This is a genomic window from Roseovarius sp. D22-M7 (assembly GCF_037083785.1).
Classification (GTDB): Bacteria; Pseudomonadota; Alphaproteobacteria; order Rhodobacterales; family Rhodobacteraceae; genus Roseovarius.
In genome coordinates this window covers 1-53,263 of record NZ_JBAPKY010000025.1, presented here as the reverse complement: position 1 = coordinate 53,263, position 53,263 = coordinate 1, and the positions used below count along the sequence as shown (strand labels likewise).

The window sequence follows — 53,263 nt, the reverse complement described above, 5'->3', positions numbered from 1 at the left end:
CCCCTTCGCCTATGTCGAGGCCGCCGCCAACATCCTCACCAACGCCGCCCTCGACCCATACGGAAAAATCCCCGAATTCAAATTCGCCGCAGTAAGGGTCGAAGCTGCATCGAAACTCGTGGCTGAATGACGCCGCGTTCCACCAACAGGAAAGCAACACAGATGGCACACAAGACAGATATCGAAATCGCCCGCGACGCCAACAAGCGCCCGATCATCGAGATCGGCGCCGATCTCGGCATCCCCGGCGACCACCTTCTGCCCTTCGGGCACGACAAGGCCAAGGTGAGCCAGGATTTCATCAACGGCGTGCAGGACAAGCCGAACGGCAAGCTGGTGCTTGTCACCGCGATCAATCCGACGCCCGCCGGCGAGGGCAAGACCACCACCACCGTCGGGCTGGGCGACGGGCTGAACGCCATCGGCAGGAAGGCGATGATCTGCATCCGCGAAGCCTCGCTCGGGCCGAATTTCGGCATGAAGGGGGGCGCCGCCGGGGGCGGGCGCGCGCAGATCGTGCCGATGGAGGACATGAACCTTCACTTTACCGGGGATTTCCACGCCATCACCAGCGCGCATTCCCTGCTGAGCGCGATGATCGACAACCACATCTACTGGGGCAATGACCTGGAGATCGACGTGCGCCGGGTCGTCTGGCGCCGGGTGGTGGACATGAACGACCGCGCGCTGCGCCAGATCACGGCATCGCTGGGCGGGGTCGCCAACGGCTTTCCCCGCGAAACGGGGTTCGACATCACCGTGGCCTCCGAGGTGATGGCCATCCTGTGTCTGGCCAGGGATCTGAAGGATCTGGAGGACCGGCTGGGGGCCATGATCGTGGCCTATCGGCGCGACAAGACCCCGGTTTTCTGCCGCGACATCAAGGCCGAAGGCGCGATGACCGTGCTGTTGAAGGACGCGATGCAGCCCAACCTCGTGCAGACGCTGGAAAACAACCCCGCCTTCGTGCATGGCGGACCGTTCGCCAATATCGCGCATGGCTGCAACTCTGTCATGGCGACGACGACGGCGCTGAAGCTGGCTGATTACGTGGTGACCGAGGCCGGGTTCGGCGCCGATCTGGGCGCCGAGAAATTCATGAACATCAAGTGCCGCAAGGCCGGGCTGGCACCGTCGGTGGTGGTCTGCGTCGCCACGGTGCGGGCGATGAAGATGAATGGCGGCGTCGCCAAGGCCGAGCTCGGGACCGAAAGCGTCGAGGCCGTCAAGGCAGGCTGCCCGAACCTTGGGCGCCACATCGAGAACCTCAAGAGCTTCGGCGTGCCGGTGGTCGTGGCGATCAACCATTTCGTCACCGACACGGATGCGGAAGTGGAGGCGATCAAGGAGTACGTGTCCCGGCATGGCGCCGAGGCGGTGCTCTCGCGGCATTGGGAGCTGGGCTCGGAAGGCTCTGCCGATCTCGCCCGCAAGGTGACCGAACTGGCCGAGGCCGACGAGGCCGGTTTCGCGCCGATCTACCCCGACGAGATGCCGCTGGCCGAGAAGATCCAGACGATCTGCAAGAAGATCTATCGAGCGGACGAGGCGTTGATGGACCAGAAGATCCGCGATCAGCTCAAGTCGTGGGAAGACCAGGGCTATGGCAACCTGCCGGTCTGCATGGCCAAGACGCAGTACAGCTTCTCGACCGATCCGACCCTGCGCGGCGCGCCCACGGGATTCTCGGTGCCGGTGCGCGAAGTGCGCCTGTCGGCGGGGGCCGGGTTCGTCGTCGTGGTCTGCGGCGAGATCATGACCATGCCGGGCCTGCCGCGCGTGCCGTCGGCCGAAAATATCCGGCTCAACGCCGATGGCGAGATCGAAGGGTTGTTCTGATCTCGTGACCCGGGCGGGGCGCCTTGGCGCCTCGCCCCCGACCGCGGCGGGCCGCGCGGACCATATCAAGCTAGGGAGACTGACAGCGATGGCAGCGACGATCATCGACGGCAAGGGGTTTGCCGGAACCATCCGCGAACAGGTGGCGGGCCACGTGGCCCGGCTGAAAGAAGATCACGGGCTGACGCCGGGCCTCGCGGTCGTGCTGGTGGGCGAGGATCCTGCGAGCCAGGTCTATGTCCGGTCCAAGGGCAAGCAGACCGTCGAATGCGGCATGGCCTCGTTCGAGCACAAGCTCGAGGCCGACACGTCCGAAGCCGATCTGCTGGCGCTGATCGCTCGGCTGAACGCCGATCCGGCGGTGCATGGCATCCTCGTACAACTGCCCCTGCCCGGCCATCTGGACGAGGACCTGGTGATCAATGCGATCGACCCGGCCAAGGACGTGGACGGCTTTCACATCTCGAATGTGGGATTGCTGGCGACGGGACAGAAAAGCATGGTGCCCTGCACGCCGCTGGGCTGCCTGATGTTGCTGCGCGCGCATCACGGCCGCCTGTCGGGGATGAACGCGGTGGTGATCGGGCGGTCCAACATCGTGGGCAAGCCGATGGCACAGCTTCTGCTGGGCGACAGTTGCACCGTGACCATCGCCCACAGCCGGACGCGCGACATCCAGGAGCTTTGCCGCCGGGCCGATATCGTGGTCGCCGCCGTCGGCCGCGCCGAGATGGTGACGGGCGACTGGATCAAGCCCGGTGCGACGGTCATCGATGTCGGCATCAACCGCATCGACGCGCCCGAGAAGGGCACCGGCGAGGACGGTCGCGTCAAGACGCGGCTTGTGGGCGATTGCGAGTATGACAGCTGCGCCGCGGTGGCCGGCGCGATCACGCCCGTCCCGGGCGGTGTCGGCCCGATGACCATCGCCTGCCTGCTGGCCAATACCGTGACGGCCTGCTGCCGTGCCAATGGTCTGGCAGAGCCGGAGGGGCTGACCGCGTGAATATCGTCGTCAAGGACCCGCGATTGCTGATGGGACGGCTGGTGCGCGACAGGATCCTGTCCGAGGTCGCCTCTTACGTGAACAAGGCCGGGCGCATCGGCAAGCTTGTCTCGATCTCGATCGGCGAGGTCCCCGAAATCATGATCTATGTGCGCAACCAGGCCGCGGCGGCCCGGGCCGCCGGCCTCGGCTTCGATCAGCAGCTCTGGAGCGCCGACATCCCACAGGAGGCATGCAAGGCAGCGATCCAGGCGATGAACGACGACCCCGAGGTGCTGGGTGTCATCCTGCAGCGCCCCGTCCCTGCCCATATCAATGTGCGGTCGCTGCAATCGGCGATCCATCCCTTGAAGGATGTCGAGGGGATGAATCCCGCCTCGATCGGCAATATCGTCTACAATGATGTGGCGATGGCGCCCTGTACGGCCGCGGCGGCGGTGGAGTTGATCCGGGAAACCGGATTGACGCTGGAAGGGCTCGAGGTGGTCATGGTCGGCCATTCGGAGATCGTCGGCAAACCCGCCGCCAACATGTTGATGGCCGCCGGGGCCACGGTGACGGTCTGTCACCACATGACCCGGTCGGTCGCCATGCATTCGCGGCGGGCGGATGTGGTGCTCGTGGCCGTGGGCAAGCCGCATCTCATCGGCGCGGACATGATCAAGCCCGGCGCCGTGGTGATCGATATCGGGATCAACCAGATGACCGGGGCGGATGGCGCCGTCACGATCGTCGGGGACGTGGATACCGATGCCGTCAGCCAAGTCGCGGGCTGGATCACGCCGGTGCCGGGCGGGGTCGGCCCGGTGACCGTCGCGATCCTGATGCGCAATGCCGTCAACGCCCATCGACGCCAGACCGACGCGGGCTGGATCGGCTGACGGCGCGCATTGCGCGCACGGCTACATCGCGAGGTAGCCGATGGCGCAAAAGGCCGTCACGCAGCCGCCCCATTGCGGCATCGTCATCCGCTCCTTCAGAAAGACCGCGGCCAGCACGATCGTGAACATCCCGAACATCGAGGACGCGACCGAGGCGAATTCCGGATGCGCCACGCGGCCCGCGGACAGCACCGCCAGCAGCGCGATCCCGTCCAGGGCGCCCATCAGGATCAACGGCACGACCGCCCCGCGCCCGAGAGCAAGCGGCGCGGACCGAACGAGGAGGAATGTCAGCAGCAGCCCGAGCGCCGTCATGCGCGCCAGAAGCGTCGCGTGAAGCTCGCCATCCAGCGCGGCGGCCATCTGGCCAAGCTTGAACGTGACGGCAAAGCCGAGGGCGGAGGCCAGTGACAGCAGGATCGTGGGCCCCTTGGGCGGCGTGGGATCGCCGCTGGTATCGGCGAGGCTTGCCACCACGCCCACACCGGCCACGATCAACAGGACGGCCGCAACCTGATCCGGGGTGATGACCGCCCCCGACAGCGCCGCGAACCCGAGCGAGGCGATCGGATAGGCGCCGATGATCGGGCTGACCAGGCGCACGGGACCGCGTTGGAACGCGAAATACAACCCCAGGCTGGCCACGAGAAACGCGGCCCCCGAGCCGATGGACAGCCAGAAGGCATCTCCACGCGGCAGGCGCAGCGCGTCGTTCGAGGCCAGAACCAACGTGTGAAAGACCAGCCCGGTCGCCAGCACCAGCACCAGCGCCCCGAGCAGTGGTACCGTCCGGCTGAGATAGCGGATCGAGATGTCGTGCAGGCCCCAGCAGACAGCCGCCACCAGGCCCAGGGCAATCGCATTCATTCACGTCCTCCCGTTTCGTCGCGGGCTTGGCGCGGGACGGAACCGCTTGCACCGGACGTCATTTGCTATTATTCTTGAGGTTAAACAATTATTCCAAGAATGCAAACAGCCGGAGTGGACGCATGTTGGACACGAGATACCCGGATGTCACGCCGGGTCCGCCGAAACCCAGCGCAATCGTGCAGCCACGCGTGTTTTCGCTGCCGCCCGGAACGGAACGCTACGTGGTCGAGGGCGCAGGCGCGATCCTTGTCCGGCTGGAGCCGGGAGATAGCCTGGACATCGAGAATACCGAGGGCGGCCAGCCCTGCGAAATCGTCTGCGCGGACACCGGCGGCCGTTTCGACCCCGGCCTGATCGGGGCGGCGGCACAGGGGACGCCGAAGGGGTTGCTTTCGCTTCTGACCTCGGCGGACCAGTCGCTGCGCAGCCTGCGCATGGGGATCGAGGCGCGCGGCCTCGACCTGTCCGCGGCGCGGGCCGTGCATCTCTTCGGGTGCGAGACCCCGGCGGGAACACGCGAAAGCTTTACCGCCACGCGCGAGGGGATCGCGATCATCGCCGCCCCCGGCGGGATCATGGATTTCGAGGGGCAGGACACCGCCACCCCGCTCACCGTTCATGTCCGCCGCGCGGTCATCAAGAGCGTGGCGAGGTTCCATCTGCCCGATCCACTGGCCGATCCGGTGGCGGATATCCGCGTGCATTCCGCCACCGCCGAGGCGTATTTCGTCAAGGCGGGCGATTACATCCAGATCCTCGATGTGGATGGCCGCCAATGCACCGACTTCCAGTGTTTCTCGGCCCGCAAGCTGGACACGGGGGTCGAGCACGCGCTGGACGTGACCACGACCCGCACCCTGATGGGCCATGCCTACCCGATGCCGGGGCTGCACGCCAAGTATTACGACCAGGACATGCTGCCGCTGGTCGAGGTGATCCAGGACACCTGCGGGCGGCATGATGCCTTTGCGCTGGCCTGTTCGGCCAAGTATTACGACGACATCGGCTATCCCGGCCACGTCAATTGCTCGGACAATTTCAACGGCGCGCTGTCGCCGCACGGCGTGACCGGGCGCGCGGGCTGGATGGCGATCAACTTCTTCTTCAATACCGGGTTGGACGCGCATGGCGTGATGTATTCGGACGAGCCGTGGTCGCGCCCCGGCGACTACGTGCTGCTGCGGGCGCTGACCGATCTCGTCTGTGTCAGTTCCGCCTGCCCCGACGACACCACCGCCGCCAATGGCTGGAACCCGACCGACGTTCACGTACGGACCTATGGCGGCAAGGAAACCTTTCAACGCGCCGTCGCCTACCGGCCCACACCTGATTCGGACCCGAAAATGACAAAACAGACAGGCTTTCACGACCGGTTCGACCGGTTCACCGACAATTTCATCGAGTATAACGGCTATTGGCTGGCCAACTGCATGTCCACCGCCGGGCCGATCGAGGAATATCACGCCTGCCGCGAGAAATGCGTTGTCCTCGATCTCAGCCCGTTGCGGAAGTTCGAGATCACCGGCCCTGACAGCGAGGCGCTGTGCCAGTACATCTTTACCCGCAACATCAAGACCCTGCCGGTGGGGGGCGTCGTCTACACCGCGATGTGCTACCCGCATGGCGGGATGGTCGACGATGGCACCATCTTCCGGCTGGGCCGCGACAATTTCCGCTGGATCGGGGGCTCTGACTATGGCGGGGAGTGGATCCGCGAAAAGGCCGAGGAGCTGGGGCTCAAGGTGATGGTCCGCTCGTCCACCGACATGCAGCACAACATCGCCGTGCAGGGCCCCGAAAGCCGCGACCTGTTGAAGAAGATCATCTGGACCGCACCGCATCAGCCGGATTTCGAGGATCTGGCCTGGTTTCGCTTTGCCCCGGCGCGGATCGGCGATGACCGGGGAACGCCGGTCGTCGTCAGCCGCACGGGCTATACCGGCGAGCTGGGCTACGAGATCTTCTGCCACCCCAAACATGCCGGCGAGGTCTTTGACGCGGTCTGGCAGGCCGGGCAGGATCACGGCATCCGGCCCATGGGGCTCGAAGCGCTGGACATGCTGCGGATCGAGGCCGGGCTGATCTTTGCCGACTACGATTTCAGCGACCAGACCGACCCGTTCGAGGCGGGGATCGGCTTTACCGTGCCCCTGAAATCGAAAGAGGACGATTTCATCGGGCGCGAGGCGCTGATCCGCCGCAAGGAGCATCCGGCGCGCAAGTTCGTGGGGCTGGATATCGACGGCAACGTGGATGTCGGCCACGGCGATTGCATCCATATCGGGCGCGCCCGGATCGGCGAGGTCACGTCGGCCATGCGCTCGCCCATCCTGGGCAGGAACATCGCGTTGGCGCGGGTCGATGTGGCCCATCACGAGGTCGGGACAAAGGTTGAGATCGGCAAGCTGGACGGGCACCAGAAACGCCTGCCCGCGACGATCGTGCCGCTGTCGCATTACGACCCGAAAAAGACCAAGCCGCGGTCGTGACGGGGATCGCCGCGATACCCGGGGCGGGACGCGGGCGATGAGCGTCGCGCTGACGCGGATCGGCGGCGAAGCCGCGCTGCGCGCGGTGGTCGAGCGGTTCTACGATCTCGTGGAAACCGATCCGGCGGCCCATCCGCTGCACCGGCTGCATTTTCGCGGCCACGGCCTCGACCACACGCGGCAGGCGCAGTTCGACTATCTCTGCGGGTTTCTGGGCGGCCGCGCCTATTACCGGGAACGGTTCGGCCACATGAACCTGCGCGAGATCCACGCCCATGTCCCCATCCGCGACGCGGATGCGATGCTCTGGCTCGAGACCTTCGACACGGCGCTTGCGGATTGCGGCATGGAGGGGGACACCGTCGACACGTTCCGTGCCACGCTGCGCCGCGCGGCGCTCTTGCTGGTCAATGACGTGCCCGACTGGCGCGCCGAGGCCGACCGCATCTCCGCAGAGCGCCGGGCCTGCCCCGGCACCGCCCCGCCGGACGGGACATGAGGCCGCAGGCAAAGCCCCCGGCGCCGGCCGTGGTGACGCGGGCGGCCACCCGACATCGCGGGCCGTCGTTCCATTGAAAAGCCGGTAAACCGAACATTTTCCCGATTTCAGCCCTTACCCCCGTCCGATCCGGAACAACCCTTTCCCCCTGCCCGCGCGGCTCATAGATTGCGCGTGAACCGACAAGGGAGAGACGACATGACCGACAGCAGCATTCGCCGCACCAAGGGCCGCGGCAAGCGGTATGACAGCATCCTCGACACGATCGGCGACACGCCGGTGATCCGCGTCAACAATCTCGGCCCCGATCACGTGACGATCTACGTCAAGGCCGAGGCGTTCAACCCCGCCGCCTCGGTCAAGGACCGGCTGGCCGTCAACATCATCGAGGCGGCCGAACGCGACGGGCGGCTGAAGCCCGGGCAGACGGTGGTCGAGGCCACCAGCGGCAATACCGGCATCGGGCTTGCCATGGTCTGCGCGCAGAAGGGCTATCCGCTGGTCATCACCATGGCCGAAAGCTTTTCCATCGAGCGCCGCCGCCTGATGCGGATGCTGGGCGCCAAGGTCGTGCTGACGCCCAAGGGCGAAAAGGGCTTCGGCATGTACAAGAAGGCCGAGGAGCTGGCGGAATTGAACGGCTGGTTCCTGGCGCATCAGTTCGAGACCGAGGATAACGCCGCGATCCACGAGGCCACCACCGCGCAGGAGATCCTGGGCGATTTCGAGGGCGAGCGGCTGGATTACGTGGTCACCGGCTACGGCACCGGCGGCACGGTGACGGCAATGGGACGGGTCTTGCGGGACAAGCGCCCCGACACCAAGATCATCCTGTCGGAGCCCGCAAATGCCGCCCTTCTGGGCAGCGGCCACGCGCAGGAGCGCACGCCCGAGGGCAACCCTGCATCGAGCCACCCGGCGTTCGAGCCGCACCCCATTCAGGGCTGGACGCCGGATTTCATCCCGCTCGTGCTGCAGGAAGCCGTGGACAAGAAGTATTACGACGACCTGATCCCGGTCGCCGGGACCGACGGCATCAAATGCGCCCGCGACCTGGCCTCCAAGGAAGGCATCTTCACCGGGGTTTCGGGGGGATCGACCTTCGCGATCTCGTTGCAGATCGCCGAGACCGCCGCACCGGGATCGGTGATCCTGTGCATGCTGCCCGACACCGGCGAGCGCTACATGACCACGCCGCTGTTTGAAGGCATCGGCGAGAACATGAACGAGGAGGAAAAGGCAATCTCGACCTCGACGCCGGGCTATCAGCTGGGCTGACCCTGCCGCGCTGTCGCACAGACCCTGTGCGGTAGCCCCGCTTGTGTTCCGCGCGAGGGGGCTTACCTTGCGCGGCAACGCAAAACGGAAGGACATACCGTCATGAGCGACAGCAGTTACACCCCGCCCGAAGTCTGGACATGGGACAGCGCATCGGGCGGCAAGTTCGCCTCGATCAACCGCCCCGTTGCCGGCGCGACGCATGACAAGGAACTGCCGGTCGGCAATCATCCCTTCCAGCTTTACTCGCTGGCCACGCCCAACGGCGTCAAGGTCACGGTGATGTTCGAGGAATTGCTCGCCGCGGGGCATGACGCCGAATACGACGCATGGCTGATCGATATCGGCGAGGGCGAGCAGTTCGGCAGCGGGTTCGTCGAGGTGAACCCCAATTCGAAGATCCCCGCGATGGTGGATCATACCGGCAACACGCCGCTTAGGGTCTTCGAAAGTGGCTCTATCCTGATGCACCTGGCCGAGAAGTTCGGCGCCTTCCTGCCCACCTCGGGGCCCGGGCGCACCGAGACCCTCAACTGGCTGATGTGGCAGATGGGCAGCGCGCCCTTCCTCGGCGGCGGGTTCGGGCACTTCTACGCCTATGCCCCCGAAAAGCTGCAATACCCCATCGACCGCTTCGCGATGGAGGCCAAGCGCCAGCTCGACGTGCTCGACCGGCAACTGGCCGAGCGCCCCTATATCGCCGGCAACGACTACAGCATCGCCGACATGGCGATCTGGCCGTGGTACGGGCAGCTGTGCCTCGGGCGGCTTTACGATGCGGCGACGTTCCTCGACGTGGAAAGCTACACCTACGTGATGCATTGGGCCAATAAGATCGACGCCCGCCCGGCGGTGCAACGCGGCCGCATGGTCAATCGCAAGTTCGGCGCGCCGCACATGCAGCTGCACGAGCGCCACTCGCCCGAGGATTTCGACACGCAGACCCAAGACAAGATCGGCGAGACCGCCTGAAACGCGGCTGACGAACGATTGGCACGCGGCCGGCTCGATTCCTGCCGCGTGCGGGCGCAAACCGCTTTCGTTTTCGGCGCTGATCGGGCATGACGCCAAAAAGGAGGCCCGTCATGCCCGTCAGCGACACCCAACTGCTTGCCGTGCTCATCGATGCCGACAACGTGCCCGCGAAATACGCGGACGCCATCCTGCGCGAGGTCACGAGTTATGGCGAGCCGGGGCTGCGCCGGGTCTATGGCGACTGGTCGAGCCCGCAGCTTGCCGGATGGACGCGCACCGCGCAGAATCTCGGGCTGGTGCAGCATCAGCAGACCGCCAACACCAAGGGCAAGAATGCCAGCGATATCGGGCTCGTGATCGACGCCATGGACATCCTGCATGCGGGGCATTTCGACGGCTTCGTGCTGGTCTCGTCGGACAGCGACTTCACCCGGCTGGCCAGCCGCATCCGCGAGCAGGGCCTGACGGTGATCGGCATCGGCGAGGCCAAGGCGCCGGACGCGTTGAAGAACGCCTGCAACCGTTTCGTGGCGATCGAGAACATCTACGAGGATAGCGGCGACACGCCGCGCAGCGCGCCGAAGGCCAAGCTCGACAGCGAACGCATCGCCGATGCGCGGCGGCTGATCTTCGTCGCGATGGAGAAGATCGACAGCGACGACGAATGGTATCCGCTGGGCCGCATCGGCCAGCAGATCCAGGCCGACAAGCCAGATTTCGACACCCGCAGTTACGGCAAGAAGAAGCTGAGCGACCTGATAAAGGAATTGAAGGTGTTCGAGACGAAATCGGGCCCCGGCAATCAGCTTCTGGTGCGCCGGGTCGACTGACGCGGCGCACCGACGACCGGGGCCAGGACCCGAAACCTTTCAGAGCCATGTGCACACAAAGCCATGAAAGGAGATCGAGTTGGACACGAGCCTGTGGATCGTCGTCGCGGCGGCGATGGTGACCGCGATCATGACCGGCGCGGGCGCGCTGCCCTTCGCGGTCGTCAAGACGCTGGGAACGCGCACCCTGGGATGGTCGAATGCCGCCGCCGCCGGGCTGATGCTGGCGGCAAGCCACGCGCTGATCGCCGAGGGCGTCGCGCTCGACACCACGCCGACGCTGCTCGGGGTGCTGGCCGGTCTGGGCGCGATCGTTCTGGCCGATCGGCTGTTGGCGCAGTCAAAGGATTTCGACATCGCCGAGCTGCGCGGCGCGGATGCGACCAAGGCATTGCTGATTCTCGGGATCATGACCGCGCATTCCTTCGCCGAGGGCGTGGGCGTCGGCGTGTCCTTTGCCGGCGAGGAGGGGCTGGGCGTGTTCATCACCACCGCCATCGCCTTTCACAACGTCCCCGAGGGGCTGGCGATCGCGCTGGTTCTGGTGCCGCGCGGCACGCCCGTGTGGAAGGCCGCCGGATGGGCGATCTTCACCAGCCTGCCACAGCCGATCATGGCCGCGCCCGCCTATCTGTTCGTCGAGGCGTTCCGCCCGTTCCTGCCCGTCGGGCTGGGGCTGGCCGCCGGGGCGATGATATGGATGGTCTTCGCCGAACTTTTCCCCGACGCGCTGGACAATGTCAAAAGCGGATCGGCCGCGACGGCGGTCACGCTGGCCTTCGCGGTCATGATGGCGTTCCAGATGCTGGTGCTTGCGCATTGAGGGCGGTCGCGGCACCGCAGCGTGATCTTGACAGGCTTTCGCGAACCGGCCTAGGTCCGCGCGACATCGGCACGGGAGCGACACCAATGGCGGTCTTCAAACGGCGTTCGGTCGCGGCGATCCGTGCCGTCCTGCTGCTGTTCGCAATGGCGCTGGCACCCGGCATGGCCCCGCCCGCATTGGCACAGTCCGGCGGCACGGCGGGAACGGAGGCCGTGACCGTCGACCTGGCGCGGGCCGCGCGCGCAGAAACGACGCGGACGCGCGACTTCGTCGGGCGGCTGGCACCGCTGAAGGTGGTCGATCTGGCATTCCAGGTTTCCGGGCAGATCCATGAATTGCCGGTCACCAATGGCCAGATGCGCGACGAGGGCGCGCTGATCGCGCGCCTCGACACGGTCGATTTCGAACTCGCCCTCGAGAATGCGCGCGCCACCTACGATCTTGCCGAGATCGAGTTCAACCGCGCCGCGGAACTGGCCGATCGCGGCACCGCGGCGCAATCGCGGCTGGATCAGGTGCGGGCGGACCGGGCGCAGGCCCGGATCGCGCTGCGCGAGGCCGAGCGGCGGCTCGACCAGGCGACGATCACGGCACCCTTCGACGCGCTGGTCGCCCGCGTCATCGCCGAGCCGTTCATCAACACCACCCCCAGCCAGCCGGTCGTGCGGCTGCAGGATGTGAGCGAGATGCGCGTCATCGTCTCGCTGCCCGAAGAGATCGCGGCGCTGGCCCGCGCCGATGGCCGGAATTTCGTCTTCAGCGCGACCTTCCCGGCCGCGTCGGGCTATGAGGCGTCGCTGACGCTGCGCGAATTCGTCACCGAGGCCGATCCGGTGGCGCAGACCTACGAGGTCGAGTTCGCCGTCACCGGCGAGGTCGACCCACGGCTGCTGCCGGGCATGACCGCCAAGGTCTCGGGCCGGCCGGCGACGGGATCCGGCGCACCGCCGGTGGTGGTTCCGGTAGAGGCCATCGACACCACCAGCGGCACCGACCCGCGGGTCTGGGTGTTCGACCCCGAAAGCGCCACCGTCGCGCCGCGCAACGTTATCCTAGGCCTGCCGCGCGATGGCAATGTCGTGGTGCTGGATGGCCTCGAGACCGGCGACCGTGTGGTGTCGGCGGGTTGGACCGGGCTGACCGAGGGCGCCCGGGTCCGCCCGTCGGGAGGCTGAGATGAAGCTCGACCTCGCCGCGCGCGCCATCGACCGTCCGGTGACCGTGCTGATGATCGTGCTGGCCTGTCTTTTCGGTGGGATCTGGGGGCTCAACACCGTGGGCCGGCTGGAGGATCCGACCTTCACCGTCAAGACCGCGCTGATCTTCACGCCCTATCCCGGCGCCAACGCGGAGGATGTCGAGACCGAGGTGTCGGAGGTCATCGAAAGCGCGCTGCAGCAGATGCAGCAGCTCGACTACATAACCTCGAAATCGACGCCGGGCCTGTCGCAGGTCACCGTCGAGATCAAGACCACCTATGACGGCAGCGAGCTGCCGCAGATCTGGGACGAGATGCGGCTGCGGCTGCGCGACCTGCGCGATCAATTGCCCACGGGCGCGCGGCAATCGAACGTCAACGACGATTTCGGCGACGTCTACGGCCTGTTCTACGCGGTCGAGACCGAGGGCAGCGGCCCCGCCGAACAGCGCGAGATCGCGCGCACCCTGCGGCGCGGCCTGCTGCCGGTCGAGGGTGTCGCCAAGGTCGAGATCCAGGGCCTGATCCCCGAGGAGATCACCGTCGCGATCTCCTCTGCGCGACTCACCAATCTCGGCCTGCCGCCCACGCAATTGCTGGGCGTGATCGACGACGAGAACGACGTCTTCGCCGATGGCGAGGTCTCCGAGGGCACGCAGCGGCTGCGCGTGTCGGTGCCGCGCGGCTATATCGACACCGGCGGGATCGAGGCGCTGCGGCTGGGGGTGCCCGGCGATGTCGGCCAGATCTCGATCTTCGACATCGCCCGCGTGACCCGCGCCGAGGCCACACAGCCCGAGCAGATCATCCGCCACAACGGCAAGCGCGTGTTCACCCTGGGGATTTCCGCGCTTGGGTCCGCCAATGTCGTCGAGGTCGGGGCAAGGGTCGAGGAGCGCCTGGCAAGGCTGATCGACGAGGCCCCCGACGGCGTCGCCGCCCGCCCGATCTACGAGCAGCACAAGGTCGTCGACGACGCCGTGACCGACTTCCTGGTGTCATTGGTGCAGTCGGTGGCGATCGTGATCGGCGCGCTGATGCTGGCCATGGGCTGGCGCGCCGGGGTGCTGGTCGGCACCACGCTGGTGCTGACGATCCTCGCGACGTTCTTCTTCATGGCGGTGCTGGATATCCAGATGCAGCGGATCAGCCTCGGGGCGCTGATCATCGCGATGGGCATGCTGGTCGACAACGCCATCGTCATCACGGAAGGCATGGTGGTCGGCATGGCCCGCGGCAAACCGGCCCGGACCGCCGCCGCCGAGACCGAGCGCGACACCTCGATCCCGCTGCTTGGTGCCACGGTGATCGGGATCATGGCCTTCGCCGGGATCGGCCTGTCGCCGGACCAGTCGGGGGAATTCCTGTTCTCTCTGTTCGCGGTGATCGCCATCTCGCTGTTGCTGAGCTGGGTGTTGGCGGTGACGGTGCTGCCCTACATGGGTGCCAAGCTGTTGCGCAGCACGGCCGAGCCCGTGGGCGATCCCCATGACGGCGTCATCTATCGCGGCTATGCCCGGATCCTGAAGCTGGGTCTGCGCGCCCGCTGGCTGGTGCTGCTGGCGGCGGTCGCGGTGACGGTGGGCGCCGTGCTGGCCTTCGGGCAGGTGAAGCAGGCTTTCTTTCCGCGGTCCAACACGCCGCTTTTCTACGTCGAGTACCAGCTTCCCGAAGGCGCCGACATCCGCGCGACCGAGGCCGACATGGTCCGGCTCGAGGATGCCGTGCGCGGTCTCGACGGGGTCACCGACGTCACCACACTGGTCGGGCGCGGGGCCAGCCGCTTCATGCTGATCTACACGCCCGAGCAGCAAAGCCCCTCTTACGGGCAGTTGATCGTCCGCGTCGACAGTGCCGAGGCGATCCCCGCGCTTGCCGAAGAGATCCGCCGCACCCTGCCGCAGCGCTTTCCGCGCGGCCTGCTGCGGGTGGAGTTGCTGACCTTCGGCCCCCCCACCGGGGCGGATGTCGCCGCGCGCTTTTCGGGGCCGGATCCCCAGGTGCTGCGCGGCCTCGCCGAGGAGGCGCTGGCGATCTATCGCGCGTCGGACGCGGTGACGAATATCCGCACCGACTGGCGGCAGCGGGTGATCACCATCACCCCGGTGATCGACGAGGCGCGGATGCGGCTTGCCGGTGTCAGCCGCGAGGCGATCGCCAACACGGTCCAGTTCGGCACCTCGGGGCTGCAGGTTGCCACCCTGCAGGAGCAGGACACCCAGATACCCTTGCTGCTGCGGCTGGCGGGCAACGAGCGCGAGGGCGTCGAGCGCCTGCGCGATCTCGACGTCTGGTCGCAGGCCGCCGAGCAATACGTGCCGATGTCGGGCATCGTCGAGCGCTTCGAGCCGCGTCTCGCCGAGGCGCGGATCCAGCGCCGCGACCGCCAGCGCACGATCACCGCCGAAGGTTTTGCGCGCGGTGATCTGACGGCGAACCAGGCGTTCACCTCGGTCCGCGCCGAGGTCGAGGCCATCGAGATGCCCCAAGGCTACGCGATGGAATGGGGCGGCGAGTACGAAAGCTCGTCCGACGCGCAGGCATCGCTGGGCCGGCAATTGCCGCTCAGCTTCCTCGTGATGCTGGTGATCTCGATCCTGCTGTTCAACCGGCTGCGCCAGCCGGCGATCGTCTGGCTGGTGGTGCCGATGGCGGTCACCGGCATGGTGCTTGGGTTGCTGACGACGGGGCTCGCCTTTACGTTCACGGCGCTTCTGGGGTTGTTATCGCTCTCGGGGATGCTGATCAAGAACGCCATCGTACTGGTCGGGGAATCCGACCGGCTTCGCGCCGAAGGGGTCGACGATTACGACGCCGTGGTGACCGGCGCCGTCAGCCGTCTGCGCCCGGTGATCCTTGCCGCCGGGACCACGATCCTCGGCATGACGCCGCTGCTGCCGGATGCGTTCTTTGCCTCGATGAGCGTGACGATCATGGGCGGGCTTGCCGTCGCCTCGGTTCTGACGCTGATCGTCGTTCCGGTGCTCTACGCGCTGTTCTTCGGCATCCGCCCGCCGGATCGCACGACCTGAGGCGCGGTGATCGCCCTCAGAAACGCAGGTTGAAGTAACGTGTCAGCCCCAGCGTCGCGGTCCACTGGTTCTTTGTTCCCTGCTGGACGATGGGCGAATCGGCGGCATCACCGCGCAACCGGTCGTAGCGCACGGTCGCGGTGATGCCCCAGTCGCCGCGGACCGGCTGGTAGGCGCCGATCTCGAACCCGGCGGCGTAGATGGCGCGGCTGGGGGTGAACGCCTCGAATGCCGATCGCGCCGCTTCCGAATCGCTGACCCCGAAATAGGTCCGCATGAAGCGCGAATTGCCAAGCTCCAGCCTCGGCCCGGCATGCAGGATCGCGCCACGCTTGCCGCGAAAGATCGCGTTGACGCCGATCTCGGCCGCGACCGATTCGTGGCCGAAGAAGCCGTAGCGCAGCTCGCCGTAAGCCTGCCAGGTCTCGCGCGTGTGCTGCAGGCCGAGGCCAAGCTCCAGCGCCGCGTCGACGTCATTCAGCCCGGCGAGCTCTTCCTTGCCCTCGCGCTCTGGGATGAACTGCAGCGCCCCGCGATAGAAGGTGCCCGGCGCGAACTCCCTCGGCCCGTCGGGATCGCGCAGTTGAATGCCGCCGATGCGCAAGCCGGTAAAGCCGATGCGCCCGTTGGGCGTGACACGATCGGATTCCGCACCGAAGTAGTCCGGCGAGACCCGGACGCCCCCGTTCAGCGAAAACGCGACCGCCCGGTCCTGCGCATGGCTCGGCTGGCCGGTCACGGCCAACGCGAAAACCGCAGCGACGATGCCGAAGCGAAACAAGGACATTGGAGACCCCTTCAGAAGAACACGATCCGCCGGTTTCGGCGGCCCCTGTATATGAACGCGCGCGCCACGCTTTTCCACGGGCAGCACCGACCCGAGGCGCAGCAGGCGGTGTGTGTTGCCGATAACCCACAACGCGCCTGCCGGCACATCCCGACGAGCGGCCGCCTCGGGGGATACGACGGCTTTGCATCCATCCCATTGATCGCCGGCCCGAATGGTGGCACATCGAAACGGCCTGTTAACGCCTGACCCTTAAAAGGTACTATGATGATACCCATACCTGAGCCGTCAGCGCACGGACGTGGTCAGGACCGGTCGAACCCGCCTGTTCGCTGCGCCGCGGCACAACCCTTGCAGATGCGCTTGGTTTGCTGTGTAGTCGCACGCGTGTGGCGGTGGCGTTGAAAAGGTGTCGGACATGGAATTCTTGAGAGCCCGGGCGCATGATTGATCTCGAAAACTGGAAAAAGGTCTGGGCGCTTCTCGACGCGCACGAAAAGCGCAAGGCCTGGATCACGCTGGGTGTCGTGATCATCGCCGCGCTGACATCGGCGCTGATGGTCAGTTCGATCATGCCCTTCCTGTCGGTCCTGTCGGATCCCGCGCGGATCGAGCAGGTTGCGGCCCTGAAATGGCTTTACGACACGTTCGGATTCACCAGTGAATACAATTTCGTGGTCGCTTTGGGGGTCGCGTCGATCACCGTAATCCTGCTGAGCAGCGTGATCCAGATCGCGAAGGGCTACGTGCTGTCGCGGTTTTCCCTGATGCGGGGGCATTCCATCAGCTTTCGTCTCATGATCGCCTATTTGCGCCAGCCCTACGCCTTTTTCCTCAACCGGCACACCGGCGAGATGACCACCCGGGTCCTGTCGGAAGCACAACAGGTGGTAAACCAGTTCCTTACCCCGGCCGCCGAATTCATCGCGGCGGTCTGCACCGTCGCGGCGATCGTCGGACTGTTGTTATGGGTCAACCCCGTGATCGCGCTGATCGCGTTCGGGGTTCTGGGCGGTATCTACGGCACGATCTATTCGTTAAGCCGGCATGTTCTGAAGCAGTTCGGATACACGCGTGCGCGGGCCAACAGCACCCGGTTTCGCGTCGCCAGCGAGGCATTGAACGGGATCAAGGATATCAAGCTTCTGGGGCGTGAAGGTTCCTATGCCGCGAGATATGCCGTTCCCTCGAAGAAGATGGCGCGGGCGCTGGTATGGGTGCAGGTGCTTGTCCAGGTGCCGCAACTCGCCCTGCAGGCCGTGGCGTTGAGCGGGGTGATCCTGCTTTGCCTCGTGCTGCTCGACCCGCAAGGCTTCGCATCGGGTGCGGCGCTCGGCGGCATCCTGCCGACGCTTGGCGTGTTCGCCTTCGCCGGGCAACGGATGTTGCCGGAACTGTCGAAGCTTTACAGGACGCTTTCGCAACTTCAGGCGGGCGGCGCGGCAGTCGAGGCGGTTTATGACGATCTGATCGACAAGGCCGGATCCGGATCGTTGCCCGCCGCCCCACCGCCCGAGATGGGGCTTTCGCAGGGCCTGATGCTCGAAAATGTCTCTTATCGCTATCCCAATGCCGAGCATGTCGGGCTGAAGGCCATATCGCTCGAGATCCGCGCCCGTGAAAAGATCGGCATCGTCGGAAGCACCGGGGCCGGCAAGACCACCCTCGCGGATCTGATCCTGGGGCTTCTTACGCCCAGCGCCGGCCGTCTTCTTGTGGATGGTGAAGCCTTGACCGACGAGAACATCCGGGCCTGGCAGCAAAGCGTGGGCTACGTCCCGCAGGACATCTTCCTGACCGATGCCAGCATTTCCGAGAACATCGCCCTTGGCGTGCCGCCGCAGGAGATCGACGAGGCCCGCGTGCGCCGTGCGGCTGAAATTGCCCGGATCGACACCTTCGTCCGCGAAGAGCTGCCCGACGGCTATGCCACGACGATCGGCGAGCGGGGGGTGCGGCTGTCGGGCGGCCAGCGACAACGCGTCGGCATCGCCCGAGCGCTTTACCACGACGCCGATCTCATCGTTTTCGACGAGGCGACCTCGGCGCTCGACAACCTGACCGAGCGCGAGGTCATGGCCGCCATCGACGCCCTGCCCGGCGACAAGACGGTGCTGATGATCGCGCATCGGCTGAGCACCGTGCGGCGGTGTGACCGGATCGTCGTGCTCGATCAGGGACGCCTGGTCGGGGTCGGCTCGTGGGACACCCTGATCAAGGAAAACGCGGCGTTCCAGAAGATCGCCAACCTCTCCGAAGTCGCGTGACCTGACGCCCCTCGGATGGGGGTTGCACCGGACGTGGGCGGCGGATTTGGACGCTCGGAAAGGTGCCGGGCGTTCGGGCTGAGGCAGGACGCGGACCGCGACTGGTCCGACCGGTACAGAGCGTTCGCACCGAGCGCACCCAATCCGGCCTTGGGCCGGCAGTCGATTTCCTGACCAACGGACACGCGACGCCGAGGTGGACGGCTGGCGAGACGCGCTTGCAACCGCCGCATGTCCCCGCGCATCGGCCCGCACATCCTCGAACACTTGAGGCACAGCTCTCCGTAGTGGCGAATTCCGGATACAACTAAAAAGTGTTTCAAAAAACTTTAAAACCATATATGATAACGTTAACCTCGAAGTTGGAAAGTGTCGCGAACGCGCGGAAACTATCATCGAAGGCAGGCTTTCATGATGATTCTCGACTGTACTCTCCGCGATGGCGGTTACTACAACGACTGGGATTTCTCCCCGGAGCTCATCAGGGATTATCTGGCTGCCATGAAAGCGGCGCAGGTCAACGTGGTCGAATTGGGGTTCCGCTCTCTCAAGAACCAGGGGTTCACCGGACCATGTGCCTACACGACCGACCAATTCCTGCAGAATCTTGTCATCCCGGAGGGGCTCTTGGTCGCGGTCATGGTCAACGGTGCCGAGCTTTGTACAGAGCTTGGCTGCGAACCGGCCTTGCAGCGGCTTTTCCCCATGCCCGCTGCCGACAGCCCCGTCGATATCGTGCGGTTTGCCTGCCATTTCCATGAGTTGCCACAGGTTCTGCCGGCTGCCGGCTGGCTGGTCGATCGGGGATACCGCGTCGGGCTCAATCTGATGCAGATCGCCGACCGGACGCGGGCCGAGGTGGCGGAGTTCACGCGCCTCGCCGGTGAGTGGCCTGTCGAGGTGGTCTATTTCGCCGACAGCATGGGCGGCATGACCCCCGATGACATCTCCCGGCTGGTCGGCTGGCTGCGCGAGGGATGGGACGGACCGCTCGGCATCCACACGCATGACAACATGGGCCTCGCCCTGTCGAACACCCTGCGCGCGCATGCCGACGGGGTGACATGGCTGGACGCGACGGTTACAGGCATGGGTCGTGGCCCTGGCAATGCCCGAACAGAGGAACTGGTCATCGAGGTCGACGCGCTGAGCGAGAGCAAGGCGAACCTTGTGCCGTTGATGACCCTGATCCGCAAGCATTTCGGCCCGATGAAGGCGCAATATGGGTGGGGCACCAACCCCTATTACTACCTCGCCGGCAAGTACGGGCTGCACCCCACCTACATCCAGAAGATGCAATGCGACGCCCGTTATGACGAGGAAGACGTTCTGGCGGTGATCGATCACCTTCGCACCGAGGGCGGCAAGAGTTTCAGCTTCGACACTCTCGATTACGCGCGACAGTTCTACCGGGAAGACGCGCATGGCAACTGGAACCCAGCCGAGCTCATGGCCGGCCGCGAGGTCCTGATCCTCGGGACCGGCCCGGGTGTCGCCGCGCACCGTCCGGCGCTTGAATCTTTCATCCGCCGCACGCGGCCGCTCGTGATCGCGCTCAACACCCAATCCGCCGTGGCGTCGGATCTGATCGACCTGCGGATTGCCTGTCACCCGTTGCGCCTGCTGGCGGATGCCGAGGATCACGCCAAGCTGCCGCAGCCGCTGATCACCCCCGCCTCGATGCTGTCCGACGATCTGGTGGCGGCCTTCGGCGACAAGCGTATCATGGATTTCGGACTCGGCGTGAAGCCCGGCTGTTTCGAATTCCACGCAACCCATTGCATCGCACCGGCCCCGCTGGTGCTGGCCTACGCACTGGCCGCGGCGACCAGCGGCCGGGCCACGCGGATCCTGATGGCCGGGTTCGACGGCTATCCCGATGGCGACCCGCGCAACGAGGAAACAAGCGAGATCCTCGAGACGTACCGGCGCCATACCGACGAGGACCGGTTGATCGCGATCACCCCGACACGGCACCGGCTAAGGGGCACCAGCATCTACGCACCTACGGTGTAAGGGCCGATACGTGAGCACCTCGGAAACCGCGCCCGTCACCGCCTTCCTGCCCTGTCGCAAGGGCAGCGAGCGTGTCCCGCGCAAGAACATTCGCCCCTTCGGCCCGGCCGCGCATGGCCTCGTCGAGATCAAGCTGGGCCAGTTGCTGGGCTGCGCGGCGATCGACCAGGTTGTGCTGTCGACCAATGACGACGAGATCATCGACTTCGCGCACGGCCTTGCCGCGCCCCGGCTGACCATCCACCGGCGCGCCGAGCACCTGTCCTCCAGCGCCACCAGCACCGACGACCTGGTCGCCCACGCAAGCGACCTTGTCGGCGCGGGCCATATCCTGTGGACGCATGTCACCTCGCCGTTCATCACCGCCGCGCTCTACGCCGAGATCATCGCGGCGTATCGTCTTGCCTTGGACGACGGGTACGACTCGCTGATGACCACGACGCCGTTGCAGGCGTTTCTGTGGACCGAGGACGGACCGCTGAGCTATGACCGCAGCATTGAGAAGTGGCCGCGCACGCAGACGATCCCCCCTGTCCACGAGATCAACAGCGGCGCGTTCCTGGCGCCGGTGGACATCTATGCACGCCATCACGACCGGATCGGCGCACACCCCCGCCTTTACCCGCTCGATCGCCTGACGGCGTTCGATATCGACTGGGAAGCGGATTTCGTGATCGCCGAACAGCTTTTGCTGAAAGATCTTGCATCTGCGTGATGCTGGAAAAGGGCTGACCACGGCTGATGAAAAAACTCATCGTGCATATCGGGTATCCCAAGACGGCAACCAGTACCCTGCAGAAGAACGTCCTCATTCCGTTGCACCGGCAGCGACGTCTGAATTATCTTGGCGAAGAGACGGCTTTCGATATGGGCGCGCTTCATCACGACAGCAAATTCGTGAAGAACATCATTCTCGGCGGGCCGGATGAGTTGACATTCGCGTATTGCGTCCCTTCGGAAACGTTGGAGCATTACCGCGGGAAGGGCATCGATCCCGCCAGACGGCTTGCAAGCAACAAGGGGTTTCTGAGCGCGTTTCTAAAGGAGGAAATGATCAATGTCCTTTCCTTCGAAACCTTGCTCATGCCCTACCGGGCGGTCACGGCCTGGACGGATTTCCCTCGAAAGCTTCATGATGCGCTCCCGACAGACCGGACTGATGTCCAAATCGTCATCACATTTCGAAATCAGGCGGCCCTGATGGAGAGCCTCTTTTTCGAAAAAAGCGCGGGACTTTACCATCGATCAGTGTTTTCGACCCCCAGACAGTTTTACTTCGAGGATGCACCCGGGTCCACTTTGCGCGATGCCGAGCAGGTCAATATCTTCGACTTTCTCACGACGCTCGCGGCATACGAGGATGTTTTCGGGAAGGACAATATCCACGTATTGTTTTACGAAGACATTCTGGAAAGACCAGAGGATTATTTTGATACTTGGGCCAAGCTTCTGGATGTTCCTGCATCCGAAGTTTCCACTTTATTCACGGAACAACCAAAGTCCAGAGTCTCCTCTGCCGGGAAGGACCACTTCAGACTGAGAGTTTCTGCATTCGACTACTTGCTGATTAGCAAACGCGTATCCGGTCGCGCGCCGCGCGGCGACGGAGGTGGAAAATCTTTCGCAATGCGCATTGCTGGCGCCTGCAAGAGGCTTCCCCTCGTCTCGAGATGGAAGGTCGATGTGAAGATACCCAAGCTCACGCAATGCGAGAAAGACGCCATATATCGACATTTCAGGGAGTCGAACGCCGAGGCTGCAAAGATTTACGATCTCGACGCCACGAGACTGAAAGAATACGGGTACTTATGATATGCGGGGCACCGTTGAAACCGCAAGAACCCTGATCTTCGATTGCGACGGGGTCGTGCTCGAGTCCAACCGCCTCAAGACCGAGGCCTTTCGTGTCGCCGCCGCGCCTTATGGCGACGCGGCGGCGGATGCGCTGGTCGCGTATCACGTCGCCAACGGCGGCATCTCGCGATATGTGAAGTTCGCGCATTTTCTCGATCACATCGTGCCCGGGCATGCCCCGTGGCGGGACGGTCCGGGGCTGCAGGCGTTGCTATCGGCCTATGCCGGGGCCGTGCGCGCGGGGCTGCTGTCCTGCGCCGTGGCGGAGGGGCTGGACGCGCTGCGCGCCGCCACATCCCGGGCGCGCTGGATGATCGTATCCGGCGGCGATCAGTCGGAATTGCGCGAGATATTCGCCGCGCGGCAGATCGCCGGGTATTTCGATGCAGGCATCTTCGGCAGTCCCGATACCAAGCACGAGATCCTCGCGCGCGAACTGTCGGCCGGCACCATCCGCCGCCCGGCGTTGTTCCTCGGCGACAGCCGTCTCGATCACGAGGCCGCCACCGGGGCCGGGATCGGTTTCGTGTTCGTCGCCGAGTGGTCGGAATGGGCGGAGGGTGCGATCCTGGCCGAAACGCAAGGTTTTCCCGTGACACCCCGCCTCGCCGATTTGTTGGAGACCTGACATGGCTCTCAAGCCACGCCTGAAGGCCATGGCACAGGCCAGTCTGCCCACACCAGTGACCGAGACCTTGCGCGCGGCGATCCGACGGATACGGCGCCAACGGGCGAAGCTGGGCAAACGGTGGCGGGCGTGGAAGGCACCGCTGCTCCATGCGCGCCTGCTGGCCACGCATCGCGGCGCCCGGCCGATCCGCGTCGCCTTCCTTGTGTCGAACACGGCATCCTGGAAAGTCGGCCCGGTCCTTTCCCGCATGCTGGAGGACGAGGATTTCCAGACGATCGCCGTAATTTGCCCGGTGGTTGCCGGGCAGTTGTCGCATGTCGCGGACCAGACCGCGGAGGCCGTGCGCCGCTATCTTGACATGCAGGGGTTTGCGTATGTCGACCTGACGGGCGTCGATGAGAGCGACGCGAAGGCCGAACTCGACAGGCTCGACCCGCATCTGGTGGTCTTCACGAATCCGCACAGGTTGGTGCCCGAGGCCCTGCACGACGATCTCTTTCGCCAGAGGCTGTCATGCTACGTGCCCTACAGCCACGAGGTCATGCAGTACGGCGACGATCAGGAACAGCACAACCAGGAGTCGCACAACGCATTCTGGAGGATATTCGTGCCCCATGACGCCAGTCGCCGTTGTTATGCCGAGGCGCGCATTCGCGGCGACGCCGGGGTTTCGGTCACCGGATTTCCCGCCTGCGAGCCGCTGATGGAACCGGCCACGGCGCGCGAGCCTTCCCCGTGGCAACCACAGGATCGGGCCAAGGCCCGCGTCGTCTACGCGCCGCACTGGCTGTGGCGGCCGGATATCAAGATGGCGACGATCGACACCTTCGGGGACGCGATGATGCGGATTGCCGATGACTATCGCGAAGATATTCAATGGGCCCTGCGCCCGCACCCGATGTTGCGACCCAAGCTGATGGAGGATCCCGCCTGGGGGCCGGCGCGCACGCAGGCGTTCTTCGATTTCTGGGAACACTCGGAATTTTCGCAGATACACGAAGACGACTACGTGCCGCTGTTTCGCACCTCGGACGCCTTGATCCACGATTCCGGGTCGTTCCTCGCGGAATACTTGTACCTTCGAAAGCCCGTCATGTACCTGATGACGGAGGAGACGGGGGACAAGTATTTCAACTCATTCGGTCGCGCGGCGATCACCGCCTGCGAGGTCGGCCGCAGCGCCGACGAGATCAGACGGTTCCTCGACGACCTGCTTGCGGGGCAAAGCGCGCCGGTCGGTCACAGCGCGTTCTTCAGACAGGAGATCGCGCCGCATCTCGAAACCCCGCCATCGCAAAAGATCTGCGACGAGATCAAGCGCGCAGTCACCTGAGCGGGCGCGCGGATCAGCCGGTCAGCCGCGCAAGCACCGCGTCGCGGCTCTCGTCGATGTCGCCGGTTGTCGAAACGGTATGCCAGCCCGTCGACGCCGGCGCGCGCGCCAGTTGCCCGGCCAGCACATCGGCATCGGCATCCGAGGCGCCGGGATCGCGGGTCTCGATGCGCGCGCGAAGCTCGTCCGGGTCGGCCCGAAGCCAGACACCGTCGAACGGCACGCCAACGGCGCGGGCCGCGGCCTCGATCCGGGCGCGGTCCTCGGCGCGGTCATGGACCGCGTCGGCGATCACGGTGACGCCGTCGGCCAGCAGCCCTTCGGCTCGCTGCGCGATATCCGCGTAGACGCGCGCCGAGACCTCGGGCGCGTAGGCCTCGGACGGCAGGGCCTCGTCGGGGGCTGTGTCGAACATCGCCTTGCGCGTGCGGTCGCTGGCGATCACCCGCGCGCCCGGCGCGGCACCCAGATGTGGGGCGAGCGCACCGGCCAGCGTCGATTTGCCGGACCCGCTGAGCCCACCGACGGTCACCAGCCGCGCAGGGCGTTGCACGAGCATATCTTCGGCAAGGTCGAAATAGGCGCGCGCGCGCTCGGCGAGACGGTGATCTACGCCATCCCCGGTGCTGGCCTGCGTCGCCGTGACATGCGCGCGCACCGCGGCACGCAGCGCCATGAAGAACGGCATCAGGACATAGCCATCCTCGTGACCCGCGCTGTCGCAATAGCGGTTCACGATCTGCGACGCCTCGGCGCAAAGCCCGCGATGCCACAGGTCCATCGCGAGAAAGGCCAGGTCGTAGAGCACATCCACGGTCGCCAGCGCCTCGTTGAACTCCAGGCAATCGAACAGGCGCACCCGGCCTTCGAAAAGGCAGATATTGCGCAGGTGCAGATCGCCGTGACAGCGCCGCACATGGCCCGCCTTCGCCCGCGCGTCGAGCCGGGCTGCGTGGATGTCGAGGGCGCGCCTGAACGCGGTGTCGAGGCGCGCGATCTCGTCTTCGGAAAAGACCGCACCTTGGCGGAAGGCGGCCGCGTTGACGTCAAGCACCGATGCGATGTTGCCCGCGCCGTCGGCGGCCTCGTCAACGGCGGCGCCCGCGTGGAACGCGGTGATCTCGTGTGCCAGCGCATCGAGGTGCCGCGCCGTCAGCGCGCCGCGCTGTGCCATCGCGTCGAAAAGGTCCTCCTGATCGAAGCGGCGCATCTCGACCACCGCATCCAGAAGCGCGCCCGCGCCGTCGAATTCGGGGCCTTCGGTGATCTTATGCACGCCGAGATAAAGCTCGGGCGCGGTGCGGCGGTTGAGGCTGAGTTCGGTCTCGCACGCCGCCAGCCGCTGCGCGGGAGTGGAGAAATCGAGATAGGGCAGGTCCAGGGCGCGCTTCAGCTTGAAGCAGCGATCGCCGATCAGGAAGAGATGCGAGATATGCGTGTCGATCCGCTCGACCGGGCCGGCAGTTCCGAAGCTTGACGGATCGCCAAGGAAAGCGCGAACCGCGTCCTGATCGTCATCTGCCATTCTTTCGTTCCCTTTCGATCTGTGGACCCAATATCGCGCACCCGGCGCCGGTCAGCCTTGATACCGGTCAATCGGGCAAGCCCTCGCAGCACCGCGCCATCGCGGCCCGCTCATGGCGCCGGCTGCAGGAAGAGCGCCAGCGCACCGGCGGCCAGCACCACGACGTAGACGCCGATGACGCGGCCACCAAGGCCAAGCCCCCCAACCACGGCGGCGATCCCGCCCTTCACGGCCGTGTTGACGGCGACGGCGAGGAATATGGCGTTCGCCGCGACGGCGGCGGTCAGATCCGTGCCGGTCATCCGCGCCACCGAGATCGTCAGCGCGTCCACGTCGTTGCTGCCCGACAGCGCGGCGGCCGCATAGATCCCGGCCTCTCCGAACCAGGTGTCGAGGTAATGCGTGCCCAGCACCACCAGTGCGAGGACCGCGCCGAAGGTGACCGCGGTCGTCAGCGCAAGCGGGTTGGGGATGGTCTCCACCTCGGCTTTCCGCGCGGGTTGGCGGGGTCGGGTGACGTGCAACAGCAGCGCGGCGGCAAAACCGACGACGGCCATCGCGGACATCGACGGCGCGAGCGGGGCAAGAAGCGTGGGCTCGAAGATGCTCGCGACGACAAGCACGCGCAGGAACGTCACCGATCCGGCCGCGACGGTGCCGATCGCCGCCAAGGGTCCGAGGGCGGGATCGTCGCGCACCAGGCGCGACAGTGCCAGCGTGGTCGAGGTGGACGAGGCCAGCCCCCCGAACAGCCCGGTGATGACGATCCCCAGTTCGGCGCCGGCCAACCGCATGGCGGCGTATCCGAAGAATGACAGCCCCGCGACGATGACCACGGCCCACCACAGCTCGTACGGGTTCAGCACCGCACCGGGGCCGAAGCCCTCGTTCGGCAGGATCGGCAGGATCACCACCGAGATCAGCGCAAGCTTGACCACGGCGGCCAGTTCGATGCGGCGGATCCGGGCGATCCGGCGATGCAGCACCGGCTTCAGCGACAAGAGCGCAGTGGCGACCACGCCCGTCGCCGCGACCGGCGCCATCTTGGCCAGCATCGCCGCCGCCCCGAGCGCGAACACCAGCAGCAGCGCGACCGCCGTGGTGATCCCGAGATCGTCGGCGGTGCGCAGGCGCGCCCAGTAGCTGATCGCGACGAGCGTCGCCAGGGCGAGGAACCCCAGCCCCAACACCACCGGCGTCATCACCGAGGAAAGCCATCCGATGATCGCGCCCGCAATCGCGGTCAGCGCGAAGGTGCGGATCCCGGCGATCCGGCCGCCTTCGGATGTTTCGCGATTCTTCCAGGCGCGCTCCAGCCCGAAAAGCAGCCCGATCGCCAAGGCGAGACCCAGGCGTCTGAAGATCTCAAGCTCATCCATCAGGTGGGGGTATATGCCGGATTGCGCCGCGATTGCACGCTGGATGTGGGCACGAGGTGGCGCGCGCCCCGGCGCGACCCGTCACTCGAGCGCATCAGGGTTGCCGGAGCCGCGGGCCGCGCGCGCCGGTCATTGGGGCGAACCGGTCCTGGTCTCGTCCAGCTCCGAGAGAAAATCGTCGAGCCTCTGCCCGAGCGCATCGTCGTCCAGGGCCTCCTCGGCCACCTCCAGCGTCGCCAGCGGCGGATGGCCCAGCCGGCGCTCCATCCGTGCCAGCGCCTGCGCCCCGCCGGACCGCGCTTCGGTGCAGAAGAACGCCACCCGGTCGAGCGCGTCGCGGTGCCGGTCGATATAGGCCGTCACCGCGGGCGCGGGCGCCCCGACCCAGACCGGGGTGCCGAGAATCACCAGGTCGAACGCCGCCGGGTCGTGATCCGTGGCCTTGATCGTGCTCGGGTGTCCGATCAGCGCCGCCGCGGCCCCGGTCGCGATCCCCAGCACCCCGTCGCGATCGGCCTGCTCCTCGATCACGGCGGCCGTCGCACCCAGACGGGCGGCGATTGCGGTGGCGACAGTGGCGGTGTGCCCGCCTTGCGAGAAATAGACGACAAGCGTGCTCATACGGTCCCCTTGCGCCGTCACGATACCGGTGTACCGGACATCGCCGGAAGCCGTCGGCGGCCCAGCATGTCACCGTAGGAGCGGTTCGGCGAATGGTCGAGGCCGAGACCCTCGAGCGCGGCCCGCGCGCTTTCGGGGTCGGGATCCTCGAGCGCCAGCGTCAGCCTTGTCCAGCCGGCCACGGCGACGTGGCAGATCTCGACCCGGGTGCTGGCTTTCCGGAAAAGCAGCCGCGACTTGCGGACCGTGACCGGCAGGACAGCGGGCGCCAGTTCCCCCAGCCGGGCCACGAGATGGCCGGGCGACATCCCGGCCTCGCGGTCGAGAAGCGGCAGGCCCAGCACGTCGCTCAGACCCATCATAGCCGGGCGCGGAAGCGGAAAGAGCGGAAAGGACTGGTGCGTCCAGTACTGCAGCGGGCCCAGATCCCGTCCGCGCCGCTTGACCTCGAGCCGGTTGCCGGCGCGCAGTTTCACCAGTCTTTCGGTGCTGCGTTCGGTCAGCAGGTAGATGTCCGAGCGCCGCTCGCCCCCGACCAGCGGCCAGGATTTCTGCAATATCGCGGCCGCCTGCGGGGTCTCGCGCGGCCAGGTGCGAAACTCGTACCGCCCCGTCGCCGGCTGTGGCCCCGACGATGGGGCGTCTTCGTCGCGGATCATGAAACGTGTCACACGCAAGACTTCGCTACCTCCATCTGGTCAGGAGCCGACGATCCGGCCCAATGTTCGACTATCCGCCCTACCATGACCGCCCCCTCCGCGGCCGACATTAACGCGTGTTAATGGGTGACGATCTTCATGCGCCTACGGTCTGCGCAACGTTATCGAGGCCGAGGGCCGGCCGGCATTCCGAAGCCGTGCGCCGCGCGCCTGAATGCCCTGCCAAAACTCCGAGAGGATATGATGAACGACACGCAGACACAGACGAAAAAACGCTCGACGGCCGGCGACACCCGCGCCCGCGCGCATGCCGTTCCGGAAAAACCCGACGAGACGCCGGCCGAGCGGGCCGAGGCGCGCGGCGAGCTGTCGCCGGAACCGCCCGAGATCGTGCACCCGTCCCCGCTCGACCTGCCCGACCGCTACAGCACCCGGAGCCTCGACCGGGCCGCCAACGCGCATCTCGCGCGGCTGACGCTGGGGGTGACGCCGTTCGGACTGGCTTCGACGTTCTTTTCGTGGGGCGCGCACTTGATGGGCGCGCCCGGCAAGCAGGTGCAACTGGCCGAGAAGGCGGCGCGCAAGGCGACACGGCTTGGCGTCTACATGACCCAGCTGGCCCGCGACCCCAACACCCCCGGCTGCATCGAGCCGCTGCCGCACGATCACCGCTTCGATCACGAGGGCTGGCAGCGCTGGCCCTACAACCTGATTCATCAAAATTTCCTGCTGACCCAGCAATGGTGGTACAACACCGCCTGCGACATCGACGGGATGACCGAACACGAGGAACATGTCATCTCGTTCGTCATGCGCCAGATGCTCGACATCATGTCGCCGTCGAACTTCATCGCCACCAACCCCGAGGTCGCCGGCGCCACACTGCGCGAGGGCGGCGGAAACCTGGTGCGCGGCATGCAGCATTTCCTCGAGGATTGGCAACGCACCGCGTCGGGCAAGCCGGCGGTGGGCGCCGAGGACTTCCAGCCCGGCCGCGATCTTGCGACGACGCCGGGCAAGGTGGTGTTTCGCACGCATCTGCTGGAACTGATCCAGTACGCGCCGCAGACCGATACTGTGAAGGCCGAACCGATCATGATCGTGCCGGCGTGGATAATGAAATACTACATCCTCGATCTCAGCCCGCACAATTCGCTGGTCGGGCACCTTGTCGCGCAGGGCTACACCGTCTTCATGATCTCGTGGCGAAACCCCACCGCCGAGGATCGCGACATGGGGATGGCCGAGTATTTCGACGCGATCGAACAGGCCCTCGGCGCCGTCGAGGCGATCATCCCCGAGCAGAAGGTGCACGCCATGGGCTATTGCCTTGGCGGCACGCTGATGGCGGCCAAGGCGGCGCAGATGGCGCGCGACGGGGAGAACCGGCTGGCCTCGCTCACACTGCTGGCCACGCAGCTGGATTTCACCGAACCCGGAGAGTTGCAGCTTTTCATCAGCGAAAGCGAGGTCTCGTTCCTCGAAAGCATGATGTGGGACCAGGGCTATCTCGACACCAAGCAGATGGCGGGGGCGTTCCAGTTGCTGCGCTCGGCCGATCTGATCTGGTCGCGCTACATCCACGAATACCTGATGGGGCAGCGCGGCGAGATGTTCGACCTGATGGCGTGGAACGCGGACACCACGCGCATGCCCTATCGCATGCACAGCGAATACCTGCGCAAGCTCTATCTCGGCAACGAACTGGCGCAGGGGCAGTACCGCATCGACGGCAAGCCGGTGACGCTGGATGCGATCGACGTGCCGATCTTCTGCGTCTCGACCACCAAGGATCACATCGCGCCGTGGCAGTCGGTCTACAAGGTGCACCTGCTGACAGAGCCCTCGGTGACCTTCGTGCTGACCAGCGGCGGGCACAATGCCGGCATCGTCAGCGAACCGGGGCACAAGGGCCGCTCTTACCGGATCGCGACCACCGGGCCGGACGACACCTATGTGCCGCCTGAAACCTGGGAAACCACCGCCCGGAGGGACGATGGGTCGTGGTGGCCCGAGCTTGTCAACTGGCTGGACGGGCAGTCGAGCGGCGAGACGACGCCGCCGACGCTTGGCACCGGACGCGCGCAGTACCGCCCGCGCGAGGCCGCGCCCGGCACCTACGTGTTCCAGCAATAGGCGCGAACGCCGGCAATCCGCGCCCCGACCCCCTGCGGCCGGGGCACCGTCTAGGGCGTGCCGCGTATCCGCCAATGCGTTCGCAAGGTCGTGACCACCTCACGCGACAGGCCGAAATAACGGCCGATTTCACTATCGCTCAGCCCGTAATCGACCATTGCGGCCAGCACCTCCTCCGGCATCGGGCCAAGCACCTCGATGATTCTATACGCGTCATCCATCGACAGGGAATGTTTCGGGTTTTGGCTTGACGGCGAGCGGCGCGGCATCGGCTTTCTCCTTGTGAGCGCTTCGTCTTGCCAGCGGAAGGTGCCCTGCGCATTGACTGGGATTAATGGATTCCGTTTCGGCCGCTGCTATGTTCTGCTTGGAATACAGGAAGTCGAAAGCGGCGACACGGTCATGCTTGTCGGAAAATTCATGTCCTCCCCGGTGATCAGCGCGACGCCCGAGACCACGATCCGCGAGGCTGCAGAATACATGCGCGCCCATAACGTGGGCGCGTTGCCGGTGTTGCGGCCGCAGCGGGCCGTGGGAATCCTCACGGACCGCGACATCGTCCTGCGCGCGCTCGCCGCGCCGGGCTGTGCGCTTGGCCCCGGCACACCTGTCGGCGATATCATGTCCCGCGAGATCCTCACCTGTTTCGCGGATCAGGAGGTGGTGGCGGCCGCAGCCGTGATGGGCGAGCGGCGTGTGAGACGCCTTCTGGTCATCGACCGATCGGGCGGGCCGGTCGGGGTTCTGTCGGTATGCGACATCGCCGAACATGTCTCGGAAGAAGTTGCGGGACAGGCCATGGGCGAGATCAGCGAGAAGCGCGCGCGCGACGTGCGGGGCTGACCCCGGTGGTCACGCCGCGCCGGGAATGATCTCGGTGCGAAGGTCCGCAAGATCGACGCCCGCCAGGTCCGTGAGCGCCGCGAGATCGTGGATCTCGATATCCATGTGGTCGCCGGTGCTGATGATCCCCTGCCGCGACAGGCGCCGCAGCGTCCGGCAGACATGGACCGACGAAAGACCGATAAAATCGCCCAGCTGCTGCTGGCCGAGCGGGACGTGGAACGCGCAATCGCCCGCCGGCGCGCAAGCCGAAAGCCGCAGGCAAAGCTCGATCAGCACATAGGCGATCCGGGTTTCGGCGCAGGACTTGCCCAGCCGCAGCATGCGTTCCGACGCGCGGGCCTGTGCCGCGATGTCGCGCAGGCGCTCGGCCTCCCACAGATCGGGATCCTCGCGCAGCAGGCGCGCCCAGACGGTGCGGTCGATGGCGATGATCCGCGAATCGCAAAGCGCCTCGATCTCGACGAAGCTTGTATGGCCGTCGGCCCCGGTCGGGTCGTAGGTTTCACCGGGCAGGATGAATTCGAGGATCTGCTGATCGCCGTCCTGCAGTGACTTGGAGACCGCCAGCCATCCTTTCGAGACATAGAATCGCTTGCGCGATTCGTCGCCTTCGCTGCGCAGGATCTTGCCCTTTGGGACGACCCGCGTGTCTTGCCCGAACAGCTCCTCGAAGACCGACCCGGGTCTGCGCGTCGCCTCATTTCTGTAGGTTCTGGTGTCCAAACCTTTTTCCAATCGTCTTTCGGACGCGACCATGACGCTTCGAGGTTCCTGACCCCACACCGTTCGGCCACTGGCACGGTTGAAACCCCACATTCCCCTTAATCGTTAATATCATGATACCTGATTATTTCATACCTGACCTGCAACCCTGCGGGGCCGGATTGATGAGGGTTAATGCCGACACCCGCGCCCTGCTGGTTAACGTTCGGGCAGTCGCAAACCGATTCAGGGAAAAGGGAGCACGCAAATGGCGAGAGATCAGGTACAGACGGACATGACGGATCTGGCGCGCCGGATGCAGTCGCTTTTCAATGTGGACGGCGCGGGCGCCCCGCAGGTCGCGCGAATGATGGAACTGCAGCAAGAGATGTTCCGGCAGACAGAGACATTCGCCCGGCACTGGCTGGAACGCCGGCAGGACGCCGCCGAAACGGGGCTCGAGGCACTGCGCGAGATAGGTTCGACCAGTGGCAGCGATCCGATGGCCGCCATGCGGGCGATCACCGAATGGCAGCGCGGATCTTTCAAGCGCCTGAACGCGGACCTGCAGGAATGGGTCGAGATCTGCACCCATGCGGCGCAACTGCCACAGCCTCAAGACACCGCGGCGACGCCGAAAGACACCGCGCAGGCCACGACGACCAAGGCAAAGGGTCAGACCGCGTCCAAGGCGAAGGCTGAGCACGCGACGCCGGTGTAGGCGTTTTTCGGACGCCGCGTCCGCGTCGTCGGGCGCCGTCCCTTATCCGCCGAGCGGTGGCATGACCCTTGGCAGCGCTTGGCGATCGAACGCGACCGACTTGATCAGCGCGAAGGTCGGCGCCCCCTTGACAAGACCCAGGTCCTGAACCGCGGCCCGGGTGATGCGCGCGCGCAGGTGCTGCCCGCCGAGATCGAGCAGCACCTCGGCAAAGGCCGTCTCCGGCTCTGGCGCGATGCGCAGCACATGTGCCGGCAGGACGTTGCGGATGCTCAGCCCGTCGGGCCGGGTGCGCGCCAGCGACACGTCGCGCGCCCGCACGCGCAGACGCAGCTCGGCTCCAGTGTCGAGACCGATTTGCGGCACCTCGAGCGCGGCCACGCCCAGATCGACGCGCGTCAGGTGCAGCGCGGTGTCCTGCCCCGCGACATGGCCGGTCAGCACCGAGCCCGCCTCGAACCGGCCCTGCACATCCGCGAGATCCAGACGTTCGAGCGTTTCGGCCACGCCGCCGGCCGCCACCACGCGACCGTCCGACAGCGCGACGATCCGGTCGCAAAGCTGCGTCACCTCTTCCAGCGCGTGGGTGACGTAGATGATCGGAATCCCGAACGCCGTCGGCAGGCGCGCGATATAGGGCAGGATCTCGCCCTTGCGGCGGGTGTCGAGTGCCGCGAGCGGCTCGTCCATCAACAAGAGCCGCGGCCGCGCCAGAAGCGTGCGCCCGATGGCCACGCGCTGGCGTTCGCCGCCTGACAACTGATGCGCCCGGCGCGCGAACAAAGGCGCAAGATCCAGCACGTTCACGACATCGTCGAAGGAATAGCGCGCCGGCACCCTGCCCGCGCGCTTATCTGCATAATCGAGATTGCCGCGCGCGCTGAGATGCGGAAAGAGCCGCGCGTCCTGGAAGACATGGCCCACCCCGCGCAGATGCGGCGCGACCCGCGACCGACCGTTTAGCCAGACCTCGTCGCCGAAACTGACGCGGCCGGTGGCGGACCGCTCGAACCCCGCGATGACGCGCAGCAGCGTGGATTTGCCACAGCCCGAGGGGCCGAAAAGCCCGCTGATCCCGGTGCCGGGAAAGGCCTGCGTCACCGCAAGTTCGAATTCCGGGTAGCTGACCCGCACATCGACGGAAAGCGCACGCATGATCTACCCCGGATGCACTGGAAACCGGCGGTTGAACGTGTAGACCGCCAGAAGTACGATGAAGGAAAACGCCAGAAGGATCGCCGCCAAACTATGGGCGGCAGCGTAGTTGATCGTCTCGACCTCTTCGTAGATCTGGATCGACACGACCTTGGTGCGGCCCGGAATGTTGCCGCCGACCATCAGCACCACGCCGAATTCCCCGATCGTATGGGCGAAGGTCAGGACGATCGCCGTCAGGTAGCCGCGCACCGCCATCGGCGTGGCCACGCTCAGGAAGGCATCCAGCGGCGTGGCGCGCAGGCTTGCCGCGGCCTCGAGCGGGCCACGCCCCACCGCCTCGAACGCGGCCTGAAGCGGCTGGACCATGAACGGCAGCGAATACATGGCCGAGGCGATGATCAGCCCGAGAAACGAGAAAGTCAGCGTGGTGCCGGTCGCCGTCAGCCAAAGGCCGCCAAGGGTGGAATTCGGGCTGAGAAAGACCAGCAGGTAGAAGCCCAGCACCGTCGGCGGCAGGACCAGCGGCAGGGCGGTGACCGCCTCGACCACGGATTTCATCCGCGACCGCGTATGTGCCAGCCACCAGGCCAGCGGCGTGCCGACGATCAGCAGGACCACCGTCGTGATCGCGGCCAGCCGGACGGTCAGCAGAAGCGGCCCGAGATCCGGCAGCACCATGTCAGTCGCCGGCCACGTAGCCGAAGCTCTCGATCACCGCCGCGGCCTTGTCGCTGCGCAGGAAGTCGAGGAATGCCGTCGCGGCGGCGTTGCCGGCGCCGTGGCGCAGCAGAACGGCATCCTGGCGAATCGGTGCGTAAAGGTCCTGCGGGACGTCCCAGCGGCTTCCCTCGATCCGTGCGCGCGGGCTTCGGACCGCCGAAAGCGCCACGAAGCCGAGTTCCGCCGCGCCGGTCGCGACCATGGCATGGGTCTGGCCGACATTCTGCCCCATCACGATCTTCGGTTGCAGCGTCTCCCACAGCCTCAGCGATTGCAGGGTCTCGCGCGCGGCGACGCCGTAAGGGGCAAGATCGGGGTTGGCGATCGCCACGAAGCGCAGCGCGGGGTCCGCGAGGGCCGCACGCCCGTCATCGTCGATGCGTCCGGGATCGCTGCTCCAGAGAGTCAGCCGGCCGGTGGCATAGGTGAAGGCGGTGCCCGCGACCGCATGTCCGCCATCGACCAATTTCGCCGGCGTCCCGGCATCCGCCGACAGCATCACGTCGAAGGGCGCGCCCTCGGCGATTTGCGCGTAAAGCTTGCCGGTCGAGCCGGTGGTCAGGGTCAGCTTGTGACCGCTTGCCTCTTGGAACGGCGCCACCAACGCCTCGGCCGCCTCGGCGAAATTCGCGGCGACGGCCACCAGCGCCGTGTCCGCGGCGGCCGTTGGCGGCGGCGCCAGCGCGAAAACGGCCAGGATCGCCACAAGGATGGCCCGGAATGACGGGAGAATGCGCATGAAACGCGTCCCTTTGATATGTCCTGAAAAACATATCGCAGAAAGGTCCTTCTGCGGGCAAGCGTTATTTTTCTTCGGGAATATCGCGAATCATGGCGCGCAACGCCTCAAGCTGCCCGGCCCCCGCCTGCGTAGCCTCCACCTCGAACGCGCGGTAGAGGTCGAGCACCTTGCGCCCCGTCTCGGTCAGCACGGCACCGCCGCCGCCGGGACCGCCGCGGGTGCTGTCCACCACGGGCTCTTGGAACATCGCGTTCAGCGTGCCGATCAGTTGCCAAGCGCGCTTGTAACTCATGCTCATCTCGCGCCCCGCCGCGGCGATCGAGCCGCAGCGACCGATGCGCTCCAGCAATTCGGCCTTGCCGGGGCCGATCATGCCGTCATCACCGAAGACGATGCGGATGCGCAGGGTCGGATGTGCGTCGGTCTCGTGCATATCCGCAGTGTCCGGGTCACGACACGGAAAGGCAAGCGCCATCGGGCGGCGCCAAGGCCTTCTTGCGCCGGGCCGCGATGCACCGGCCCGCCCGAGGGGCGCCGCTTGAAACGGGTCGAACCGTTGCCGTTATGTCAGCTCACTGCCCGCCGCGTTGTAGGCGGTGGTGTCACCCTTGGGACGGTCCTCGTCGGGCATGTCGCCGGTCACCAGATAGATCGTCTGATCGGCCAGCGAGGTGGCGTGATCGCCCATCCGCTCGATGTTCTTGGCGATGAAATGCAGGTGCATGCACGCGGTGATGTTGCGGGGGTCTTCCATCATGTGCGTCAGCAGCGACCGGAAGAGCGTGTTGTACATCTGGTCCACCTCGAGATCGCGCGTGCGCACGTCCTCGGCGCTTTCGGTGTCGCGGGCGATATAGGCGTCGAGCGCGTCCGAGAGCATCTGCTCGACCATGCGCACCATCCGCCGCAGGGCCGGCACGGTGCCCTCGATCGGGTTGGATTCGACGAGGACGGTCGTGCGCTTGGCGATGTTCTTGGCGTAATCGCCGCAGCGCTCGAGGTGCGTGCTGATGCTCATCACCGACAGGACGGTCCGCAGGTCGCCCGCTGCGGGAGCGCGCAGCGCCAGGACGCGCGCGGTTTCGGACTTGATGTCCTCATCCATGTCGTCGATGGCCTTGTCGCCCTCGCGCACCTGCTGGCTAAGCTCCAGGTCACGGGTCTCGAGCGCCTTGATCGCATTGCCGATGGCCGTCTCCACGAGGCCGCCCATTTTCATCAGTTGCGCCTGAAGACCCTCGAGATCGGTATCGAACGAGGAAACGATATGTTGCGATGTCATCATGTTGCTCCTTACCCGATCCGGCCGGTGACGTAGCTTTCCGTCCGGTGATCCTGCGGGTTCGTGAAAATGGTGTCGGTATCGCCGTATTCCACCAGATCGCCGAGGTGGAAGAACGCCGTCCTCTGGCTGACCCGCGCGGCCTGCTGCATCGAGTGGGTCACGATGACCACAGCGTAGTTCTGGCGCAACTCGTCGATCAGCTCTTCTACCTGCGCGGTGGCGATCGGATCGAGGGCCGAGCACGGCTCGTCCATGAGCAGCACCTCGGGGCGGGTGGCCACCGCGCGCGCGATGCAGAGCCGCTGTTGCTGACCGCCCGACAGCCCGGTGCCCGGGGTGTCGAGCCGGTCCTTGGCCTCTTCCCAGAGGCCGGCGTCGCGCAGCGCGGTCTCGACCACCGCGTCGAGATCAGCCTTGACGCGGGCCATGCCATGGATCTTCGGGCCATAGGCGACGTTGTCGTAGATCGACTTGGGGAACGGGTTGGGCTTCTGGAACACCATGCCCACCTTCGCACGCAACTGCACCGGATCGACCGACGGGGCGTAGATGTCCTGCCCGTCAAGCCTGATCTCGCCCTCGACCCGGCAGATGTCTATCGTGTCGTTCATCCGGTTCAGGCAGCGCAGGAAGGTCGACTTGCCGCAGCCCGACGGGCCGATGAACGAGGTCACGGTCTTGTCCTGAATATCGATATCGACATCCTTGATCGCCTGGTTTGCGCCGTAGAAGACCTGAACCTTCCGGGCGGCGATCTTGGTTTCGGTCTGATCCAATTCAGGCTCCGATTTGTTCACGTCATACATGGGGTGTCCTTTCTACCATTTCCGCTCGAACTTGTGGCGCAGGAAAATGGCGATGGCGTTCATCGTGATGAGGAAGGTCAGCAGGACCAGGATCGCCGCCGAGGTGCGGCTGACGAACCCGCGCTCGGGGCTGTCGGCCCAGATGTAGATCTGCGTCGGCAGCGCGGTGGCGCTGTCGAACGGGGTCTCGGGCGCCGAGGTGATGAAGGCGTTCATCCCGATCAGCAGGAGCGGCGCCGTCTCGCCCAGGGCCTGCGCCAGACCGATGATCGTACCGGTCAGGATGCCGGGCATGGCCAGCGGCAGGACATGACCGAACACCACCTGCTGCTTGGATGCGCCCACGCCGAGCGCCGCCTCGCGGATCGACGGCGGGACGGCCTTGATCGCCGCGCGCGTCGCGATGATGATCGTCGGCAGCGTCATCAGCGCCAGCGTCATGCCACCCACGAAGGGGACCGAACGCGGCATACCGAACCAGCCGATGAACACCGCAAGACCCAGCAGGCCGAACACCACCGACGGCACCGCCGCAAGGTTGTTGATGTTGATCTCGATCAGGTCCGAGATACGGTTCTTCGGCGCGAACTCTTCCAGATAGATCGCTGCGCCGATGCCGACGGGGAACGATAGAAGAAAGCAGACGAGCAGCGCATAGGCCGATCCGATGATCGCCCCCTTCAGCCCCGCCTGCTCGGGAAACCGCGAATCCGCGTTGGTCAAAAGCGCCCAGTTCAACGGCTTGGTGACCACGCCGGCCTCGTTCAACTGGTTGAAGGCCGCGATCTCGTCGTCTTTCAGCCGGCGATTGGCCTCGGGCGTGTCGGGGTCGATGAGACCCTTGTTGAGCTGGTCGTAATCGTCGGACACTGGTACCTTCACCGTGATCGTCTCGCCGATCAGGTCAGGGTTGGCGACCACCCGGTCACGGATCGTGAACTGCGCGCCGTTCGACAGGATGCTGGTCAGCTTGCGAAGCTCGGCACGGTCATCGGCAACGTCGGGGAATTGCACCTGCATCGTGTCGGTCAGGATCTGGCGGTAATCCCCGGAATTGGGGTTGTCGGCGTCGATCAGGTCGGGATCGAGCGTCACCTCCAGCTCCAGATGGGTCTGGGTAAAGGCATGATAGCCCGTCGAGATCAGCGATCCCACCAGGAGAAACAGCATCGCGAACGCGATGGATATGGCCCCGATGCCAAGCGATTGCAGCCACAGCTGACTGCGTTTGCGCTTGCGCAGGTTCGCGTCGTTTTCGGAAGAGGCCCAATCGAAGCCTCGCGCAGTCGCGTCGGTCATCACACGCCTCCTAGTCGTAGATTTCACGGTATTTGCGCACGATGCGCAACGCGGCGATGTTGATGAACAGCGTCATCACGAAAAGCACCATCCCGAGCGCGAAGGCCGCAAGCGTCTTGGGGCTGTCGAACGCCGTGTCGCCGATCAGCAGCGTGACGATCTGCACGGTCACGGTCGTGACGCTGTCGAGCGGGTTGATCGTCATCTTCGCGATCAGCCCCGCGGCCATGACGACGATCATCGTCTCGCCGATGGCCCGGCTGACCGCCAGGAGGATCCCGCCGACGATGCCGGGGATCGCGGCCGGAAACAGCACCTTGAGCATGGTCTCGGCCTGCGTGGCGCCGACCGCGAGCGATCCGTCCCGCAGGCTGCGCGGCACGGCGCCAAGCGCATCATCGGCAAACGACGAGATGAACGGGATCAGCATGATCCCCATGACACTGCCCGCCGCAAGCGCGGTGTTCGGCGCGACAGGAATGCCGAGATCGCCGCCGATATTGCGCAGGGCCGGCGCGATCACCAGGATCGCGAAGAACCCGTAGACCACGGTCGGCACCCCGGCGAGAACTTCCAGCACCGGCTTGACCACCGCACGCACGCGGTGATTGGCGAACTCGTGCAGGTAGATCGCCGATAACAGCCCGACCGGCGTGGCGATGAACATCGCGACAGTGGCGATGACGAGCGTACCGAGAAACACGGGCAGCATGCCGAAGGCACCCTCGGCCGCGATCTGACCCTCGCGAATCGGGATCTGCGGCTCCCAGTTCGTGCCCAGCACGAACTCCCAGAACGGCACCATGTTGAAGAACCGGATCGTTTCGAAAAGAAGCGACGCGACGATCCCGATGGTGACGAAAATCGCCGTGGTCGCGCAGGCCAGCATCAGCCGGTGCACGATGGTCTCGAGCCCCTGCCGCGCCCGGAAATCGGCGGCGACGCGACCACGCGCAACGTAAAGCATGTAAGCCGCCAGCGCCGCTGTCAGCGCCAGCAATAGCCACGAGGACACCGCCTGCAGCGTGATCAGCCGATCGGCGGCGTCCAGTTTCCATTGCGCCGGATCACCGAAGATCCTGCCCCCCGCGATCGAGCGGATCTCGGCCATGATGAGCTGTACCTCGCCCGTGCCGAGGCCCTGCATCCGATCGTCCGGCAGGCCGGCCTGGACGATCATCTCGATCACCGCCCCCTGGAAAAGCAGCCAGAGAATAATCAGGCCGAAGGTCGGGATAAGCACCAACAGGGCCGCATACCCGCCGTGGAACCCATCCAGGGAATGCATGGTCGCGCCGCCATTCCGAAGCGCGCGCGCGGCCCGCAAGTTCAGGATGTAGCCGATCACCACGGCAGTGAACAGGATCAGAAAGGCGATAAGCGTCATGGCGTGACCTGCTTCAGATGGAAGTCATGCGCCCCCGCCAAACGGGCGGAGGCGCTGGTGGTCGGGTCTGTGCCCGGATTCAGTTCAACGGCTCCATCGACTTTCCGTTGAGGACTGCCTCCCGAAGCTTGGCGCGGCGGTCGTCCGACAGCGGCACGAGGCCACGCTCGGACAGGTAGCCGCCGGGCGCCAGCGCGTCCTCGGACATGTACTCGGCGATGAATTCCTCAAAGCCGGGTATCACGCCGCGATGCGCGTTCTTGACGTAGAAAAACAGCGGACGCGAAATCGGATAGGACTTGTCACCGATCGTCTCGAAGCTCGGCGCGACGCCGCCGATCTCGACTCCCATCAGCTTGTCCTCGTTTTCGTAAAGGAACGAGTAGCCGAAGATACCAAGCGCATTGTTGTCCGAGTCGAGGCGCTGAACGATCAGGTTGTCGTTCTCGCCGGCCTCGATGAACTGCCCGTCGGTGCGCATGCGCGAGCAGTTCTGCTCGACCCAGTCACCGTCGAAATCGCCGTTGGCGACATAGTCGAGCTCTTCACAGCCGGCATGCATGGCCAGCTCGACAAAGGCATCACGGGTGCCCGAGGTCGGCGGCGGGCCGAGCACGAGGATCTCGGTGTCGGGCAGGGTGTCGTTGATCTCCGACCAGTTCTGGTAGGGGTTCTCGACCCACTCGCCATCGACCGGCACCTCGGCGGCCAGCGCCAGGTAGATCTCCGACAGGGTGAGATCCCACTCGAAATCGGACTCGCGCGACATGGCGAGCGACAGACCGTCGAAGCCGATCATCGCCTCGGTCACGTCGGTAACGCCGTTCTCTTCGCACTTGGCCCATTCCGAGGCCTTCATGGCGCGCGACGCGCCGGTCAGGTCGGGATGGCTTTCGCCGATGCCTTCGCAGAAGATCTGCATGCCGCCACCGGTGCCGGTGGATTCGACGACGGGCGAGGGACGACCGGTGGCGTTCGCGAACCGCTCGGCCACGGCCTGCGTGTAGGGGAACACCGTGGACGAGCCCACGATGCTGATCTGGTCGCGCGCGGCGGCCGTCGTCGCGGACATGGCGGCCAGCGCCAGTGCCGAAACGGAAAGTTTGGTGAAGGACATGAAAACTCCTGTTGTCTTTGGGTGGATGACCACGCCCGTCCTTAGGCAGAGCGGGTAACACAAGGACAACATTTGCATGACACTTTTATGAAACCCGCCGCCGTTCGCGAAAACTGACCTCATGCTCCGTTGATGACGTGGATGCCCCCTCTGCTCGCAGCTCCCCCGCATCGTCGCGGTCCTCACACTCCGCGGCAATCGTCATGATCCGGACCCGGAGGGATGAAGTGGAATATCCCGTCTTTACGAAGGTGAATGGGCCCAAGATCATTTCGGCTCCTGACAGCAGTTAAAAGCTGGGAGCAAAACCAATGTGTTGACAGATGGACTGGTGCCCCCACACGGACTCGAACCGCGGACCTACTGATTCATACCACTACGACTTTCGCCGCCACGCACATGGCGCTTTGTGGTCTGGACTTTCTCTTCACCATGGCCCCGGAAGGCTTTAGGTGGGTGCCGTCAAGTCTCTACACGTTCGATCCAGATCGCCCTGGAAAGCTTCGCTCGGGATTGCCAACAGCGTGGACTGCCAAGGTTTCCCCGAATTTGACACCAGTTCACCTCGACGTTTCCGACGAGGGCTGCAACATGCCTCGGTGTCGGAGCCTGAGGCGACGCTACAAATCAGTTGCTCTACCAGCTGAGCTATAGGGGCACTTATCCTCCACGTCTGTCTTGCACCGACCCGCCGTAACCGGACGCGGCAGGTAAAGACCGGCGGAACCGGCTTTCTCGCCACATTCAAAGCGTATCGCCACCTGGGTTGAGCCACAATAGCCCAAGGCCGCGACTCGCCCCGATGTCGCATATATAAAAAGGTCTCGATGCACAAGACGGCAACATCCTGCCCCCGGCACGAAAGCTCGCCCCTCAGTTGTGATCGGCGTCGGACCTTGTTCCGAGAGGTAGATGCGTTGAAACTGTATCCTCGGCCCAACCTAAAATCATGTGACTTGCCGTGATTTTCTTCTCGTTTCTTCAGGATCCGCAGCCAAGCGCGGAACGGTCCGCACGCTGATCATGAACCGGCAGCGCAAGGCTAACATCACCTCGGCCAACAGCGCCGCGAAGGACGGCCACGCAGCGCAGAGCACCGATCTGTGCAGCGACACCGGTGGTGAAACTGCGCGAGATTGCAGTTTGTGATCTTGGCGAAAGCGCACGCCGGGCGTGGCGCGGGTGTAGCTTCCCCGAGTATCTCGCGCGGGTTGCCCCGTGCGGTTTGTCTGACGAGGCGTTGCGCGAGGGGGCTACGCGAGGCGCCGGACACTGAACGTCGGTCAGATGGCGAGACACTGGGCCGGAGCGGCAGGTGCTCCGTAGCGTGGTCACTCCGTCCAGGGCCGCAGGATGTCCGCGTACGGGGTGACGCTGCGGGAGGCGAGCGCGATCTGATCGGTCAGGCCGGATGGGAAATGCGTATTTTTCAATGCGCCCCAGCATGCCGCATGCGCTTACCCTGTGGTCGGGGCGCAGCATTGCAACCTGTGATCCTACCCGTGTAAAAACAGCGCCACGGAGGCTGGGTCAATGTGGCGCTGTTGCCGCAGCAGATTATCGTCTCGTGCCTGACCGGCGCATGGATGAATGTCCGCCCGGCGCATGAAAACCGTTGCGATGTCCGCATCGACATGGTCGAACAAGACGCCGCGCGCACGCCGATGCAGGATTTCGGCCGCACGCGGGTGAAGCTTCTTGAGGCACTGTTTGGTCATGCAATAGATCGCATCACGCGGACATGTCGCCATGCATGCCATCTGGCGAAGCGCCTGCAGACTGCCACCGGCTGGCCTTTCCAGGACAAGGGCATTTTCATCGTCGCGTATTCCAACCTCTCACCGAAGTAGCGTTGCACGATCTCGCAAAGCCGGTTGCCGCGCATGAGGCTGCCGCCCCATGGCTTGTGGGGTGTCGGGAATGAGAAAGACAAGCCTCATGCAAGCCCTGCAGGCCGCCACGGCGCGTTTCGGGTGACGCCATGGAGAAACGGCGCGCGACGGGCGTCTTCCCCCTCTGACGAGAGGGCGAAGATCGGCCATTGGGGGCCGCGCGCCGCCGCGGCGGTCGAAGGGTCAGCCTTCGGCGGGCTCAGCGGTGATTTCCTCGCCAGTGGTCTGGTCGACCATCTTCATCGCGAGGCGCACCTTGCCGCGATCGTCGAAGCCCAGAAGCTTGACCTTCACGTCCTGCCCTTCCTTGAGCACATCCGAGGGGTGGTTCAGGCGGCGGTTCTCGATCTGGCTGACATGCACCAGCCCGTCGCGCTTGCCGAAGAAGTTCACGAAGGCGCCGAAATCGACGATCTTGACGACCTTGCCGTCATAGATCTTGCCCTCTTCCGGTTCGGCCACGATCGAGTGGATCATGTCATAGGCCTTCTTGATGGCCTCGCCATTGGGCGACGCGATCTTGATCACGCCCTCGTCGTTGACATCGACCTTGGCGCCCGACATCTCGACGATTTCGCGGATCACCTTGCCGCCAGATCCGATGACTTCGCGGATCTTGTCGACGGGGATCTGCATGGTCTCGATCCGCGGGGCGTGGACGCTGAAATCGGCCGCGCCCGAAAGGGCCTTGTCCATCTCTCCGAGGATGTGCATGCGCCCGTCCTTGGCCTGGGCCAATGCCTGTTTCATGATCTCGGGCGTGATGCCGGCGACCTTGATGTCCATCTGCAGCGAGGTGATGCCCTCGGCAGTGCCGGCGACCTTGAAATCCATGTCGCCTAGATGGTCCTCGTCGCCAAGGATGTCCGACAGGATCGCGAATTCGCCGTCATCCTCGAGCACCAGACCCATGGCGACGCCGGCCACGGAGGTCTTGAGCGGCACGCCCGCATCCATCATCGACAGCGACCCGCCGCAGACCGAGGCCATCGACGACGAGCCGTTGGATTCGGTGATCTCTGACACCAGACGGATGGTGTAGGGGAAATCCGTCGCTGGCGGCAGCACCGCCTGCAACGCGCGCCATGCCAGCTTGCCGTGGCCGATCTCGCGGCGTCCCGGAGGACCGACGCGCCCGGCCTCGCCGACCGAATAGGGCGGGAAGTTGTAGTGCAGCATGAAGTTCTGCTTGGAGGTGCCGTGCAGCGCATCGACGAACTGCTCGTCATCGCCGGTGCCGAGCGTGGTCACCACAAGGCCTTGCGTTTCGCCCCGAGTGAACAGCGCCGAGCCGTGGGTGCGCGGTAGCAGGCCGGTTTCGCAATGGATGGGCCGGATCTCGTCGAGGCGGCGCCCGTCGATGCGGTTGCCGTTCTTGACGACATCGCCGCGCAGGACGGTCGATTCCAGCTTCTTGAGCGCCGCGCCAAGGTTGGCATCCTCGAGTTGCTCTTCGGTCAGCTGCGCCTTGATCGCCTCTTTCGCGGCCGAGATGGCGTGCGTGCGCTCCTGCTTGTCGCGGATCGCGAAGGCGGCGCGCATCTGCTCCTCGCCAGCGGATTTGACCACCGCGTAGAGGTCCGAGTAATCCGGCGGGGTGAACTCGAACGGCTCTTTCGCGCACTCCTCGGCCAGGTCGACGATCAGGTCGCAGACCGGCTTGATCTGCTCATGCGCGAAGGTCACGGCGCCCAGCATCTCGTCTTCCGAAAGCTCGTAAGCCTCGGATTCGACCATCATCACGGCATCCTTGGTGCCCGCGACGATCAGGTCGAGCCGCTGCGCAGGATCGTTGCGCAGGTCCTGCATGTCGTCGATCTCGGGGTTGAGCACGTAGTCGCCATCCACGTAGCCCACGCGGCAGCCGGCGATCGGCCCCATGAAGGGGGCGCCCGAAATGGTCAGCGCGGCCGAGGTGGCGATCATCGCGACCATGTCGGGATCATTGACCAGATCGTGGCTGAGCACGGTGCACATCACCAGCGTCTCGTTCTTGAAACCGGGCACGAAGAGCGGGCGGATCGGACGGTCGATCAGACGCGCGGTCAGCGTTTCCTTCTCCGACGGGCGCGCCTCGCGCTTGAAGAAACCGCCGGGCACCTTGCCCGCAGCATAGTATTTTTCCTGATAATGAACGGTCAGCGGGAAGAAATCCATTCCCGGCTTGGGTTCCTTGGCGAAGGTCACGTTGGCCATGACCGAGGTTTCACCCAGCGTGGCAATCACCGACCCGTCGGCCTGACGGGCGATCTTGCCGGTTTCGAGGGTGAGGGTGTCCTCCCCCCATTGCATCGATTTTTTCGTTTCTCTGAACATCACGTTTCCTAGGTTGGCCGGTCCGGGCGTATCCCGTCGGGCCCGTTTTCATCCGGGGCCGCATTGCCCCATGGCTTCTGGTCTTGGCCTTGTGCCCCGGCAAAGCCGGACCGGGGCGGCCGTCGGATCATGTGAAAACCGCGCCCGGTCGGGGCGCGGTTCTTCGTCTTAGCGGCGAATGCCGAGGCGCTTGATGAGGTCGCGGTAGCGGTCCGCGTCCTTGCCCTTGAGATAATCGAGCAACTTGCGGCGCTGCGCGACCATCATCAGAAGGCCACGGCGCCCGTGGTTGTCCTTCTTGTGGGTTTTGAAATGTTCTGTCAGCGTACTGATCCGTGAGGTCAGGATCGCGACCTGCACCTCGGGCGAGCCGGTATCGCCTTCCTTGGTCGCGAATTCCTTGATCAGGCGGTGCTTTTCTTCGACGGTGATCGACATCGGGATCTCCTTTGAAAGTCGGTGTCATGGGCGCAAGCCGGGATGTCGTCCAGCAAGGTCCGGGTACGGCCTCGTCGAGCGGGCCCGCCGAGACATCGCGCGTGTAGAAGAATTTCCGGGAAATTGGAAGCGCGAATCGTGTCGCCTGCGCGGTAGCCCCGGCGAAGATCCGATCAGATCCCCGCTAGCGTCGCCAGCCCGCTTTGCGGCAGAAGCGATACGTGATCCAGCGTCAGGCCGTCGGCATTGGCGATCAGCGTGATCGCCTCGCCGTTCAGCAGCAGGCGCTGGTGATCGGGGTTTTCGCCATCGGGTTCCAGCGTGACCTCGGGCTCGGCCCCGGCGGTATCGTCGTAGACCACCAGAAGCGAATCCTCGTCCGGCGCGAAATCCAGGATCTCGGCCTGGTGTTCGGCCCCGAGCCAGTCGCCGAGGATCACGCTGTCCGCGCCGGCGCCGGTGGTCACGATATCGTCGCGCCCGGCAAGGATCAGGTCCTCGCCGGAACCGCCGTTGAGATAATCGCGCCCCTCGGCATCCTCCATCGCCTCGCCCTCGGGGTCGAACCCGACCCCGATGATCGTGTCGGCGCCATGCCCGCCGAACAGCGTGTCCTGGCCCGGACCGCCGTGCAGCCGGTCGTCGCCGAGGCCGCCATTCAGCGCATCGTCGCCGGCACCGCCCGCGAGGGTATCGTCACCGTCGCCGCCCTGCAGGGTATCGTCGCCCGCGCCGCCGAGCAGGCTGTCATCGTCGTTATGGCCAAAAAGCTGATCGTCGCCGCGTCCGCCTGCAAGGGCATCGTCGCCGCCATCGCCATGCAGCGTGTCGTTGCCGTCGCCGCCTGCAATCTCATCCGCGCCCGCCGCGCCGTGCAGTACATCGTCGCCGCCGCCACCGCGAATGAGGTCATCCCCGTCATATCCGCCGATCTGATCAGGGCCGGCGGAGCCTTCGAGGAGATCGGCCGCGTCACTGCCGCCGGTCACCTGCCAGAGCGCGTCATCGTCGGGCGGCGCAGGCGGCATCGGCGCGGCGCTGTCGGTGTCCGTCAGCCCCCCGTCCGCGGTCGCGTCGGCAAACGAGAAATCGTCGGACGGGACGTCCTCATGCGTGATCATGGGCGCGGCCGACATGTCGCCCATCACCTGCTCGAAGAGGTCGGGCGCGCTGTCGTCATGCCCGGGCTCCTCGGGGGCATCGTCGCGATGGCGGTCGGCATCGCCGCGGTCGTCATCCCCACTGTCGAGGCCGACGAACGCGGCTGCACCGACCGCTGCCAATCCGAGAAGACCGAAGATGGAAAACATGGCATCACCAAATAACAGGCGCATACGTAACCACAGCGCGCCCCGTGAAACAAGAAAACACGCGCAAGCCGGTTAACACCGCCTGAACGCGCGCGTACCCGGCGGCGCCCGTTTCACGTTTGGCGCAGCGTGTCGCCCAGGGTGATCCGCGGCTCAAGTGCGATGCGCACCGGCGCGGCCTCGGCGCCCGCATCGACGGTGGCGCGCGCGGCGATGAGTCCGGCGGCCTTGCGGCCGATCTCCAGCCGGCAGGCATCCATCGTCGCCAGCTGCATCGGCAGACCGTCCAGCAATTCGACACCGTTGAACCCGGCCAGTCCGACCTTGCCGGGGATGTCCACGTCCTGCTCCATCAGGTACAGCAACCCGCCCGCGCCGATCATGTCGTTGGAATAATAAAGAAAATCCAGATCCTCGGTCTCTTGCAGCATGGCCGCCGTCATCTCGCGCCCCTTCAGCAGCGCCGAGCCGCCGGAATAGAACGCGTGGTTCGCCATCTCGATGCCGGCCTTGGCGAGCGCCTCGGTGAATCCCTCGAAACGTTTGCGCGCCCGGTGATCGAGCGGCATCTTGGTGCCCAAGAACCCGATCCGGCGATAGCCCGCGCGGATGATCGCCTGTGCCATCTGCTGCCCGGCCCGCCTGTGCGAGATCCCCACGACCGAATCGATCGGCGTGCCGTCGACATCCATGATCTCGACCACCGGGATGCCGCTGGCGCGCAGCATCGCACGGCTGGCATCGGAATGTTCCAGCCCGGCGATGATCACCCCCGAGGGGCGCCATGACAGCATCTCGTAAAGGACCTTTTCCTCTTTCTCGGGGCGGTAGCCGGTGAGGCCGACGACGGGTTGCAGGCTGGTTTCCTCGAGCACCTCGCTGATCCCGGTCATCACCTCGGGAAAGACCATGTTGGACATCGACGGAATGATCACCGCCACGAGGTTGACCCGCTGGCTGGCCAGCGCCCCGGCGATCTTGTTGGGCACGTAACCCAGACGCTTCGCGGCCTCGAGCACACGCTGCCGCGTCCCTTCCGAGACATCGCCCTTGTTACGCAACACCCGGCTCACCGTCATTTCCGACACCCGCGCAGCTTCGGAGACATCGCGCAGGGTCAAGGGGGGTCTGACTTGGGTCATGAGAGGGTCCGGAACTGACGACGGGATCGCGGCGTCAAACGCGCAGGCACGCGAGGCCGCAGTCTTCATCGCAATATTGGATAAATCGCCACATGACAAATGTCTTCGCACGGGCTAAGAGACCCCGCGCGGCCCCGTGGCTCAACTGGATAGAGCAATCCCCTCCTAAGGGATAGGTTGCAGGTTCAAGTCCTGCCGGGGTCACCAGCCCGCATCAAGGCTGTTGCATCGCGGCCCGAGGCCACCACAACTATACGGGCGGCAGGACAAGCCGCCACCCGTGAATAGGCATCGAATTGCAATGCGATACGCGGTTCAGCCTCCTGGCGCGTAGGCGCTGCACCAGCCATTGGCGTTGACCTGCACATCGCGGAATTGCGGGTGCTGGCAGCCGCCCCACTCGGAATCGCCGCCCTGCCAGAAGACGCAGTTCGAGCATTGCGATCCCTCGCGGTACCGCGCGTGATCGGTCGCATCGTTGAAATCGTTGACGTAATCCAGCGCGTGCCCGTCCTCGGCCTGGTCCTGGGCGAAGGCAGGGCCGGCGGCTGTCAGGCCGATCCCGGCAAAGGGCACGGCCGCCCCGAAGGCGGCGATCTTGCGAAGAAATGCGCGGCGCGCGGTCTCGAACTTGTCGGGCATTGGCTCAGGTCTCCCTTGGCTGTGCGTTGATTATAACAACTGCGACTGTAGCGGAGTTTGCGAGCCGGTCAAACGACACATTCACGAAGCAAGACGTGTTGCAGGGCTTTCGGCAAGATACCGCCAGACATGCGCCGTCCTGCGCAATTTCGCACGGAAAAATCTTGTCACCTTTTCCTGAAATTGCTTCGCCGCGCGCGCCCTTGCCGCCAGCCGGGCGCTGCTGCCTCAGCAGTTGGGCACGTTCACCGCCAGCCCGCCCAGCGAGGTTTCCTTGTATTTCTCGCTCATGTCCGCGCCGGTCTGGCGCATCGTCTCGATGCAGGCATCGAGCGGCACCAGGTGCGTGCCGTCGCCGCGCAGGGCGAGCGACGCGGCGCTGACGGCCTTGATCGCGCCCAGCCCGTTGCGCTCTATGCAGGGCACCTGCACGAGGCCGCGCACCGGGTCGCAGGACATGCCGAGGTGATGCTCGAGTGCGATCTCGGCGGCGTTCTCGATCTGGGCCGGCGTGCCGCCCAGCACGGCGCACAGCCCAGCGGCCCCCATCGCGGCGGCGCTGCCGACCTCGGCCTGGCAGCCCGCCTCGGCGCCCGAAATCGAGGCGTTGAACTTGACCAGCCCACCGATCGCTGCGGCGGTCAGCAGGAATTCCTCGATCCGGGCCTCGTGGGCGCCGGGCACATGCTCCAGCCAGTACTTGATGACCGCGGGCACGACGCCGGCGGCCCCGTTGGTGGGCGCGGTGACCACCTGCCCGCCGGCGGCGTTCTCCTCGTTGACGGCCATCGCATAGGCGCTCATCCAGTCATTGATCTTGTGCGGCGCCTGCAGGTTCGTGCCGCGCTCTGCCAACAGCGCATCGCGGATGCCGCGGGCGCGGCGCTTCACGTTCAGGCCGCCGGGCAGCGTGCCATCGGCGGACAGCCCGCGCTCGATGCAGTCATCCATCACCCGCCAGATGCGTGCCACGCCGGTGCGCAGCGTGTCGTGGCCACCGCGCGAGATCTCGTTGGCGCGCTTCATCTCGGCGATGGTCTTGCCCGAGCGTTCGGCCATCTTCAGCATCTCGGCCGCGGACTTGAAGGGATAGGGCACCGGGTCGCCGTCTTCGGTGTTGCGACCCGCGGCAAGCTCGTCCTCGGTCATCACGAAGCCGCCGCCGATGGAATAATACGTCTCGCGCAGGATCACGTCTCCCTCCGCGTCGGTGGCCATCAGCACCATGCCATTGGCATGGCCCGGCAGGTTGGGACCGAAATCGAACACCAGATCCTTCTTGGGGCGGAATGTCATCGCCGGCAGGTCCGGCGGCGCAATGGTCTGCGTGTCGCGGATCTGCGCCAGCACCGCCTCGGCGGCGTCGGCGCAATAGGTTTCGGGGCGAAACCCGGCAAGCCCGAGGATCGTCGCGCGGTCGCTGGCATGGCCGACACCGGTGAAGGCGAGACTGCCATGCAGGGCCCCGCGCAGCCCCGAATAATGGAACGGCTCGGCGCGCATCCGGTCGAGGAAACGCGCGGCGGCAACCATCGGCCCCATCGTGTGCGACGAAGACGGACCGATGCCGACCTTGAACATGTCGAAAACCGAAAGAAACATGTGCGCGCTCCCATATCGCGGGTGTTGTGCCTTGTAGCAGAAAAGGGCGCTTGTCCGAAAGCGACGCGTCAGACGCGTCTAACCGCCACGTGAGTGGCCTTATACCAACGGCCTTAACCTTTGACCGCTTTGGCGTATTCTCGGGTGGTAATCGAGCGCACGGTCGCGATGTCGTTGGCGAAGAAGTTCCAAGCGTCGCGGCATCGTGCCACGATCTCCTCGCAGGTTTCGAACACGGAGATGGCGAGGCGGTTGGCGCGCAGGCGGGCCCGGACGTGCTCGAGCGGGTTGAACTCCGGGGCGTAGGGCGGGAGCGGCAGCAGGGTGATGGTGTCGGGCACCTTCAGAGCCTTGGCGCCATGCCCTCCGGCACCGTCGAGCACCAGAACGGCATATGCGCCCTCGGCGACGGTGCGGGAGATCTCGGCGAGGTGGGCGTGGGCATGAGCAGCGCGGCGGTGGCTCCGCGGTCGGGGCGCAGACGGCGCCGAAGATACAGGCCAATGTAGGCCCAGGTGTCGCGGGTGTCGCGCGGCGCCCGGATGCGAGTGAGTTTGCCCTGCTGGCCGACCCGTGCCTCATCCCGATCCGCAGGGCCGCGCAGCGAAACCACATCTCCAGGGGTTTGTCCCGGGCGTGCTCCGGCAGGGCGTCGGTTACGGTCGCGGCGACGTTTTTGTGAACGCCTGTTGGCCCCGGGGTCGGATTTCGGCTGCTGCGGGCGCACCGAGAGCCGGCGAAATCCGGGCGCGGCCAACGGCTTGCCCACCCTGCGCTCGTGCGTGGCAACGCGAGAGGCGCATCTCGATCCTGCGCTGAAGGTCGCCGCTCCGCCAGCGCACCACCCACGTCCAAGGCAGGGTCGGGACCTTCGTGCACCATCCGTGCCGGGTCTGCCGTCTGCTCAGCGCTCAGCCGCGGCGCGGGCCCGGTNTGCCGGGTCTGCCGTCTGCTCAGCGCTCAGCCGCGGCGCGGGCCCGGTCGAGCGGCGGTCAGACAGCCCCGCCAGCCCGTCGGCGTTGTAGCGGTGGACCCAGTCCCGGAGCGTCTGCCGGTCCATACCGCAGGTCTCGGCCGCCGTCTTGCGGTCCACCCCCTCCAGCACCAATGCGATCGCCGGCATGCGCCGCGCCGCCTTGGCATCCTTCGCCGTCGCCGCCGCAACCCGAAGCGCGCGCGCCGACAAATCCGTTGGTGCAATCGCGACCGCCATCGAACCCTCCATGCTTCGATGAAAGGGACTGACAGCACTGAACCGAAGGGAAGCCCGCGAGAGTCACCGAGAGGGGCCGTTGGTATAGTACCTCAACGCCCAAAGGCTCGGCGCCTGGGAGGCCCGCACAGCGCCGCTCGTCGTGGCCTTCGGCGAATGGCTCCGGAAGCAGGGGGGGAGCGGGTCTCGGCAAAGTGCAGCCTCGGCGAAAAGCTAGCCTGTATCCGTCGCCTCCGGGACGGGCTGCAGACCTTCATCCCTGACGGTCGTGTTGAGAACCCGATCCGGCCGGTCGCACTGAACAGGAAAAACGCGTTGTTCGCCGGTGACGACGAGGGCGGCAAGCCCTGGTGCCGCATCGCGTCTCTGATCGAGACCGCCAAGATCAACGGCGTTGAAACGGTCGCCTATCTCAAGGCCACCCTCCAAGCCATCGCAGGCGGTCATCCCGAGAAGCGCTTCGATGATCTGCTGCCCCGGGAATTCACGACGTCGAGCCCACCACACGTGCGTGGTGGCCGGCGCTCACTCGCCGTCCTCTGGCGCCGCTGTTGCACCTGTTCCCGACCCATCATGCCGAACTTGGGGCGCTGCACCCGCCGGATGCCAGTGTCGCAAGGCTGGACGAAGACGCGTTGGCCGGCAGCCCGATCCGCAGAGCCGACGCACGCGACCCATTTCATGCCTCAGACCCGCGACGCTCGGCATCCCGCTGACCCGGGCTACCGGATGGCAACTGTCCGGGCACAGAAAGCTCTCCCACGATCCGACACGGTCGCTACGGCACAGGGAGTTCTCTTCGAACTCTTCAACTGAACTCGTCTAAGGTGACACCCCAATGCGCGCACCCCTACTCTCGGAACGCCTTTGTGAAGTAGTCGGTGAGGGGTTTGACGAGGTAGGCGATGGGGGTTCGGTCCTCGGTTCGGATGAAGGCCTCGACCGGCATGCCGGGCAGGAGGGTGGTGTCGGCGGGCAGCCTGGCCTGTTCGCC

General features: G+C 65.4%; 44 protein-coding genes, 1 tRNA gene and 3 pseudogenes. 23 read left to right on the top strand and 25 right to left on the bottom strand.

The annotated features are described in order from the left end of the window. Window positions 1-162: 162 nt before the first annotated feature. From V8324_RS12535 to V8324_RS12525, 3 genes are all read left to right on the top strand, one after another. Window positions 163-1,839 carry a formate--tetrahydrofolate ligase gene (locus V8324_RS12535; RefSeq protein WP_336420267.1) on the top strand — a complete coding sequence of 559 codons (1,677 nt, stop codon included), beginning with the start codon at window positions 163-165 and terminating at the stop codon, window positions 1,837-1,839. Between the two features lie 88 nt (window positions 1,840-1,927). After that, window positions 1,928-2,845, top strand: coding sequence for a bifunctional methylenetetrahydrofolate dehydrogenase/methenyltetrahydrofolate cyclohydrolase FolD (gene folD / locus V8324_RS12530; RefSeq protein WP_336420266.1), 918 nt, complete (start codon window positions 1,928-1,930; stop codon window positions 2,843-2,845). A 29-nt stretch (window positions 2,846-2,874) separates the two neighbouring features. Continuing rightward, the gene (locus tag V8324_RS12525; protein WP_336420268.1) at window positions 2,875-3,726 is read left to right on the top strand and encodes a bifunctional 5,10-methylenetetrahydrofolate dehydrogenase/5,10-methenyltetrahydrofolate cyclohydrolase; all 852 of its coding nucleotides are present in this window, start codon (window positions 2,875-2,877) and stop codon (window positions 3,724-3,726) included. A 21-nt stretch (window positions 3,727-3,747) separates the two neighbouring features. Here the strand turns inward: V8324_RS12525 and V8324_RS12520 are convergent, their stop codons facing one another. Beyond that, a complete protein-coding gene (locus V8324_RS12520; RefSeq protein WP_336420265.1) occupies window positions 3,748-4,593 on the bottom strand; it encodes a DMT family transporter in 846 nt (281 codons plus the stop codon). 122 nt (window positions 4,594-4,715) lie between these two features. Here V8324_RS12520 and tdm point away from each other — a divergent pair, with 122 nt between their 5' ends. From tdm to V8324_RS12480, 8 genes are all read left to right on the top strand, one after another. After that, complete coding sequence (tdm, locus tag V8324_RS12515; protein WP_336420264.1) at window positions 4,716-7,085, top strand: trimethylamine-oxide aldolase Tdm; 2,370 nt, start codon at window positions 4,716-4,718, stop codon at window positions 7,083-7,085. A 37-nt stretch (window positions 7,086-7,122) separates the two neighbouring features. Beyond that, the gene (locus tag V8324_RS12510; RefSeq protein WP_336420263.1) at window positions 7,123-7,584 is read left to right on the top strand and encodes a group II truncated hemoglobin; all 462 of its coding nucleotides are present in this window, start codon (window positions 7,123-7,125) and stop codon (window positions 7,582-7,584) included. 198 nt (window positions 7,585-7,782) lie between these two features. Beyond that, window positions 7,783-8,862 carry a PLP-dependent cysteine synthase family protein gene (locus V8324_RS12505; protein WP_336420262.1) on the top strand — a complete coding sequence of 360 codons (1,080 nt, stop codon included), beginning with the start codon at window positions 7,783-7,785 and terminating at the stop codon, window positions 8,860-8,862. Window positions 8,863-8,964: 102 nt separating this feature from the next. Then, the gene (yghU, locus tag V8324_RS12500; RefSeq protein WP_336420261.1) at window positions 8,965-9,834 is read left to right on the top strand and encodes a glutathione-dependent disulfide-bond oxidoreductase; all 870 of its coding nucleotides are present in this window, start codon (window positions 8,965-8,967) and stop codon (window positions 9,832-9,834) included. Between the two features lie 113 nt (window positions 9,835-9,947). Then, window positions 9,948-10,667, top strand: a complete 720-nt coding sequence (locus tag V8324_RS12495; RefSeq protein WP_336420260.1) for an NYN domain-containing protein — start codon at window positions 9,948-9,950, stop codon at window positions 10,665-10,667. A gap of 79 nt (window positions 10,668-10,746) precedes the next feature. Next, window positions 10,747-11,490: a ZIP family metal transporter gene (locus tag V8324_RS12490; RefSeq protein WP_336420259.1), complete on the top strand. Its 744-nt coding sequence runs from the start codon at window positions 10,747-10,749 to the stop codon at window positions 11,488-11,490. A gap of 86 nt (window positions 11,491-11,576) precedes the next feature. Further along, the gene (locus V8324_RS12485) at window positions 11,577-12,668 is read left to right on the top strand and encodes an efflux RND transporter periplasmic adaptor subunit (RefSeq protein ID WP_336420258.1); all 1,092 of its coding nucleotides are present in this window, start codon (window positions 11,577-11,579) and stop codon (window positions 12,666-12,668) included. 1 nt (window position 12,669) lies between these two features. Beyond that, a complete protein-coding gene (locus V8324_RS12480) occupies window positions 12,670-15,723 on the top strand; it encodes an efflux RND transporter permease subunit (protein WP_336420257.1) in 3,054 nt (1,017 codons plus the stop codon). A 16-nt stretch (window positions 15,724-15,739) separates the two neighbouring features. Here V8324_RS12480 and V8324_RS12475 read toward each other — a convergent pair whose 3' ends face one another. Further along, on the bottom strand, window positions 15,740-16,510 hold the full coding sequence (locus V8324_RS12475; protein ID WP_336420256.1) for a MipA/OmpV family protein: 771 nt from the start codon (window positions 16,508-16,510) through the stop codon (window positions 15,740-15,742). Between the two features lie 443 nt (window positions 16,511-16,953). Here V8324_RS12475 and V8324_RS12470 point away from each other — a divergent pair, with 443 nt between their 5' ends. The 6 genes from V8324_RS12470 to V8324_RS12445 all read left to right on the top strand — a co-directional run bounded on the left by V8324_RS12470 (window position 16,954) and on the right by V8324_RS12445 (window position 24,611). Next, entirely contained in the window at window positions 16,954-18,777 is a 1,824-nt protein-coding gene (locus V8324_RS12470) for an ABC transporter ATP-binding protein (protein ID WP_336420255.1), read from the top strand. A 411-nt stretch (window positions 18,778-19,188) separates the two neighbouring features. Further along, window positions 19,189-20,793, top strand: coding sequence for an aldolase catalytic domain-containing protein (locus tag V8324_RS12465; RefSeq protein WP_336420254.1), 1,605 nt, complete (start codon window positions 19,189-19,191; stop codon window positions 20,791-20,793). 10 nt (window positions 20,794-20,803) lie between these two features. Further along, window positions 20,804-21,508, top strand: coding sequence for an acylneuraminate cytidylyltransferase family protein (locus V8324_RS12460; RefSeq protein WP_336420253.1), 705 nt, complete (start codon window positions 20,804-20,806; stop codon window positions 21,506-21,508). 26 nt (window positions 21,509-21,534) lie between these two features. Beyond that, on the top strand, window positions 21,535-22,605 hold the full coding sequence (locus V8324_RS12455) for a hypothetical protein (protein WP_336420252.1): 1,071 nt from the start codon (window positions 21,535-21,537) through the stop codon (window positions 22,603-22,605). A gap of 1 nt (window position 22,606) precedes the next feature. Next, window positions 22,607-23,275, top strand: a complete 669-nt coding sequence (locus V8324_RS12450) for an HAD family hydrolase (protein WP_336420251.1) — start codon at window positions 22,607-22,609, stop codon at window positions 23,273-23,275. 1 nt (window position 23,276) lies between these two features. Then, a complete protein-coding gene (locus V8324_RS12445) occupies window positions 23,277-24,611 on the top strand; it encodes a CDP-glycerol glycerophosphotransferase family protein (protein WP_336420250.1) in 1,335 nt (444 codons plus the stop codon). A 13-nt stretch (window positions 24,612-24,624) separates the two neighbouring features. On the opposite strand, the gene V8324_RS12440 is transcribed toward V8324_RS12445, so the two are convergent. From V8324_RS12440 to V8324_RS12425, 4 genes are all read right to left on the bottom strand, one after another. Continuing rightward, window positions 24,625-26,136, bottom strand: a complete 1,512-nt coding sequence (locus tag V8324_RS12440; protein WP_336420249.1) for a bifunctional aminoglycoside phosphotransferase/ATP-binding protein — start codon at window positions 26,134-26,136, stop codon at window positions 24,625-24,627. 110 nt (window positions 26,137-26,246) lie between these two features. After that, on the bottom strand, window positions 26,247-27,515 hold the full coding sequence (locus V8324_RS12435) for an MgtC/SapB family protein (RefSeq protein WP_336420248.1): 1,269 nt from the start codon (window positions 27,513-27,515) through the stop codon (window positions 26,247-26,249). A gap of 129 nt (window positions 27,516-27,644) precedes the next feature. After that, window positions 27,645-28,136 (bottom strand): flavodoxin family protein, encoded by a 492-nt coding sequence (locus tag V8324_RS12430; protein ID WP_336420247.1) that lies wholly within the window; start codon window positions 28,134-28,136, stop codon window positions 27,645-27,647. A 17-nt stretch (window positions 28,137-28,153) separates the two neighbouring features. Next, a complete protein-coding gene (locus tag V8324_RS12425) occupies window positions 28,154-28,813 on the bottom strand; it encodes a hypothetical protein (protein ID WP_336420246.1) in 660 nt (219 codons plus the stop codon). Window positions 28,814-29,038: 225 nt separating this feature from the next. Here V8324_RS12425 and V8324_RS12420 point away from each other — a divergent pair, with 225 nt between their 5' ends. Then, complete coding sequence (locus tag V8324_RS12420; protein ID WP_336420245.1) at window positions 29,039-30,931, top strand: PHA/PHB synthase family protein; 1,893 nt, start codon at window positions 29,039-29,041, stop codon at window positions 30,929-30,931. Between the two features lie 50 nt (window positions 30,932-30,981). Here the strand turns inward: V8324_RS12420 and V8324_RS12415 are convergent, their stop codons facing one another. Next, complete coding sequence (locus V8324_RS12415) at window positions 30,982-31,200, bottom strand: hypothetical protein (RefSeq protein WP_336420244.1); 219 nt, start codon at window positions 31,198-31,200, stop codon at window positions 30,982-30,984. Between the two features lie 133 nt (window positions 31,201-31,333). On the opposite strand from V8324_RS12415, the gene V8324_RS12410 reads away from it, so the two are divergent. Further along, window positions 31,334-31,774 carry a CBS domain-containing protein gene (locus V8324_RS12410; RefSeq protein ID WP_336420243.1) on the top strand — a complete coding sequence of 147 codons (441 nt, stop codon included), beginning with the start codon at window positions 31,334-31,336 and terminating at the stop codon, window positions 31,772-31,774. 9 nt (window positions 31,775-31,783) lie between these two features. Here V8324_RS12410 and V8324_RS12405 read toward each other — a convergent pair whose 3' ends face one another. Continuing rightward, complete coding sequence (locus V8324_RS12405) at window positions 31,784-32,500, bottom strand: Crp/Fnr family transcriptional regulator (RefSeq protein WP_336420242.1); 717 nt, start codon at window positions 32,498-32,500, stop codon at window positions 31,784-31,786. Window positions 32,501-32,747: 247 nt separating this feature from the next. Between V8324_RS12405 and V8324_RS12400 the strand changes: the two genes are divergently transcribed. Next, entirely contained in the window at window positions 32,748-33,200 is a 453-nt protein-coding gene (locus tag V8324_RS12400; protein WP_336420241.1) for a phasin family protein, read from the top strand. A gap of 42 nt (window positions 33,201-33,242) precedes the next feature. Here the strand turns inward: V8324_RS12400 and modC are convergent, their stop codons facing one another. The 9 genes from modC to V8324_RS12355 all read right to left on the bottom strand — a co-directional run bounded on the left by modC (window position 33,243) and on the right by V8324_RS12355 (window position 41,714). After that, on the bottom strand, window positions 33,243-34,355 hold the full coding sequence (modC, locus tag V8324_RS12395) for a molybdenum ABC transporter ATP-binding protein (protein ID WP_336420240.1): 1,113 nt from the start codon (window positions 34,353-34,355) through the stop codon (window positions 33,243-33,245). Between the two features lie 3 nt (window positions 34,356-34,358). Further along, a complete protein-coding gene (gene modB / locus V8324_RS12390) occupies window positions 34,359-35,036 on the bottom strand; it encodes a molybdate ABC transporter permease subunit (RefSeq protein WP_336420239.1) in 678 nt (225 codons plus the stop codon). A 1-nt stretch (window position 35,037) separates the two neighbouring features. Beyond that, window positions 35,038-35,817, bottom strand: coding sequence for a molybdate ABC transporter substrate-binding protein (gene modA, locus V8324_RS12385; RefSeq protein ID WP_336420238.1), 780 nt, complete (start codon window positions 35,815-35,817; stop codon window positions 35,038-35,040). A gap of 64 nt (window positions 35,818-35,881) precedes the next feature. Then, window positions 35,882-36,253, bottom strand: coding sequence for a winged helix-turn-helix domain-containing protein (locus V8324_RS12380; RefSeq protein ID WP_336420237.1), 372 nt, complete (start codon window positions 36,251-36,253; stop codon window positions 35,882-35,884). A 129-nt stretch (window positions 36,254-36,382) separates the two neighbouring features. Further along, window positions 36,383-37,102, bottom strand: a complete 720-nt coding sequence (gene phoU / locus V8324_RS12375; RefSeq protein ID WP_336420236.1) for a phosphate signaling complex protein PhoU — start codon at window positions 37,100-37,102, stop codon at window positions 36,383-36,385. An 11-nt stretch (window positions 37,103-37,113) separates the two neighbouring features. Beyond that, window positions 37,114-37,911 carry a phosphate ABC transporter ATP-binding protein PstB gene (gene pstB, locus V8324_RS12370; protein ID WP_336420235.1) on the bottom strand — a complete coding sequence of 266 codons (798 nt, stop codon included), beginning with the start codon at window positions 37,909-37,911 and terminating at the stop codon, window positions 37,114-37,116. Window positions 37,912-37,923: 12 nt separating this feature from the next. Continuing rightward, window positions 37,924-39,210 carry a phosphate ABC transporter permease PstA gene (gene pstA / locus V8324_RS12365; RefSeq protein WP_336420234.1) on the bottom strand — a complete coding sequence of 429 codons (1,287 nt, stop codon included), beginning with the start codon at window positions 39,208-39,210 and terminating at the stop codon, window positions 37,924-37,926. Between the two features lie 10 nt (window positions 39,211-39,220). Beyond that, the gene (gene pstC / locus V8324_RS12360; protein WP_336420233.1) at window positions 39,221-40,597 is read right to left on the bottom strand and encodes a phosphate ABC transporter permease subunit PstC; all 1,377 of its coding nucleotides are present in this window, start codon (window positions 40,595-40,597) and stop codon (window positions 39,221-39,223) included. A gap of 79 nt (window positions 40,598-40,676) precedes the next feature. Next, entirely contained in the window at window positions 40,677-41,714 is a 1,038-nt protein-coding gene (locus V8324_RS12355; RefSeq protein WP_336420232.1) for a substrate-binding domain-containing protein, read from the bottom strand. A 1,535-nt stretch (window positions 41,715-43,249) separates the two neighbouring features. Between V8324_RS12355 and V8324_RS12350 the strand changes: the two genes are divergently transcribed. Further along, window positions 43,250-43,564 carry a hypothetical protein gene (locus V8324_RS12350; RefSeq protein ID WP_336420231.1) on the top strand — a complete coding sequence of 105 codons (315 nt, stop codon included), beginning with the start codon at window positions 43,250-43,252 and terminating at the stop codon, window positions 43,562-43,564. Window positions 43,565-43,789: 225 nt separating this feature from the next. Here the strand turns inward: V8324_RS12350 and pnp are convergent, their stop codons facing one another. The 4 genes from pnp to V8324_RS12330 all read right to left on the bottom strand — a co-directional run bounded on the left by pnp (window position 43,790) and on the right by V8324_RS12330 (window position 48,812). After that, the gene (gene pnp / locus V8324_RS12345) at window positions 43,790-45,922 is read right to left on the bottom strand and encodes a polyribonucleotide nucleotidyltransferase (RefSeq protein WP_336420230.1); all 2,133 of its coding nucleotides are present in this window, start codon (window positions 45,920-45,922) and stop codon (window positions 43,790-43,792) included. A 168-nt stretch (window positions 45,923-46,090) separates the two neighbouring features. Next, the gene (gene rpsO, locus V8324_RS12340) at window positions 46,091-46,360 is read right to left on the bottom strand and encodes a 30S ribosomal protein S15 (RefSeq protein ID WP_336420229.1); all 270 of its coding nucleotides are present in this window, start codon (window positions 46,358-46,360) and stop codon (window positions 46,091-46,093) included. 173 nt (window positions 46,361-46,533) lie between these two features. Beyond that, entirely contained in the window at window positions 46,534-47,670 is a 1,137-nt protein-coding gene (locus tag V8324_RS12335; protein ID WP_336420228.1) for a calcium-binding protein, read from the bottom strand. 113 nt (window positions 47,671-47,783) lie between these two features. Further along, entirely contained in the window at window positions 47,784-48,812 is a 1,029-nt protein-coding gene (locus V8324_RS12330; protein ID WP_336420227.1) for a LacI family DNA-binding transcriptional regulator, read from the bottom strand. Between the two features lie 130 nt (window positions 48,813-48,942). Between V8324_RS12330 and V8324_RS12325 the strand changes: the two genes are divergently transcribed. Next, window positions 48,943-49,019 (top strand) — tRNA-Arg (locus V8324_RS12325). A gap of 108 nt (window positions 49,020-49,127) precedes the next feature. On the opposite strand, the gene V8324_RS12320 is transcribed toward V8324_RS12325, so the two are convergent. From V8324_RS12320 to V8324_RS12310, 3 genes and pseudogenes are all read right to left on the bottom strand, one after another. Further along, window positions 49,128-49,454, bottom strand: coding sequence for a high-potential iron-sulfur protein (locus V8324_RS12320; RefSeq protein WP_336420226.1), 327 nt, complete (start codon window positions 49,452-49,454; stop codon window positions 49,128-49,130). 228 nt (window positions 49,455-49,682) lie between these two features. After that, window positions 49,683-51,056, bottom strand: coding sequence for an L-serine ammonia-lyase (locus V8324_RS12315; protein ID WP_336420225.1), 1,374 nt, complete (start codon window positions 51,054-51,056; stop codon window positions 49,683-49,685). A 113-nt stretch (window positions 51,057-51,169) separates the two neighbouring features. Beyond that, window positions 51,170-52,269, bottom strand: a pseudogene (locus V8324_RS12310) (IS630 family transposase). A gap of 100 nt (window positions 52,270-52,369) precedes the next feature. Here V8324_RS12310 and V8324_RS22410 point away from each other — a divergent pair. Then, window positions 52,370-52,767: pseudogene (locus V8324_RS22410) on the top strand (transposase domain-containing protein); the annotation flags it as partial. A 352-nt stretch (window positions 52,768-53,119) separates the two neighbouring features. Here V8324_RS22410 and V8324_RS12300 read toward each other — a convergent pair. Next, window positions 53,120-53,263, bottom strand: a pseudogene (locus tag V8324_RS12300) (HlyD family type I secretion periplasmic adaptor subunit); the annotation flags it as partial.

Excerpts from the sequence above, each read along its gene's own strand:
- V8324_RS12535 (WP_336420267.1), top strand. The coding sequence starts at position 163 with ATGGCACACAAGACAGATATCGAAATCGCCCGCGACGCCAACAAGCGC.
- folD (WP_336420266.1), top strand. The coding sequence starts at position 1,928 with ATGGCAGCGACGATCATCGACGGCAAGGGGTTTGCCGGAACCATCCGC.
- V8324_RS12525 (WP_336420268.1), top strand. The coding sequence starts at position 2,875 with ATGGGACGGCTGGTGCGCGACAGGATCCTGTCCGAGGTCGCCTCTTAC.
- V8324_RS12520 (WP_336420265.1), bottom strand. The coding sequence starts at position 4,593 with ATGAATGCGATTGCCCTGGGCCTGGTGGCGGCTGTCTGCTGGGGCCTG.
- tdm (WP_336420264.1), top strand. The coding sequence starts at position 4,716 with ATGTTGGACACGAGATACCCGGATGTCACGCCGGGTCCGCCGAAACCC.
- V8324_RS12510 (WP_336420263.1), top strand. The coding sequence starts at position 7,123 with ATGAGCGTCGCGCTGACGCGGATCGGCGGCGAAGCCGCGCTGCGCGCG.
- V8324_RS12505 (WP_336420262.1), top strand. The coding sequence starts at position 7,783 with ATGACCGACAGCAGCATTCGCCGCACCAAGGGCCGCGGCAAGCGGTAT.
- yghU (WP_336420261.1), top strand. The coding sequence starts at position 8,965 with ATGAGCGACAGCAGTTACACCCCGCCCGAAGTCTGGACATGGGACAGC.
- V8324_RS12495 (WP_336420260.1), top strand. The coding sequence starts at position 9,948 with ATGCCCGTCAGCGACACCCAACTGCTTGCCGTGCTCATCGATGCCGAC.
- V8324_RS12485 (WP_336420258.1), top strand. The coding sequence starts at position 11,577 with ATGGCGGTCTTCAAACGGCGTTCGGTCGCGGCGATCCGTGCCGTCCTG.
- V8324_RS12480 (WP_336420257.1), top strand. The coding sequence starts at position 12,670 with ATGAAGCTCGACCTCGCCGCGCGCGCCATCGACCGTCCGGTGACCGTG.
- V8324_RS12475 (WP_336420256.1), bottom strand. The coding sequence starts at position 16,510 with ATGTCCTTGTTTCGCTTCGGCATCGTCGCTGCGGTTTTCGCGTTGGCC.
- V8324_RS12470 (WP_336420255.1), top strand. The coding sequence starts at position 16,954 with ATGATTGATCTCGAAAACTGGAAAAAGGTCTGGGCGCTTCTCGACGCG.
- V8324_RS12465 (WP_336420254.1), top strand. The coding sequence starts at position 19,189 with ATGATGATTCTCGACTGTACTCTCCGCGATGGCGGTTACTACAACGAC.
- V8324_RS12455 (WP_336420252.1), top strand. The coding sequence starts at position 21,535 with ATGAAAAAACTCATCGTGCATATCGGGTATCCCAAGACGGCAACCAGT.
- V8324_RS12450 (WP_336420251.1), top strand. The coding sequence starts at position 22,607 with ATGCGGGGCACCGTTGAAACCGCAAGAACCCTGATCTTCGATTGCGAC.
- V8324_RS12445 (WP_336420250.1), top strand. The coding sequence starts at position 23,277 with ATGGCTCTCAAGCCACGCCTGAAGGCCATGGCACAGGCCAGTCTGCCC.
- V8324_RS12440 (WP_336420249.1), bottom strand. The coding sequence starts at position 26,136 with ATGGCAGATGACGATCAGGACGCGGTTCGCGCTTTCCTTGGCGATCCG.
- V8324_RS12435 (WP_336420248.1), bottom strand. The coding sequence starts at position 27,515 with ATGGATGAGCTTGAGATCTTCAGACGCCTGGGTCTCGCCTTGGCGATC.
- V8324_RS12430 (WP_336420247.1), bottom strand. The coding sequence starts at position 28,136 with ATGAGCACGCTTGTCGTCTATTTCTCGCAAGGCGGGCACACCGCCACT.
- V8324_RS12420 (WP_336420245.1), top strand. The coding sequence starts at position 29,039 with ATGAACGACACGCAGACACAGACGAAAAAACGCTCGACGGCCGGCGAC.
- V8324_RS12415 (WP_336420244.1), bottom strand. The coding sequence starts at position 31,200 with ATGCCGCGCCGCTCGCCGTCAAGCCAAAACCCGAAACATTCCCTGTCG.
- V8324_RS12410 (WP_336420243.1), top strand. The coding sequence starts at position 31,334 with ATGCTTGTCGGAAAATTCATGTCCTCCCCGGTGATCAGCGCGACGCCC.
- V8324_RS12400 (WP_336420241.1), top strand. The coding sequence starts at position 32,748 with ATGGCGAGAGATCAGGTACAGACGGACATGACGGATCTGGCGCGCCGG.
- modC (WP_336420240.1), bottom strand. The coding sequence starts at position 34,355 with ATGCGTGCGCTTTCCGTCGATGTGCGGGTCAGCTACCCGGAATTCGAA.
- modB (WP_336420239.1), bottom strand. The coding sequence starts at position 35,036 with ATGGTGCTGCCGGATCTCGGGCCGCTTCTGCTGACCGTCCGGCTGGCC.
- modA (WP_336420238.1), bottom strand. The coding sequence starts at position 35,817 with ATGCGCATTCTCCCGTCATTCCGGGCCATCCTTGTGGCGATCCTGGCC.
- V8324_RS12380 (WP_336420237.1), bottom strand. The coding sequence starts at position 36,253 with ATGCACGAGACCGACGCACATCCGACCCTGCGCATCCGCATCGTCTTC.
- phoU (WP_336420236.1), bottom strand. The coding sequence starts at position 37,102 with ATGACATCGCAACATATCGTTTCCTCGTTCGATACCGATCTCGAGGGT.
- pstB (WP_336420235.1), bottom strand. The coding sequence starts at position 37,911 with ATGTATGACGTGAACAAATCGGAGCCTGAATTGGATCAGACCGAAACC.
- pstA (WP_336420234.1), bottom strand. The coding sequence starts at position 39,210 with ATGACCGACGCGACTGCGCGAGGCTTCGATTGGGCCTCTTCCGAAAAC.
- pstC (WP_336420233.1), bottom strand. The coding sequence starts at position 40,597 with ATGACGCTTATCGCCTTTCTGATCCTGTTCACTGCCGTGGTGATCGGC.
- V8324_RS12355 (WP_336420232.1), bottom strand. The coding sequence starts at position 41,714 with ATGTCCTTCACCAAACTTTCCGTTTCGGCACTGGCGCTGGCCGCCATG.
- pnp (WP_336420230.1), bottom strand. The coding sequence starts at position 45,922 with ATGTTCAGAGAAACGAAAAAATCGATGCAATGGGGGGAGGACACCCTC.
- rpsO (WP_336420229.1), bottom strand. The coding sequence starts at position 46,360 with ATGTCGATCACCGTCGAAGAAAAGCACCGCCTGATCAAGGAATTCGCG.
- V8324_RS12335 (WP_336420228.1), bottom strand. The coding sequence starts at position 47,670 with ATGTTTTCCATCTTCGGTCTTCTCGGATTGGCAGCGGTCGGTGCAGCC.
- V8324_RS12330 (WP_336420227.1), bottom strand. The coding sequence starts at position 48,812 with ATGACCCAAGTCAGACCCCCCTTGACCCTGCGCGATGTCTCCGAAGCT.
- V8324_RS12320 (WP_336420226.1), bottom strand. The coding sequence starts at position 49,454 with ATGCCCGACAAGTTCGAGACCGCGCGCCGCGCATTTCTTCGCAAGATC.
- V8324_RS12315 (WP_336420225.1), bottom strand. The coding sequence starts at position 51,056 with ATGTTTCTTTCGGTTTTCGACATGTTCAAGGTCGGCATCGGTCCGTCT.